At 72.9% G+C, this 45,982-nt stretch carries 42 protein-coding genes (1 of these 42 cut by a window edge); 20 read left to right on the top strand and 22 right to left on the bottom strand.

Annotated features, from left to right (window positions below; genetic code table 11):
- Nucleotides 1-384 precede the first annotated feature (384 nt).
- Nucleotides 385-1,509, top strand: a complete 1,125-nt coding sequence (locus ACIPRD_RS03470) for an adenylate/guanylate cyclase domain-containing protein (protein WP_356410530.1) — start codon at nt 385-387, stop codon at nt 1,507-1,509.
- Nucleotides 1,510-1,583: 74 nt separating this feature from the next.
- Here the strand turns inward: ACIPRD_RS03470 and ACIPRD_RS03465 are convergent, their stop codons facing one another.
- Nucleotides 1,584-2,447: a hypothetical protein gene (locus tag ACIPRD_RS03465; RefSeq protein WP_401559518.1), complete on the bottom strand. Its 864-nt coding sequence runs from the start codon at nt 2,445-2,447 to the stop codon at nt 1,584-1,586.
- 403 nt (nt 2,448-2,850) lie between these two features.
- On the opposite strand from ACIPRD_RS03465, the gene ACIPRD_RS03460 reads away from it, so the two are divergent.
- From ACIPRD_RS03460 to hutH, 3 genes are all read left to right on the top strand, one after another.
- Complete coding sequence (locus ACIPRD_RS03460) at nt 2,851-3,645, top strand: enoyl-CoA hydratase/isomerase family protein (protein ID WP_401559515.1); 795 nt, start codon at nt 2,851-2,853, stop codon at nt 3,643-3,645.
- A gap of 583 nt (nt 3,646-4,228) precedes the next feature.
- Nucleotides 4,229-5,377: a GGDEF domain-containing protein gene (locus tag ACIPRD_RS03455; protein WP_356410520.1), complete on the top strand. Its 1,149-nt coding sequence runs from the start codon at nt 4,229-4,231 to the stop codon at nt 5,375-5,377.
- Between the two features lie 106 nt (nt 5,378-5,483).
- Nucleotides 5,484-7,022: a histidine ammonia-lyase gene (hutH, locus tag ACIPRD_RS03450; RefSeq protein ID WP_356410553.1), complete on the top strand. Its 1,539-nt coding sequence runs from the start codon at nt 5,484-5,486 to the stop codon at nt 7,020-7,022.
- A gap of 121 nt (nt 7,023-7,143) precedes the next feature.
- On the opposite strand, the gene ACIPRD_RS03445 is transcribed toward hutH, so the two are convergent.
- Nucleotides 7,144-7,941 (bottom strand): hypothetical protein, encoded by a 798-nt coding sequence (locus ACIPRD_RS03445; RefSeq protein ID WP_356410517.1) that lies wholly within the window; start codon nt 7,939-7,941, stop codon nt 7,144-7,146.
- A gap of 42 nt (nt 7,942-7,983) precedes the next feature.
- Entirely contained in the window at nt 7,984-8,343 is a 360-nt protein-coding gene (locus ACIPRD_RS03440) for an LPXTG cell wall anchor domain-containing protein (RefSeq protein WP_356410514.1), read from the bottom strand.
- 109 nt (nt 8,344-8,452) lie between these two features.
- Between ACIPRD_RS03440 and ACIPRD_RS03435 the strand changes: the two genes are divergently transcribed.
- The 4 genes from ACIPRD_RS03435 to ACIPRD_RS03420 all read left to right on the top strand — a co-directional run bounded on the left by ACIPRD_RS03435 (nt 8,453) and on the right by ACIPRD_RS03420 (nt 12,633).
- The gene (locus ACIPRD_RS03435) at nt 8,453-8,806 is read left to right on the top strand and encodes a hypothetical protein (RefSeq protein ID WP_356410511.1); all 354 of its coding nucleotides are present in this window, start codon (nt 8,453-8,455) and stop codon (nt 8,804-8,806) included.
- A 221-nt stretch (nt 8,807-9,027) separates the two neighbouring features.
- A complete protein-coding gene (locus ACIPRD_RS03430; protein ID WP_356410508.1) occupies nt 9,028-10,275 on the top strand; it encodes an Ig-like domain-containing protein in 1,248 nt (415 codons plus the stop codon).
- A 164-nt stretch (nt 10,276-10,439) separates the two neighbouring features.
- On the top strand, nt 10,440-11,900 hold the full coding sequence (locus tag ACIPRD_RS03425; protein WP_401559510.1) for an ABC transporter permease: 1,461 nt from the start codon (nt 10,440-10,442) through the stop codon (nt 11,898-11,900).
- Between the two features lie 49 nt (nt 11,901-11,949).
- On the top strand, nt 11,950-12,633 hold the full coding sequence (locus tag ACIPRD_RS03420; protein WP_401559508.1) for an ABC transporter ATP-binding protein: 684 nt from the start codon (nt 11,950-11,952) through the stop codon (nt 12,631-12,633).
- Between the two features lie 74 nt (nt 12,634-12,707).
- Here the strand turns inward: ACIPRD_RS03420 and ACIPRD_RS03415 are convergent, their stop codons facing one another.
- Nucleotides 12,708-13,604: a helix-turn-helix transcriptional regulator gene (locus ACIPRD_RS03415; RefSeq protein WP_356410497.1), complete on the bottom strand. Its 897-nt coding sequence runs from the start codon at nt 13,602-13,604 to the stop codon at nt 12,708-12,710.
- Between the two features lie 189 nt (nt 13,605-13,793).
- On the opposite strand from ACIPRD_RS03415, the gene ACIPRD_RS03410 reads away from it, so the two are divergent.
- The 3 genes from ACIPRD_RS03410 (at nt 13,794) to msrA (ending at nt 16,051) form a co-directional block, all read left to right on the top strand.
- On the top strand, nt 13,794-14,837 hold the full coding sequence (locus ACIPRD_RS03410; RefSeq protein WP_401559505.1) for an NAD(P)-dependent alcohol dehydrogenase: 1,044 nt from the start codon (nt 13,794-13,796) through the stop codon (nt 14,835-14,837).
- 145 nt (nt 14,838-14,982) lie between these two features.
- A complete protein-coding gene (locus tag ACIPRD_RS03405) occupies nt 14,983-15,378 on the top strand; it encodes a hypothetical protein (RefSeq protein ID WP_356410491.1) in 396 nt (131 codons plus the stop codon).
- A gap of 160 nt (nt 15,379-15,538) precedes the next feature.
- Nucleotides 15,539-16,051, top strand: a complete 513-nt coding sequence (gene msrA, locus ACIPRD_RS03400; RefSeq protein ID WP_356410488.1) for a peptide-methionine (S)-S-oxide reductase MsrA — start codon at nt 15,539-15,541, stop codon at nt 16,049-16,051.
- 70 nt (nt 16,052-16,121) lie between these two features.
- Here msrA and ACIPRD_RS03395 read toward each other — a convergent pair whose 3' ends face one another.
- From ACIPRD_RS03395 to ACIPRD_RS03385, 3 genes are all read right to left on the bottom strand, one after another.
- Nucleotides 16,122-17,258, bottom strand: coding sequence for a hypothetical protein (locus tag ACIPRD_RS03395; protein ID WP_401559501.1), 1,137 nt, complete (start codon nt 17,256-17,258; stop codon nt 16,122-16,124).
- A gap of 156 nt (nt 17,259-17,414) precedes the next feature.
- Nucleotides 17,415-19,046: a M48 family metalloprotease gene (locus tag ACIPRD_RS03390; RefSeq protein ID WP_401559498.1), complete on the bottom strand. Its 1,632-nt coding sequence runs from the start codon at nt 19,044-19,046 to the stop codon at nt 17,415-17,417.
- A 188-nt stretch (nt 19,047-19,234) separates the two neighbouring features.
- Nucleotides 19,235-20,341, bottom strand: a complete 1,107-nt coding sequence (locus ACIPRD_RS03385; protein ID WP_356410479.1) for a hypothetical protein — start codon at nt 20,339-20,341, stop codon at nt 19,235-19,237.
- Nucleotides 20,342-20,580: 239 nt separating this feature from the next.
- Here ACIPRD_RS03385 and ACIPRD_RS03380 point away from each other — a divergent pair, with 239 nt between their 5' ends.
- Nucleotides 20,581-21,738 carry a cystathionine gamma-synthase gene (locus tag ACIPRD_RS03380; RefSeq protein ID WP_356410477.1) on the top strand — a complete coding sequence of 386 codons (1,158 nt, stop codon included), beginning with the start codon at nt 20,581-20,583 and terminating at the stop codon, nt 21,736-21,738.
- 6 nt (nt 21,739-21,744) lie between these two features.
- Here ACIPRD_RS03380 and ACIPRD_RS03375 read toward each other — a convergent pair whose 3' ends face one another.
- The 3 genes from ACIPRD_RS03375 to ACIPRD_RS03365 all read right to left on the bottom strand — a co-directional run bounded on the left by ACIPRD_RS03375 (nt 21,745) and on the right by ACIPRD_RS03365 (nt 23,196).
- Entirely contained in the window at nt 21,745-21,993 is a 249-nt protein-coding gene (locus ACIPRD_RS03375; RefSeq protein WP_356410475.1) for a hypothetical protein, read from the bottom strand.
- A gap of 52 nt (nt 21,994-22,045) precedes the next feature.
- On the bottom strand, nt 22,046-22,546 hold the full coding sequence (locus ACIPRD_RS03370) for a sigma factor-like helix-turn-helix DNA-binding protein (RefSeq protein WP_356410472.1): 501 nt from the start codon (nt 22,544-22,546) through the stop codon (nt 22,046-22,048).
- 143 nt (nt 22,547-22,689) lie between these two features.
- Complete coding sequence (locus ACIPRD_RS03365; RefSeq protein WP_401560037.1) at nt 22,690-23,196, bottom strand: MarR family winged helix-turn-helix transcriptional regulator; 507 nt, start codon at nt 23,194-23,196, stop codon at nt 22,690-22,692.
- Nucleotides 23,197-23,358: 162 nt separating this feature from the next.
- On the opposite strand from ACIPRD_RS03365, the gene ilvA reads away from it, so the two are divergent.
- Entirely contained in the window at nt 23,359-24,588 is a 1,230-nt protein-coding gene (ilvA, locus tag ACIPRD_RS03360; RefSeq protein WP_356410469.1) for a threonine ammonia-lyase, read from the top strand.
- A 91-nt stretch (nt 24,589-24,679) separates the two neighbouring features.
- Here the strand turns inward: ilvA and greA are convergent, their stop codons facing one another.
- Nucleotides 24,680-25,180 carry a transcription elongation factor GreA gene (gene greA, locus ACIPRD_RS03355; RefSeq protein WP_356410466.1) on the bottom strand — a complete coding sequence of 167 codons (501 nt, stop codon included), beginning with the start codon at nt 25,178-25,180 and terminating at the stop codon, nt 24,680-24,682.
- A gap of 169 nt (nt 25,181-25,349) precedes the next feature.
- A complete protein-coding gene (locus ACIPRD_RS03350) occupies nt 25,350-25,748 on the bottom strand; it encodes a DUF4307 domain-containing protein (protein ID WP_356410463.1) in 399 nt (132 codons plus the stop codon).
- A 102-nt stretch (nt 25,749-25,850) separates the two neighbouring features.
- On the opposite strand from ACIPRD_RS03350, the gene mca reads away from it, so the two are divergent.
- A complete protein-coding gene (mca, locus tag ACIPRD_RS03345) occupies nt 25,851-26,732 on the top strand; it encodes a mycothiol conjugate amidase Mca (RefSeq protein WP_356410460.1) in 882 nt (293 codons plus the stop codon).
- Nucleotides 26,725-26,964: a hypothetical protein gene (locus tag ACIPRD_RS03340; RefSeq protein ID WP_356410456.1), complete on the top strand. Its 240-nt coding sequence runs from the start codon at nt 26,725-26,727 to the stop codon at nt 26,962-26,964. The genes mca and ACIPRD_RS03340 overlap by 8 nt, the downstream gene beginning before the upstream one ends.
- Before the next feature lie 8 nt (nt 26,965-26,972).
- Here ACIPRD_RS03340 and ACIPRD_RS03335 read toward each other — a convergent pair whose 3' ends face one another.
- Nucleotides 26,973-30,176 carry a tetratricopeptide repeat protein gene (locus tag ACIPRD_RS03335; protein ID WP_401559490.1) on the bottom strand — a complete coding sequence of 1,068 codons (3,204 nt, stop codon included), beginning with the start codon at nt 30,174-30,176 and terminating at the stop codon, nt 26,973-26,975.
- 176 nt (nt 30,177-30,352) lie between these two features.
- Entirely contained in the window at nt 30,353-30,739 is a 387-nt protein-coding gene (locus tag ACIPRD_RS03330) for a hypothetical protein (protein ID WP_401559488.1), read from the bottom strand.
- Between the two features lie 504 nt (nt 30,740-31,243).
- Between ACIPRD_RS03330 and ACIPRD_RS03325 the strand changes: the two genes are divergently transcribed.
- A complete protein-coding gene (locus tag ACIPRD_RS03325) occupies nt 31,244-31,834 on the top strand; it encodes an ArsR/SmtB family transcription factor (protein ID WP_401559485.1) in 591 nt (196 codons plus the stop codon).
- Nucleotides 31,812-33,848, top strand: coding sequence for a thioredoxin domain-containing protein (locus ACIPRD_RS03320; RefSeq protein WP_401559482.1), 2,037 nt, complete (start codon nt 31,812-31,814; stop codon nt 33,846-33,848). The genes ACIPRD_RS03325 and ACIPRD_RS03320 overlap by 23 nt, the downstream gene beginning before the upstream one ends.
- A gap of 162 nt (nt 33,849-34,010) precedes the next feature.
- On the opposite strand, the gene ACIPRD_RS03315 is transcribed toward ACIPRD_RS03320, so the two are convergent.
- The 4 genes from ACIPRD_RS03315 to ACIPRD_RS03300 form a co-directional block, all read right to left on the bottom strand.
- Complete coding sequence (locus ACIPRD_RS03315) at nt 34,011-34,361, bottom strand: hypothetical protein (RefSeq protein ID WP_401559479.1); 351 nt, start codon at nt 34,359-34,361, stop codon at nt 34,011-34,013.
- Nucleotides 34,362-34,408: 47 nt separating this feature from the next.
- A complete protein-coding gene (locus ACIPRD_RS03310) occupies nt 34,409-35,140 on the bottom strand; it encodes a Mut7-C RNAse domain-containing protein (RefSeq protein ID WP_401559476.1) in 732 nt (243 codons plus the stop codon).
- Nucleotides 35,141-35,173: 33 nt separating this feature from the next.
- On the bottom strand, nt 35,174-35,803 hold the full coding sequence (locus ACIPRD_RS03305; protein WP_401559473.1) for a TetR/AcrR family transcriptional regulator: 630 nt from the start codon (nt 35,801-35,803) through the stop codon (nt 35,174-35,176).
- 210 nt (nt 35,804-36,013) lie between these two features.
- Nucleotides 36,014-36,727: a hemolysin III family protein gene (locus ACIPRD_RS03300; RefSeq protein ID WP_401559470.1), complete on the bottom strand. Its 714-nt coding sequence runs from the start codon at nt 36,725-36,727 to the stop codon at nt 36,014-36,016.
- Nucleotides 36,728-37,096: 369 nt separating this feature from the next.
- Between ACIPRD_RS03300 and ACIPRD_RS03295 the strand changes: the two genes are divergently transcribed.
- Nucleotides 37,097-38,917, top strand: coding sequence for a phosphoenolpyruvate carboxykinase (GTP) (locus ACIPRD_RS03295; RefSeq protein WP_356410429.1), 1,821 nt, complete (start codon nt 37,097-37,099; stop codon nt 38,915-38,917).
- 234 nt (nt 38,918-39,151) lie between these two features.
- Here ACIPRD_RS03295 and ACIPRD_RS03290 read toward each other — a convergent pair whose 3' ends face one another.
- Nucleotides 39,152-39,562 (bottom strand): hypothetical protein, encoded by a 411-nt coding sequence (locus tag ACIPRD_RS03290; RefSeq protein WP_356410426.1) that lies wholly within the window; start codon nt 39,560-39,562, stop codon nt 39,152-39,154.
- Between the two features lie 115 nt (nt 39,563-39,677).
- A complete protein-coding gene (locus tag ACIPRD_RS03285) occupies nt 39,678-40,889 on the bottom strand; it encodes a pyridoxal phosphate-dependent aminotransferase (RefSeq protein ID WP_356410423.1) in 1,212 nt (403 codons plus the stop codon).
- A 126-nt stretch (nt 40,890-41,015) separates the two neighbouring features.
- Here ACIPRD_RS03285 and ACIPRD_RS03280 point away from each other — a divergent pair, with 126 nt between their 5' ends.
- Both ACIPRD_RS03280 and ACIPRD_RS03275 read left to right on the top strand, forming a co-directional pair.
- Nucleotides 41,016-41,795, top strand: a complete 780-nt coding sequence (locus ACIPRD_RS03280; RefSeq protein ID WP_401559466.1) for a hypothetical protein — start codon at nt 41,016-41,018, stop codon at nt 41,793-41,795.
- A 397-nt stretch (nt 41,796-42,192) separates the two neighbouring features.
- Nucleotides 42,193-43,017, top strand: coding sequence for a serine protease (locus tag ACIPRD_RS03275; protein ID WP_356410417.1), 825 nt, complete (start codon nt 42,193-42,195; stop codon nt 43,015-43,017).
- Nucleotides 43,018-43,049: 32 nt separating this feature from the next.
- Here the strand turns inward: ACIPRD_RS03275 and ACIPRD_RS03270 are convergent, their stop codons facing one another.
- Together ACIPRD_RS03270 and ACIPRD_RS03265 are read right to left on the bottom strand one after the other, a co-directional pair.
- Entirely contained in the window at nt 43,050-44,675 is a 1,626-nt protein-coding gene (locus tag ACIPRD_RS03270; RefSeq protein ID WP_401559464.1) for an amidohydrolase family protein, read from the bottom strand.
- A 46-nt stretch (nt 44,676-44,721) separates the two neighbouring features.
- Nucleotides 44,722-45,982: the 3' portion of an amino acid deaminase gene (locus tag ACIPRD_RS03265; protein ID WP_401559462.1), read on the bottom strand. It continues 20 nt past the right edge of the window; 1,261 of the gene's 1,281 nt are visible here — the last part of the coding sequence; its start codon lies beyond the right edge, outside the window; it ends in the stop codon at nt 44,722-44,724.

Genomic DNA, 45,982 nt, shown 5'->3' with positions numbered 1-45,982 from the left:
GGCAGGGGGCGCGGGGAACTGCGCGATCAGCCCCCACCGGGCCCGCACCCATGCACGACGGCCAAGCCCCCCAACCAAGGGGCGCGAGGAACTGCGCACCCAGCCCCACCCAGCCCCACCCGGCCCGCGCCCAGGCACGACGGCCAAGCCCCCCCGGACAGGGGATCAGCCCCCACCGACCCGCACACGGATATGGCCGGAAAGTCCCCCACCCGGGGGCCAGGGGGCAGAGCCCCCTCAGAACCCCAGCAACGGCACACCGCACCTCACCAGCAAACCTGCACCTCCCAGTCGGCCGAACCCAACGGAGTGAGGTGGCGCACACCTGCCGTAGAGTTGAGCCCGGTCGGTACCTGACCGCGGCAGATCGGAAGGGCAGCAGGCGTGACCGTCGACGACACCGGCTCCGGCGGGGGCGCGGACGGCCGGGTGGACCCCGACGCCGCCGAATCCGGCGAGGATCCCCTCGCCCTGCGCCTGGAACAGCTCATCCTGGGCGCCGAGCGTCGCTACACCCCGTTCCAGGCCGCCCGCAGCGCAGGCGTCTCCATGGAACTGGCCTCACGGTTCTGGCGTGCCATGGGCTTCGCGGACATAGGGCAGGCCAAGGCCCTCACCGAGGCCGACGTGCTGGCCCTGCGCCGGCTCGCGGGCCTGGTCGAGGCCGGACTGCTCAGCGAGGCCATGGCGGTGCAGGTGGCCCGTTCGACCGGGCAGACCACCGCGCGGCTGGCCGAGTGGCAGATCGACTCCTTCCTGGAGGGCCTGACCGAGCCCCCCGAGCCGGGCATGACCCGCACCGAGGTGACGTACCCGATCATCGAGCTGCTCCTGCCCGAGCTGGAGGAGTTCCTCGTCTACGTCTGGCGCCGCCAGCTCGCCGCCTCGGCCGGCCGGGTCATCCAGGCCGCCGACGACGAGGAGATGGTCGACCGGCGGCTCGCCGTCGGCTTCGCCGACCTCGTCGGGTTCACCCGGCTGACCCGGCGGATGGAGGAGGAGGAGCTCGGCGAACTGGTCGAGGCCTTCGAGACCACCGCGGCCGACCTGGTCGCCGCGCGCGGCGGCCGGCTCATCAAGACCCTCGGCGACGAGGTGCTCTACGTCGCCGACGACGCGGGCATCGCCGCGGACATCGCGCTGCGGCTGGTCGAGACGATGGCGAACGACGAGACGATGCCGGAGCTCCGCGTCGGCATGGCCTTCGGCACGGTGACGACCCGGATGGGCGACGTCTTCGGCACGACCGTGAACCTCGCCTCCCGGCTCACCTCGATAGCGCCGCGTGACGCCGTGCTGGTGGACAGCGCCTTCGCGGAGGAACTGATCCGCACGGGCGAGGCGCCCGCCTCGGAGACGGCGGCCGCCGAGGCCGTCGCGACGGCGGAGAAGGAGGGCGAGGAGCCGCCGGCATACCGCTTCGGGCTCCAGCCGATGTGGCAGCGCCCGGTCCGCGGACTCGGTGTGGTCGAGCCCTGGCTGCTCGCCCGCCGCCCCGACCGCGCCTGACCTGCCCCTTCTCTCCGACTCGGGCGACGCTCCGACTCACTCGACTCTCCGACTCGCGCGACGCTCCGAGCCGCTCAGTTCTTCGGGCCGCCCAGCAGATCGACGCACAGTCCGACCACCGGCACGCACACGCCGCCGCCGCTCGGCGGGGGCGCCGGTGCGGTCGTGCCGTGGCTCGGAGCAGGGGCCGGAGGCGGGGCGGGCGCCGGGCCGGCCGGTGAACCCGCGCTCGGATCCGCCGGCTGTCCCGGCCGGGGCCGGGCCGTCGCGGGGGAGCGCGGCGCGGTGGTGCCCGGCGGACGCGCCGGCTGCGAGGTGTCCGTCGGAATGGTGGTCGGGACGCTCCTGCCGTCCGCGGGCGCCCCGTCCACGGACGCGTCCGCCGGCGCGGGACTCACCCCGCCCATCACGGAGGTGGCCGAGGGCAGCGCGGCGGGCGAGGCGGCGGCCGTGGCCGAGCTGCCTGCCGCGCGCCCGGTGACGCCCCCGCTCGCGTCGGCGCGGGGCTCGGCCTCCGCTCTGCCGGGCGTGACGATCCCCGACTCCGGCGCCACCCGGACGAGGCTGAGCGCCCCCGCGGCCAGGACGAGCCCTCCGGCGGCGACCAACCCCTTGCGCCGACGCGGCCTGCGGTGCCGCCCCCGCCGCCCGGCTCCGGCCGCCCCGTCCACGCAGCCGCCCCGGGACGACCCCGTGCCCCGTACAGGCACCGATGCCGGTTCCTGGGACGACACCGCTTCCCGGCCGGAGCCGGTGGACGGGGCGGGAGCGGGGGACGGTCCGGGCTTCGCGGGAGCGGAGGGCGTGGTGGTGACGGCGGTACCGGAGGTCGCGGTCGCGGCGGGGCCGGAGAGCGCGGCGGAGGCGGAGGCGGAGGACAGGTCCGGCTCCGCGGACTCCATCGACTCCGCGGACTCCGCGGACTCCGCGGGTTCCATCGGCTCCGCGCGGCCGGCGGGCTCGACACGCGCGGTGGGTGCGGACGGGGTGATCAGTGTGCTCGCGAGGGGTGGGGGCGGTGTCGGGGGCGCGGACACGCGTCCGGCGCGTTCCGTCCGTTCCGCCTGTCCCGCAGGGACCTTCGCCTGTCCCGCAGGGACCTCCGCACGTATCGGTGTCTTCGGTTCCATGAGATCCCTCCCCGGCGCGCGCCCGGGGCGCACTGTGGCGGTGCGCACGCTATGCGCTGCCGTGGGCGGTGTGGGGTGAGTCGGCCGGGATGTCACTCGAACGGGCGTAGGGCGGCGGCCGGATCCTGAGCGGGCGGCTCTTTTCCGGGGCGGGGTGGGGCTGCGATGATCGGGCCGACAGTGAGTTAACCCGCGTTAACCGGAGGGTGTCATGGGCGAGGAGCGGTTCGGGGAGTTCGTGCTGGTGCGGCGGCACGGGCACGTGGCGGAGCTGGTGCTGGACCGGCCCAAGGCCATGAACGCCGTCTCGACGGAGATGGCCCGTTCCCTCGCGGCGGCGTGCGCGGCGCTGGCCGCGGACCAGGACGCACGGGTGGTCGTCCTGACGTCGTCGCACGAGCGCGCGTTCTGCGTCGGGGCCGACCTGAAGGAGCGGAACTCCTTCAGCGACGCGGACCTGGTGCGGCAGCGGCCGGTGGCGCGAGGGGCGTACACCGGGGTGCTGGAGCTGCCGATGCCGACGATCGCGGCGGTGCACGGGTTCGCGCTGGGCGGTGGCTTCGAACTGGCGCTGTCCTGCGATCTGATCGTCGCCGACCGTACGGCCGTGGTGGGGCTGCCCGAGGTGTCCGTCGGCGTGATTCCCGGTGGCGGGGGCACGCAGCTGCTGCCGCGGCGGGTCGGGGCGGCGCGTGCGGCCGAGCTGATCTTCTCTGCTCGGCGGGTGGAGGCGGCGGAGGCGGCCGAGCTGGGCCTGGTCGACCGGCTGGTGGACGCGGGGCAGGACCGCGAGGAGGCGCTGGCGCTGGCGGCTCGGATCGCGGGGAACTCGCCGGTGGGTCTGCGGTCGGCGAAGCGGGCGCTGCGGCTCGGGCAGGGGCTGGACCTGCGGGCCGGCCTGGAGGTCGAGGACGCGGCGTGGCGTGCGACGGCGTTCTCGGGGGACCGGGCGGAGGGGGTCGCGGCCTTCAACGAGAAGCGTGCGCCGCAGTGGCCTGGGCAGTGAGGTCTGGGCGGGGCCGATGTCTCCGGGCTCGGGTGCGCTGTGGCTGGTCGCGCAGTTCCCCGCGCCCCTTGAGGGGGTGAGGCGGAGCCTTGCTTTTAGGGGCGAGGTGTTTCGCTCCGCGCTGGGCCGGCGTCTTCGGGCTCGGGTGCGTCGTGGCCGCTCGCGCAGTTCCCCGCGCCCCTTGAGGGGGTGAGGCGGAGCCTGCTTTCAGGGCCGAGGTGTTTCGCTCCGCGCTGGGCCTACGTCTCCGGGCTCGGGTGCGTTGTGGCTGGTCGCGCAGTTCCTCGCGCCCCCTAGGGGGTGGGGGTGGAGGTTGTTTTCAGGGGCGAGGTGTTCGGTGGCCGGCTTGAAAGCGCCTACTGCGGCACCGACCTCAGGGGCGCGGGGAACTGCGCGACCAGCCCCGCACGGCCCGCAGGCGGCCGATACGGGGAACCCCCGGCACTCAAGGGGCGCGGGGAACTGCGCGAGCGGCCACCTACTGCCCGCAGGCGGCCGATACGGGGGGCCGCGCTTCCACATTCGCCCACCTGATCGCACGATAAACGCACGCATAACCCCCATTTCTCCCTAACCTGGGGTGATGGGTGAGGACAACCGACTGGCCGCGGTGGTGGCGCTGGCTCAGGGGATGGCCGCGGCGCACACCCCGCGCGATTCATGGCGGGCCGCCGCCCTCGGCGCGTGCCGCGCACTGGACGGGAACTTCGCCGCGCTCTCCGTGTGGGAGCGCGAACTGGGCCGGCTACGGGTCCTGGCGAACGTCGGGGAGCGCGCCCCGGACGAGGAGGAGTTCCCCGAGGCCGAGGCCTACCCGGTGCACCAGTTCCCGGAGATCACCGAGTTCCTGCACGAGAAGTGGGCCGGAGGCGGCGCCGCGAACGCGTGGGTGGAGACCGCGCAGGGCCCCGCCGCCGGCACCCCCGGCTACCTCCACCAGCGCGTCGCCGCCCTGCGCCGCAGAGGCCGCGGCTGCTGCGTCGTAGCCCCCGTCGTCCTGCACGGCAGGGCCTGGGGCGAGCTGTACGTCGCCCGCGCGGTCGGCGTCCCGGTCTTCGGCCGCCCCGACGCCGACTTCGCCACCGTGCTGGCCGCGGTCGTCGCCGCCGGCATCGCGCAGACCGAACGGCTGGAGGAGGCCGAGCGACTCGCGTTCACCGACGCGCTCACCGGGCTCGCCAACCGCCGGGCGGTGGACGTACGCCTGGAGGAGGCCATCGAGCGCCACCGCGCGGACGGCGTGGTCGTCAGTCTCCTCGTCTGCGATCTCAACGGGCTCAAGCGGGTGAACGACACCCACGGGCACGCCGTCGGCGACCGGCTTCTGGAGCGGTTCGGCTCGGTGCTGTCGCTGTGCGGGGCGATGGTGCCGGGCGCGCTCGTGGCGCGGCTCGGCGGTGACGAGTTCTGCCTGCTCTCGGTGGGGCCGCCCGCCGACGACGTGGTCAAGGCGGCGGACGAACTGTGCCGCAGGGCGGCCGAACTGGAGCTGGGGGAGGGGGTGGCCTGCGGGGTCGCCTCGACGGAGGAGCCGGTCGGCCCGGTGTACGACGCCCGGCGGCTGTTCCGGCTGGCCGACGCCGCGCAGTACCGGGCCAAGGCCGAACGGGCCGGTCGTCCCGTGGTGGCCGGCCGCGACGGCCCCGACGATCCGGTCGTACGACTGGCCGACGAACCGCCGCGTCCGCCCGCCCGCTCCGAACGCCGCCGCTTCCGCGGCCGCAGACCCTGAGCCGCCGTACCGCCCTGAGCCGCCGTACCGCCCGCCGGGTAAGGGTCACTCCCGCCGCCCACTAGTGACACCACTGCATTCAATGCGTACGCTCCTGAATATGGATATGCACTCTGTGGTGGTGGGGACGTCCGGTGTCACCGCGTCCGACGTCCTTGCCGTGGCGCGCGGCGGCGCGCGGGTCGAGCTGTCGGCCGAGGCGGTGGCGGCCCTCGCGGCGGCCCGGGAGATCGTGGACTCCCTGGCGGCCAAGCCGGACCCGGTCTACGGCGTCTCCACCGGCTTCGGAGCCCTGGCGTCCCGGCACATCGGCCCGGAACTCCGCGCCCAGCTGCAGCGCAACATCGTCCGCTCGCACGCCGCCGGCATGGGCCCGCGGGTCGAGCGCGAGGTCGTACGGGCCCTGATGTTCCTGCGTCTGAAGACCGTCTGCTCCGGGCACACCGGCGTACGGCCCGAGGTCGCGCAGACCATGGCGGACGTGCTGAACGCCGGCATCACCCCGGTCGTGCACGAATACGGTTCCCTCGGCTGCTCCGGCGACCTCGCCCCGCTCTCCCACTGCGCCCTCGCGCTGATGGGGGAGGGTGACGCGGAGGGCCCCGACGGTGTCGTGCGGCCCGCGGGCGAGCTGCTGGCCGAGCACGGGATCCGGCCGGTCGAGCTGCGCGAGAAGGAGGGTCTCGCCCTGCTCAACGGCACCGACGGCATGCTCGGCATGCTGGTCATGGCCCTCGCGGACCTCGACAACCTCTACAAGTCCGCCGACATCACCGCCGCCCTCAGCCTGGAGGCGCTCCTCGGCACGGACAAGGTCCTCGCCCCCGAGCTGCACGCCATCCGCCCGCACCCGGGCCAGGGCGCGTCCGCCGCCAACATGCTGGCCGTGCTCAAGGGCTCCCAGCTCACCGGGCACCACCAGGACGACGCGCCCCGCGTCCAGGACGCCTACTCGGTGCGCTGCGCCCCGCAGGTCGCCGGCGCCGGACGCGACACCATGGCGCACGCCCGCCTGGTCGCCGAGCGCGAGCTGGCCGCCGCCGTCGACAACCCGGTGGTCCTGCCCGACGGCCGGGTGGAGTCCAACGGCAACTTCCACGGCGCCCCGGTCGCCTACGTCCTGGACTTCCTCGCCATCGCCGCCGCCGACCTCGGCTCCATCGCCGAGCGCCGCACCGACCGGCTGCTGGACAAGAACCGCAGCCACGGCCTGCCGCCGTTCCTCGCGGACGACGCCGGCGTGGACTCCGGTCTGATGATCGCCCAGTACACGCAGGCCGCCCTGGTCAGCGAGATGAAGCGGCTCGCCGTACCGGCGTCCGCGGACTCCATCCCGTCCTCCGCGATGCAGGAGGACCACGTGTCCATGGGCTGGTCGGCCGCGCGCAAGCTGCGCACCGCCGTCGACAACCTGACCCGGATCATCGCCGTCGAGCTCTACGCGGCCACCCGCGGCATCGAACTGCGCGAGGGCCTGGAGCCCGCGCCCGCCTCCCGGGCCGTGATCGAGGCCGTGCGCGCCGCGGGCGTCGAGGGCCCGGGGCCGGACCGGTTCCTCGCGCCCGACCTGGCCGCGGCCGACGCGTTCGTGCGCGCGGGCGGGCTCGTCGCCGCCGCGGAGACGGTCACCGGCCCCCTCCAGTAGAGGCCGCGAGAACGGTCACCGGCCCCTCCAGCAGGGGCCGCGAGAGGATCACCGGCCCGCTCCGGCAGGGGCCGGGAACACGAAGAGGGGCCCTGTCCGTGGACAGGGCCCCTCCGCATGTTCACTTCAGCTTGGCCGTCTGCGCCTGGATCACCGGAGCCGGCACGGCGTACGCCTTCCCGGACATCATCGCGCCGATGTTGCGCGTGGTGAACGAGGCCAGCGTGTTGCCGTGCCGCTCCACCACGACGTGCTCGGCGCCGGTGTCCCCGTCGCCCAGGTCGCTGGTCACGGCGAAGGCCACGGACGCGTCGCCCGAGCCCGCGCCCTTCTCCCCGGCCACCTTGGTGACGGACGCCTTGTCCCCGGCCTGCTCGCCCTTGAAGCCGCCCGCGCAGGCCTTGACCGCGTCGGAGACGGAGGTGAGCGCCTTCTCGGCGCCGTCACCGTCGTACGAGGACAGGGTGATCACGGTGGTGTCGATGTTCATCGACTCCTTGATCGCGGCCTCGAACTTCCCGCTGGCCATGTCCTCCATGGACGTCGCGTCGTCCGTGGGGTCCTTCTTGTTCTCCTGGACCATGATGTTGGTCTCCGCCGGCGCGTCGCCCGGCGCGATGCCCGCCATGATCTGGAGCAGCGTGCCGCAGGAGGTGCCGGCCGCGGTGACCGCGCTCCTCGGGGGCGTGCCGCCCGTCACGGGCTTGACCTTGTACCCCGTCACATCGCCCTCGGCGACGATCAGCTTCTTCAGCTCGGCGGCGCTCAGCGCCTTCACGGCCGGCTTCCGCGCGTCGTTCTTGCCCCCGGCGCCCGTGGACTCCTTGGCATCGCCGCCGGAACAGCCGGTGACGAGGGCGAGTGACAGCGCGCTCACAGCAAGGGTGGCGCACAGCCGCACGCCCGATGATCTCTTCATGACCGGACTATGCGTTCCCGGTCAAAGGAGCGTCAAGTGGAATTAAAATCCCAGGCGTTCGCGGCGCACCGAGTACGCCACGAACCCGGCGCCGAGAGCCAGGAACAGGGTGCCGCCGATGACGTACGGCGTGGTGTCGATGCTGCCGGTGTCGGCGAGCGCGGTCCCGTCCGCGGCGTCCCGGGCGGCCTCGTCCGCGCTCCTGGCCGCGGACGCAGACACGGCTCTGGCCTGCTGGGTCACCTGCTGGGTGACCTGCGTCGCGGTGGTGGAGGACACGCTTCGGGCCGCCGTCGGCGCAGGGGTGTTCTGCGACGCGTTGGCGGACGGGACGAACCACAGGGCGCAGAGCAGAGTGCCCGCGGCGGTGGCGGTCAGCAGCGGACGGCGAGCGGATGACACGGAATATCGATCCCCTTGTGACGCTGGCGAATTGGCCGTGTGGAGCGATGTTAGTGAAAATCGCGGGTCACGGGAAAGTCACAGGAGGTTTCGGCTCTACGCTCGCGGTATGAGCGATGAAGAGACATCACGTTTTGTGCGACTTCGGGTGGAGCTGGTCCTCGAGGTGCAGGACGAGGACGAGCTGACGAAGGCCGCGCTGGGCCGGCTGGCCCGTGATCCGGAGGTCGAGGACGCCGAGCGGGGCCACGCGGAGGCCGCTGTGACGGAAGACACCGCGGAGGCGCTGGCGTATCTCGTCGACCCGTTCGACCTGGTCAGCGAGGTGCCGGGGGTGGAGCTCCAGCAGGCCTCCTGGTCCAGCGAGCGTGTCGACTACGACCCGGATTCGCCCGACTGGGACATGGACGAGGATGATGGGGACGACGACGAGGGCGTCGAGGAAGAGGACGGCATCGGCTGAGCGTTCCGGGGTAGCGGTTTCCCCGGGCGGCAACCGCCGTCCGGGTTTCGTCGTCTGGACAGATGCACGGAACACCAGCGCACCCTCCGCCCTCGGCGGACGTGGTGTGGCCCACACATGCGCGGCATGGGGAACGGGCCGGTGTGTCCGGAGCGTTGGAAGTTCTCAACGGGGACTTACTCGGGGTTTTCACGGATTCGGCAACGATGGAGAAGCGTGTGATGACGGACAGTAAGCGGCGCAAGGGCCTGACGGTCGCGTCCGCGCTGCTCGGTGGTGTGCTCGTGCTCACGGGCTGTTCCGGCGGCGGTGACGCCAGTGCGGCGGACAACGGCGACAGCTCACAGGCGAAGGCCGACGCGGCAGCGGCGAAGAAGTCGTCGGAGGCGCAGATCACGATCACGCCCAAGGACGGCTCCAACAACGCCTCCATCAACAACTCGGCGGCGGTCAAGGTCGCCAAGGGCACGCTCACCGGCGTGACGATGGCCACCGAGGACGGCAAGGCCGTCGCGGGCGCGCTGTCCCCCGACAAGACCAGCTGGAAGCCCACCGGGCAGCTGGAGCGTTCGACCACCTACAAGGTCGCCGCCGAGGCCAAGGACTCCAAGGGCCGCGTGGCCCACGAGAACGCCTCCTTCACCACGGTCTCCCCGGCCAACAGCTTCATAGGCAGCTTCACGCCGGAGAACGGCTCGACCGTCGGCGTGGGCATGCCGGTGTCGATCACCTTCGACAAGGCGATCACCGACAAGGCCGCCGTGCAGAAGGGCATCACCGTGTCCTCCAGCAGCGGCCAGGAGGTCGTCGGGCACTGGTTCAACGCCAACCGCATCGACTTCCGCCCCGAGCAGTACTGGCAGGAGAACTCCACCGTCACGCTGAAGCTGGCGCTCGACGGTGTGCAGGGTGCCAACGGCGTCTACGGCGTGCAGCAGAAGACGGTCACCTTCCACGTCGGCCGCAACCAGGTCTCGTACGTCGACGCGCAGACCAAGCAGATGAAGATCACGCACAACGGCCAGGTCATCAAGACCATTCCGATCTCGGCCGGCTCGCCGGAGCACAAGACGTACGCGGGCATCATGGTGATGTCCCAGAAGTTCCAGCAGACCCGCATGAACGGCGCGACCGTGGGCTTCACGGACGACGACGGCAAGGGCGAGTACGACATCAAGGACGTGCCGCACGCCATCCGCCTGACCAACTCGGGCACGTTCCTGCACGGCAACTACTGGGGCGCCGACTCCGTGTTCGGCAGCGTCAACACCAGCCACGGCTGCGTCGGCCTGCACGACGTCAAGGGCGCCAAGGACCCGAACACGCCGGCCGCCTGGATGTACAACCACTCCCTCGTCGGTGACGTGGTGGTCCTCCAGCACACCGGCGACAAGACCGTCGCCCCGGACAACGGCCTCAACGGCTGGAACATGGACTGGGCGCAGTGGAAGGCCGGTTCGGCGGTCTGACCCGACCTCCCCGGGCCTCGACCCGGACGCCTGCCCCGCTCTCCCCCGAGTGACCCGATGCCGCCCCCCTTTTTCGGGGGCGGCATCGGTGCTGTCCGGCCTTCTTATGCTTCTCTCAGTGCTGCCTCAGGGATCCATCAGGGTCCGCGCCTACCTTGCAGCCCATGTTCTTCACCTACCTGAGGCGCGAACTGCGCCGCCGCAGAAAGGCGGCACTCGTCGTCGCCTCCGGGCTCGCCCTGGGCATCGCGCTCGTGATCGTGGTCAACTCCGTGTCCAACGGCATGGGGCAGGCCCAGGACAAGGTCCTGCAGTCGCTGTACGGCCTGGGCACCGACATGACCGTCACCAAGGCGTCCGCACCGGACGCGAGCGGCTCCCAGCGGCCCCGCTTCAAGTTCGGCGCGCGCGCCGACGGCGACAGCTCCACGCAGAGCAGCGACCGGGTCATGGTCCAGGGCTTCACCACCCTGTCCTCCGCCACGGTCGGCAAGGTCGCGGACCAGAAGGGCGTCGCGTCGGCCGTCGGCGGCCTGAGCCTGAACGTCTTCAAGGTCGACGGCTCCTTCACGCGCGGCCAGTTCCAGCAGAGCGGGGGCGGCGGAGGCTACCGGCGCGGCGGCGGCGCGCCCCAGGGCGAGGTCAAGGGCGGCGGCGCCGACTTCGGCATCAACCAGTACACCGTCTTCGGCACCGACGTCACCAGGACCGCGCTCGGCCCGCTGTCCTCCTCCAGGATCACCAGTGGCCGCACGTTCAAGACCACCGAGACCGACGCCAAGGTGGCCGTCGTCGACTCGGCCTACGCCAAGCAGAAGAAGTACAAGGCGGGTTCGACCGTCACGGTCAAGGGCACCAAGTTCACGGTGATCGGCATCGCCACCGCCGACAGCGGTGACGCGGCGGCCAACCTCTACATCCCGCTGAAGCAGGCGCAGACCCTGGCCGGCGAGAAGGACAAGGTCACCACCGTCTACGTCAAGGCGACCGACTCCCAGAAGATCGACGCCGTCAAGAGCGCCGTCCAGAAGAACGTGTCCGGCACGACCGTGACCACCTCCTCCGACCTGGCCAAGACCGTCTCGGGCTCGCTGTCCACCGCCTCCTCCCTCGCCACCAAGGTCGGCACCTGGCTGTCCATAGCCGTCCTGGTGGCCGCCTTCCTGGTCGCCGGGCTCCTCACCTCCTCCGCGGTCTCCCGCCGGGTGCGCGAGTTCGGCACCCTGAAGGCCCTCGGCTGGAAGTCGTCCCGGGTGACCCGCCAGGTGGTCGGTGAGGCCATGGTCAACGGCCTGGTGGGCGGCGCCCTCGGCATCGCGCTGGGTCTCGCCGGCGCCTACGCGGTCACGGCCGTCAGCCCGACGCTCCAGGCCCAGCTGGGTGGCGGCGGGGGCGGCTTCGGTGGAGGCGGCGGCTTCGGCGGTGGTGGCTTCGGGGGCGGCGGCTTCGGCGGCGCGCGCCGCGCGGGCAAGACCCTGGAAGTGGCCCTCACCGCCCCGGTCAGCGTGACGACGATCGTCCTGGCGGTGGCCCTCGCGGTGGCCGGCGGTCTGATCGCGGGCGCCTTCGGCGGCTGGCGCGCCTCGCGGCTGCGCCCGGCGGACGCGCTGCGCCGCGTGGAGTAGCGGACGCCCGGTCCGCAGCCGAACCCGATCCGCACCTCCAGGAGCCTTCATGTACGAACTGAGAAACCTCACCAAGACCTACACCCGGGGCAAGGCCACGGTCCGTGCCCTCGACGGAGTGGACCTCACCATCCCGCAGGGGGACCGCCTGATCATCCAGGGCCCCACCGGCGGCGGTAAGTCCACCCTGCTCCAGATGCTCGGCGCCCTGGACCGCCCCTCCTCCGGCGAACTCCTCCTCGACGGCACCGATCTCGCCGAGCTGTCCGAGGCCCGGCTGACCAGGCTGCGCAGCGAGAACATCGGCTTCGTCTTCCAGTCCTTCAACCTCATCCCGACCCTCACCGCCCAGGAGAACGTGGAGACCGCCCTCGTCCCCCTCGGCGTCAAGGCGAAGGAGCGGCGCGAACTGGCGGCGGAAGCGCTGGAGTCCGTCGGTCTCGGCGAGCGCCGGTCCCATCTGCCCGCCGAGATGTCCGGCGGCCAGCAGCAGCGCGTCGCCATCGCCCGCGCCCTCGTCAAGCGCCCGAAGGTGCTGCTCGCCGACGAGCCGACCGGCAACCTCGACGAGAGCATGCGCGACGAGATCATGGACCTGCTCGAACGCCGGTGGAAGGAGCACGGGCTGACCTTCATCATGGTCACCCACGACTCCGCGATCGCGAAGAAGGCCCCGCGCCTGGCGACCATCCGGGGCGGCAGGCTCAGCGTGCGGGAGAACGCGGGCGCGTGACGGATGCCCGGGCCGGTCACGTCAGGTGAGGGGCGTCCGGAGCACCTGTCTCCGGGCGCCCCCGGCTGCCGCGCTCAGGCGGACGGTACCGGCCGGGTCGCGTCCGTGCCCCAGCTGGCCAGGAGGCGCAGGGACTGCGCGGAGGGGGAGCCGGGCTCGGCGTGGTAGGTGACCAGGGTCAGGTCGCCGTCGCCGGAGACGTGGAAACCCTCGAAGTTCAGGCAGAGTTCGCCGACCAGCGGATGCCGCAGCCGCTTGACGCCGTGGCTCTTCTCCTTGACGTCGTGCGTGGCCCACAGCCGCCGGAACTCCTCGCTCTTGACGGAGAGTTCACCCACCAGCGCGGACAGCCGGGGGTCGTCCGGGTAGCAGCCGGCGTCCATGCGCAGGGCGCACACGATGTCGATCGCCTTCTGCTCCCAGTCGACGAACAGCTCGCGGTACTCGGGCCGCAGGAACACCAGCCGGGCCCAGTTGCGCTCCGCGGCCGGCAGCTCCGCCCAGTCACCGAAGAGCGCGGCGGCCGTACGGTTCCAGGCGAGGATGTCCGAGCGCCGCCCGACGACGTACGCCGGCACGGTCTCCATCGCGTCCAGCAGATGCAGCAGCGCCTGGCGGGTCTGCGGCTGCCGTGCCGCCGGCTTCTTCTTGTGCGCCTTGGGCTTCGCCAGATGCGTCAGATGCGCGTGCTCGGCGTCCGTCAGGCGCAGGGCGCGGGCGATGGAGTCCAGCACCTCCGCCGACACGTTGCGGCCGTTGCCCTGTTCCAGGCGCGTGTAGTACGCCACCGACACCCCGGCCAGCTGCGCCAGCTCCTCGCGCCGCAGCCCCGGCACCCTGCGGTGCCGCCCGAAGTCGGGCAGGCCCACGTCCTCCGGCTTCAGCCGGGCCCGCCTGCTGCGCAGGAACTCGCTCAGCTCGGACCGGCGGGCCGGCGGCCGCCCCGCGGATGCTCGCGCCTGTTCGTCCATACCCCCAGTATCCGCGCCGTCCCCTGGTCGTACGCAGGGCAGCCTGACCCCGCCAGTGGTAGGCACGGCAGACGTACGAAAAGGCGTGGACAGGCTGGCGGGCGGGGATTGCGGCAGGCTGGAAGCCGTGGAAGCCGTACCCGGCGACAAAGCATGCCGGGTACGCAGACCCGCTAGGAGAACCCCGGCATGACCACTGTTGCTGCTTACGCCGCGCCCGCCGCGAAGGCCCCGCTGGAGCGGACCACCATCGAGCGGCGCGCGGTCGGCGACCACGACGTCCTCATCGACATCAAGTTCGCCGGTATCTGCCACTCCGACATCCACCAGGCGCAGGACGGCTGGCACCCCGGCATCTTCCCGATGGTGCCCGGCCACGAGATCGCGGGTGTCGTCACCGAGGTCGGCCCCGAGGTGACGAAGTTCGCCGTCGGCGACCGGGTGGGCGTCGGCTGCATGGTCGACTCCTGCCGCGAGTGCGACAACTGCAAGGCCGGCCTGGAGCAGTACTGCACCGGTGGCGGTCCCGTCTGGACGTACAACGCCGTCGGCAAGGACGGCGAGCCCACCTACGGCGGCTACTCGGAGAACATCGTCGTCGACCAGGACTTCGTCGTCCGCGTCCCCGACGGCCTCTCCCTCGACGTGGCCGCGCCGCTGCTGTGCGCCGGCATCACCACGTACTCCCCGCTGAAGCACTGGAACGCCGGCCCCGGCAAGAAGGTCGCCGTCGTCGGTCTCGGCGGCCTCGGCCACATGGGCGTCAAGATCGCGCACGCGCTCGGCGCCGAGGTGACCGTCCTGTCGCAGTCCCTGCGCAAGAAGGACGACGGCCTCCGGCTCGGTGCCGACCACTACTACGCCACCAGCGACCCGAAGACCTTCGAGGAGCTGGCCGGCACCTTCGACGTCATCCTGAACACCGTCTCCGCGCCGCTCGACTTCGCCGCGTTCCTGTCCCTGCTCCGCACGGACGGCACGATGGTCAACGTCGGCCTGCCGGAGGAGGAGGTCAACATCTCCCTGCAGTCCCTGTTCGGCAACCGCCGCAGCATCAGCAGCTCCGGCATCGGCGGCATCGCCGAGACCCAGGAGATGCTCGACTTCTGCGCGGAGCACGGCCTCGGCGCCGAGATCGAGCTGATCTCCGCCGACCAGATCAACGAGGCGTACGACCGCGTCCAGGCCAGCGACGTCCGCTACCGCTTCGTGATCGACAACGCCACCATCTGAGCGGTGGGGCGCCGGCCCCGGGGGACGGCCGGCGCCCCGTCGGGTACCGGACCGCCCGGGTGACATGCCCGTGTCGCTCCGGTCGCGGGGCCGCGGCGTGCGCCAGCTTGGTCGGGACATGTTCACGACCGAGAAAGGGGCCGACGTGAGAAGGTCCGGCATCCGCGCGACCCTGTCCATCGCAGCCGCCCTGACCATCGCGGGCGTCACGGCCGGCCCGGCCTTCGCGGCCCCCGAGCCGCCCCTCATCAACATCCAGTTCGACAACACCAAGGGCGGCACGCAGATCGGCGGCAAGAACAACACCCAGGGCGGGACCCAGGGCGCCGGCGCGGGCAACGTCCAGGGCGGCACCCAGGGAGCCGGCAAGGGCAACACGCAGGGCGGCACCCAGGGCGGGACGAACAACACCCAGGGCGGCACCCAGGGCGCCGTGAACACCTTCGGCACCCGCGCGGCCACGGAACCCCTGTCCCGGGTCCTGGGCCTGCTCGGCCTTCCCGGCCTGCTCCCCGGAGGACTCCTCCCGACGGCGTCCTGACGGCCGCCCGGGCCGGCGTTCCCGGTCGCGCCCGCCGGCGGCCCCGGCGGGCGCGGAATCGCCCGGAACCCTCGTGCGTTGAGGTCAGTGGGTGTGCGGCCGGCGGTGGGTGAGCCGGGCGGCCCCGAGTGAACCGACCGACAGACATGGAGGGGCCGAAATGGCTGCGCAGACTCAGAGGGCCGTGCTGGCCGGCGGATGCTTCTGGGGGATGGAGGAGCTGGCCCGCCGGCTCCCGGGCGTGACGGCGACCCGCGTCGGATACACCGGCGGTGACGTGGAGAACGCGACCTACCGCAACCACGGCACGCACGCGGAGGCCATCGAGATCCTCTTCGACCCCGAGCAGACCGACTACCGCGCGCTCCTGGAGTTCTTCTTCCAGATCCACGACCCGAGCACCAAGAACCGCCAGGGCAACGACATCGGCCTCAGCTACCGCTCGGCCATCTACTACGTGGACGACGAGCAGAAGCGGATCGCCGAGGACACGATCGCCGACGTGGACGCCTCCGGTCTGTGGCCCGGCAAGGTCGTCACCGAGGTGGAGCCGGTCGGCCCGTTCTGGCAGGCCGAGCCCGAGCACCAGGACTACCTTCAGCGCTACCCGGACGGGTACACCTGCCACTTCCCGCGCCCGGGCTGGAAGCTCCCCGCCCGCACGGAGGGCTGACCGCGACGGAGGGACGACCTCACGGAGGGCGGGCCCGGCCTGACGGCGGGCCCGCCCTCCGTCGCCGTGCTCAGCGGTGCTCCGGCACCGCCTCCCGCTCCGTGACCGTGTGCGCGACCGTGTCGCGGACCTGGCAGTAGTACGCCGCCATGTTTCCGCGGTAGCGCCAGGGGAGCGCGTTCACATGGCCGTCGACCAGCCGGAACTGCTCCAGCGCCGCCTCGTCGCGGCCCTGGAGATGGAGGTAGAACGCCAGCAGGTGGCGCAGTTCCGGCAGGCGCGGGTGCCCGGGGTCGGCAGCGGCCGCGTCGGCCAGGGCCGCCTCGACCCGGACCAGCATCACGGGCGTGTTGTCGGCGTCCGTGTCCGACGACTCGTCGTGCTCGAAGTGCGCGACGAGCGGCAGAGCCGTCAGCAGGCTGCCCTGCGGCGCCTCGGCGGCGGCCCGCTCGGCGAACTCCGTCGCGAGCCGCTCCGAGCCCCGCCACTTCGCGCACCAGTACTGGAGCGCCGAGAAGTGCGCCTCGTAGTGGTGCGGGGCGCGGGCGGTGATCCGCTCCCAGAGCTTCTCCATCTCGGCGTTCGGGTAGCCGAGGCCCAGCGCGACCCAGATCTCCGCGACGTACGGCGTCGGGTCGTCGGGGTTGAGGCCGGCGGCCCGCGCGATCTCCTCGCGGGCGCTGTTCAGCGTCCGGTGGAAGCCCTCGGCCTGCTCGCGCGTCGTCTGCCGGCCGCTCTGCGCGCCGCGCAGCGCCCAGGCGAGCCGTACGGTGCTGCGGGCCCGGACCACGGCCGCGTCCGGGTCGCCGGGGCGCGCGGCCTCCCAGTCCAGCAGCCACGCGTCGTCCTCGGCGGCCGGCTCGGCGAGCAGGTACGCCACCGCCGAGCGGCGTTCCCAGTCCCGGCCGACGGAGGCCAGCACCTCGGCGGCCGGCTGCCAGTCGCCCGCGCGCACCGCGGCCAGCGCGGCCGCCCAGTCGGCGGGGAGCGGGCCGGAGAGGTCGGTGTTCTGCCGTTCCGCGGGCAGCAGCCCGAGCTTCGCGGCGGCCTCCGCGGCGGAGGCCGCCCGCGCGGCCTCCTCGGCCTCCTCGGCGTCGGTGTCCGGGGTCGGCGAGAAGAACTCCTTGAGGAACACCCAGGCCAGCCACCCCACGAAGAGCAGTGTGGGGACGGCCAGAGCGGCCAGGATCCAGAGCAGGACGGTCATGGGAGGGAGCGGTCCGTTCGTCCGAGGGGCGAGGGGCGAGGAGAGCAGGGGGTGGGGGAGCGGGAGGGCGGGGGAGCGGGGCGAGGTGGCGGGGCGTGGTTCGCCGTGCGCCGGTGGCGCCCCCTCCCGCGACGGGCAGGGGGTGCCACCGCGGTGTCACGCCTGCGGTGCCGGCACCGGCGGGAGCAGCGCGCGCAGAGGGGCGGTGTCGGGGTGGTCGGCGAGCGCCGCGTCCAGCGCCGCGCGCAGCGCGGCCTCGGGGTTTTCGTCCTGCGTGGCGTCCCCGCCGGGCAGGACGACGGCGGCCGGGCGGGACCAGGAGAACTCCCACCGCAGCAGCGACCGCGCGTTGAACTCGGCCAGCACCATGGTCCGCAGCCAGCCGGTCAGCCTCGGCCGCAGGAACTCGCGGAAGGCGCGCCCCTTCGCCGCGGCCGCCTCCTCCGACAGGGGAAGCCGCTCGGCCAGCCGCCACAGCCGGCCCTCGTCGATCAGGGCCAGCAGCGCGTCGAGCGTCGCGGGCTGCCCGGTGTACTCGGCCAGGGCCCGGTGCAGCGGGGTGTGCGCGGCCGACAGGTTCTCCGCCATGGTCGCGTTCAGCAGCTCGGTCCACTCGGCGGTCCGCCGGAAGGCGAGGATCTCCTGCCGGAGCACGGCGTCCTCCAGGGCCTCCTGGGCGCGCGGCGCGTCCGAGAGCAGGGTCAGGGCCGTGCCCGTGCCGCCCGCGTCCCGCCCGTCGTCGGGCAGCGCCTCGATGCGGCGTACGCGGTCGGCGATCGGCGGGTGCGAGTCGTACGGCGACACCGGCTCGGCCGGCAGGTCCTGGCGCATCCCGGCCAGTTCCTCCTCGCGGGCCGCCAGCAGCCGGCCGAAGCCGCCGAAGAACTCACCGCGCGGCGGCAGTACGCGGGCCGGTAGGCCCAGCGTGGCGTACGACTGGAGGTAGAAGTCGTGGGAGGCGGAGAGCACCTGGATCTCGCGCAGCGCGGACGCGGTCGCGACCCGCCCGGCGATCCGAGCGGCCGTGAGGTCGGCGGCGTACTCCTGCGCGCGGGCCGTGGACAGCGAGGCGCGCATGTAGAGCCGGCCGTACAGGGTGTAGACCGCCGCCATCATGCGGTACGTCCACCCGGAGCCGGCGGTGTCGACCTCGCGGGCCTTCTTGCCCTTCGCGACCCGCTTGGCCGCGGCCTTCTCCTGGCGGGCGCGCTCGGACTCCTCCTGGCCGTCCGCGCGGGCGTGGAACTGCTCGATGACCCGGCCGATCTGCGCGCGACCGCGCACCACGAGCGCGGAGAGCCGGGTGTCACCGCCGGTGAAGTGGCCGTATTCATGGGCGAGTACGGCCCGCAGCTGCGCCTCGCCGAGGCCGGTCAGCAGCGGTACGCCGAGGTAGAGGGTCCGGCTGCCGGGCAGCAGGCCGAGCAGGCGGGCCCGCTCGCTCACGGCCGCGTTGACGTCGGCGGTCAGCAGGATCCGGTCGGGAGCGCGGGTGCCGGTCGCCGCGGCGAGCTCCCGCACCAGCGCCCAGAGCCGGGGTTCGCCCTCCTCGGTGGCCTCGACGCCGGGCAGGTCGTCGCCCTTCGGCGTGCGCAGCATGAACATGCCGCGTACGACGGGGACGGCGAGCAGCACCGTGACGATGAGCAGTTTGCCCGCGGCCATGCCGTGCATCTCGGTGAGCACGGCGGCGTCGAGACCGATCAGCACCGCGAGGATGACGAGGCTCAGCAGGTAGAAACCGCAGAGCAGGACAAGGGCGCGCAGCGCGCGCAGAGTTGCGCCCATCGGGCAGATCCCCCCACAGGATCCGGGAACAGAGGACAGGGGTCATGGCCGGCGCCGTGGGAACGGTGCCGCCGATGAAGGTGGGGGGATTTCACGGAAGCGGCCGCGGAGCAAAGCGGGAGCAAAGTCCGGACCAGGCGGAGTATGCCCTACCGCTGGTCAGCGCGGCAATACGGAGATCCGGAAGGTCAAACGGCCAGGGACGCGGGGCTGCCTCCGCCGGCCTCGTAGCCGGCCACCGCCACCGCGCGGTAGAGGGCGAACTCGGCGGCCGGGTCGGCCGACAGCGTCCAGGGCAGCGCCCCCGCGTGGCCGTCGACGTGGACCAGCTGGTCCATGGCCTCGGGCCAGCGCTCCGCCCGCACCAGGAAGAAGACCAGCAGATGGCGGACGTGCGCCAGGACCGGATCGTCCGGGCGGGCGGTGTGCACCGCGTGCAGCGCGCCGTGCACCGCCTTGGTGACGACCTCGCTCCGGTAGAAGCCCTGGACCAGATTCACCTCGGGCAGGTGCTCGAACACCGCGAACAGCGGCAGCGCGGCCAGCAGCGATCCCTCGGGAGCCCGGGCCGCCGCGCCCTCGGCGAACGCGTACGCCTGCTCGCGCGAGCCGTGCCACTTCTCGCACCAGTGGTGCAGCGCGGCCAGGTGGGCGCCCATGTGGTGGGGCGCGCGGTCGAGGATCCGCTGCCACAGCTCCTCGAACTCCGGCGCCGTACACCCCAGCCCCCGGGCCGCGGACAGCTCGACGATGTGCGGGACCGGGTCGTCGGGGGCCCGCAGCGCCGCCTCACGGCACGCCTCCCGGGTCTCCTCCATGATGATCCGGAAGTCCGGCGTGCCCGGCACCGACGTGCGCCACGCCTGCTGCGCCAGGAACTCCGCGTACACCGCCGTGGCACCCGGGTCCTCGGGCCGCTCGGCCCGCCACACCCGCAGCCACTGTCCGCCGGGCGTCTCGTGCACCCCGCCGGGCTGTCGCTGGAGCTCCAGCGACGCCGTGCCGGCGAAGGCCTGCACCCGCTGCCAGCGCTCCTCGGTCTCCACCCCGGTGCCCGCCAGCAGCTGTTCGGCCGCCCGGTGGTCCCGGGTGCGCCGCATCACGTCCAGCACGGCCAGCAGGTCCGGATCCGCTCCGGGCATCCGTACGTCCAGGTCCTCCTGGCGCACGAAGCCGTACTTCTCCGCGCTCGCGTCCGGGTGCCCCTGCCCGGTCCCCCCGCGCCGCCGCCGCAGGAACGGCACCAGCACGAAACCCAGCATGAGCAGCGCCATGAGCAGCCAGAGAATCGCCATGCCTCAAGCGAACCAGACCCGCACGGCAAAAGGCCAACCCCGTGAGGGCCGCCCGGTGCCGTGGTCCCGGCCCGCCCGGACCTATCGCCGTGCCGCCCGCACCCGCCGCCGTGGCCGCCCGTCGTACCACCGTCGTGCCCGCTCGTGCCCGTCCGCCGTGCCGTCGCCGCACGGCTTCGCACGGCTTCGTGGCGCAGGTGTCCGGCAGCACGCCCGCGCGCGCATTACGCTCGGTGCACATGAGCGACAGCCACATCAGCCAGCACTTCGAGACCCTCGCGATCCACGCGGGCAACACCGCGGACCCCCTCACCGGAGCGGTCGTCCCGCCCATCTACCAGGTCTCGACCTACAAGCAGGACGGCGTCGGCGGCCTGCGCGGCGGCTACGAGTACAGCCGCAGCGCCAACCCGACCAGGACGGCCCTGGAGGAGAACCTCGCCGCCCTGGACGGCGGACGCCGTGCCTTCGCGTTCGCCTCCGGTCTCGCCGCCGAGGACACCCTGCTGCGCACGCTGCTCAGCCCGGGCGACCACGTGGTGATCCCGAACGACGCCTACGGCGGCACCTTCCGCCTCTTCGCGAAGGTCGCCCAGCGCTGGGGCATCGACTGGTCCGTGGCCGACACCAGCGACCCCGCCTCCGTGCGCGCCGCGATGACGCCGAAGACCAAGGCCGTCTGGGTGGAGACCCCCTCCAACCCGCTCCTCGGCATCACCGACATCGCCGCCGTCGCCCAGGTCGCGCACGACGCGGGCGCGCGCCTCGTCGTCGACAACACCTTCGCCACGCCCTACCTCCAGCAGCCGCTGTCGCTCGGCGCGGACGTCGTCGTGTACTCCCTGACGAAGTACATGGGCGGCCACTCCGACGTGGTCGGCGGTGCGCTGGTCGTCTCCGACCAGGAGCTGGCCGAGGAGATCGGCTACCACCAGAACGCGATGGGCGCCGTCGCCGGCCCCTTCGACTCCTGGCTGGTGCTGCGCGGCACGAAGACCCTCGCGGTGCGCATGGACCGCCACAGCGAGAACGCCACCAAGGTCGCCGACATGCTGACCCGGCACCCCCGTGTCACCAGCGTGCTCTACCCGGGTCTGCCCGAGCACCCGAACCACGAGGTGGCCGCCAAGCAGATGAAGGCCTTCGGCGGCATGGTCTCCTTCCGCGTCGAGGGCGGCGAGGAGGCGGCCGTCGAGGTCTGCAACCGCGCCAAGGTCTTCACCCTCGGCGAGTCCCTCGGCGGTGTGGAGTCGCTCATCGAGCACCCGGGCCGCATGACCCACGCCTCCGCCGCGGGTTCCGCCCTGGAGGTCCCGGCCGACCTGGTGCGCCTGTCCGTGGGCATCGAGAACGTCGACGACCTGCTGGCCGACCTGGAGCAGGCCCTCGGCAAGTAGGTCCGCTCACCAGTCCGTGAAGGGCGGGGTCGTCCGCGAGGGCGGCTCCGCCCACGGCTGTGTCCTGGCCGCCCAGACGGCGAAGGCCACCACCGCGGCGCACAGCAGCAGCCACAGCAGCCGCCGGGCCAGCCGTCTGCGCCGCAGCGCCCGCGCCCCGCGGCGGACGACCTCGCCGTACAGCTCCGGCGGCACGGGCACCGCGGAGCCCTCCAGGAGCCGCCGCACCGCCGCCTCCCGTTCGGCCCGGTTCACCGCGATCCCCCCTCGCGTCCGGCGCGCCTGCGCCGAACGCCGTGCCCGCGCCTCATGACCGCGCCGTCCTGGCGCCCGCCGCGTGCGGGGCGGAGCGCGCCGGGTGCAGCACGATGCCCGTCGCCCGGTCGCAGAGGGTGTGGACCCGCTCGGCGGGCAGCCCGAGCAGGGCCGCGGTCTGCCGCTCGGCCACCCCCTCGTACAGCCGCAGCACCAGGATCAGCCGCTCCTGCGGGGTGAGGGCGGCGAGCGGGCTGCGCGGGTGGGGGCGCCCGCGCCGGAAGGCGCCGTGGTGGTGCCAGGTGCCCCGGGCGAAGCGGGTGGCGAGGTACTGGCGGGCGCAGTCGTACGGGTCCTCGCCGCGCAGCCGGTCCCAGCGGGCGTAGGTGTGGGCGAGCGCCAGGGTCAGCAGGCGGCGGGCGCGCGGGTTGGCGTCCGGGGGTTCCGCGGTGAGCAGGGTGGCCGCGTGCAGCAGCCGCCCGCCCGCGCCCGCGACGAACGCGTCGAACTCCCGGGCCCTGCGGGCATCGCGCGGAGTGTGACGGTCACGCACCGTGCCTCCCCCCTGAGGAGGTCCTGTCCGGTACCGGACGGAACCGGCCACGTACGACGCAGGACCCGGTCTCATATGAGGTCAGCGGCGGCCCGTGGTCAAGAGTCCGGACGGCACCGGTGCGCCGCCGTCGGCACCGGGCTTCAGGAGGCGGCCGGCGGCTGCGCCGACGGCACCGGCGGGACCGCCACGCGGTCGGACAGCGCGGTGTTGAAGCGGGTCAGCAGCGAGCAGAACTGCGCACGCTCCTCCGGGCCCCACTCCTCGGTCAGCTCGGCCATCAACTGCCGCCGGGACGCCCGTACTTCCTCCAGCCGGGAGGCTCCGCGCGGGGACAGCTGGAGGACGACGGCCCGCCCGTCCTCCGGGTGCGAGGTGCGCTTGACCAGCCCCGTGTCGACCAGCGGGGCCACCTGCCGGGTCACCGTGGAGGAGTCGATCCCCATGCTCGACGCCAGCGCCTTGACGCCCATCGGGCCTTCCTTGTCCAGGCGGTTGAGCAGCAGGTACGCGGCGCGGTCCATGGAGTTGCGCACCTGTCCGACGCCGCCGAGCCGGGTCTGTTCGGCGCGGCGCGCGAACACGGCCACCTCGTGCTGGAGGGCGTCGAGAAGACCGGGGTCACCGACGGTCGTCATGTCCATCGACATTTCAGGTGTTGTGGGCATGGCCGGAGGCTCGCTTCATGAAGGGGGTGCTGGGTTGGGGGACAGGGTACGCGGCCCGGCGGCGGCCCGTACCGGCGCTGCGCAAACCGGTTGCGGAGCCCGCCGCTCCCGTCGTACGCGACGATGAGCTGCGAGACTTGGGACATGAGCTACGCCACGGCTGACCCTGTACGTTCCGTGATCCTGGACGATGTGCGCGGGGCGCAGAAGATGCTCTCGGGTGTGGCACGCGTGACCGCGATGGAGAGCAGCCGGCACCTGTCCGAGCTGGCCGGCACGCCGGTGCACCTGAAGTGCGAGAACCTCCAGCGCACGGGCTCGTTCAAGCTGCGCGGCGCCTATGTGCGCATCGCCGGGCTGCTGCCCGAGGAGCGTGCCGCCGGGGTGGTGGCCGCGAGCGCCGGGAACCACGCGCAGGGCGTGGCGCTGGCCTCCTCCCTGCTGGGCGTGCACGCCACCGTCTTCATGCCGCACGGCGCCCCGCTCCCGAAGATCAGCGCGACCGAGGAGTACGGCGCCGAGGTGCGTCTGCACGGTCAGGTCGTCGACGAGACCATGGCCGCCGCCCAGGAGTACGCGGCCGCCACCGGCGCGGTGTTCCTCCACCCCTTCGACCACCCCGACGTCATCGCCGGCCAGGGCACGATCGGCCTGGAGATCCTGGAGCAGTGCCCGGAGGTGGGCACGATCCTCGTCGGGGTCGGGGGCGGCGGTCTCGCGGCCGGCATCGCGGTCGCCGTGAAGGCGCTGCGGCCGGACGTCCGGATCGTCGGGGTGCAGGCGGAGGGGGCCGCGGCCTTCCCTCCCTCGCTCGCCGCCGGGCGTCCGGTGTCGGTGCGCAACCCGGCGACCATGGCCGACGGCATCAAGGTGGGCCGCCCCGGGGACGTGACCTTCGAGATCGTCCGGGATCTGGTCGACGAGGTGCGCACGGTCGGCGAGGACCAGCTGTCGGCGGCGCTGCTGCTCTGCCTGGAGCGGGCCAAGCTGGTCGTGGAACCGGCCGGGGCGAGTCCGGTGGCCGCTCTGCTCGCCGGCCCCGGCGCCTTCCCCGGCCCGGTCGTGGCCGTGCTGTCCGGCGGCAACGTCGATCCGGTGCTGATGCAGCGCGTCCTGCGGCACGGCATGGCCGCGCAGGGCCGCTACCTCGCGGTACGGCTACGGCTCACCGATCGCCCCGGTGCCCTCGCCACGGTCCTCGGGGTGCTGTCCGCGGCCGACGCCAACGTGCTCGATGTGAGCCACATCCGCACCGATCCCCGGCTCGGGCTCACGGAGGTCGAGGTGGAGCTGCACCTGGAGACGAAGGGGCCGGCGCACTGCGCCGAGGTCGGCGGCGCGCTGCGCGGCGCGGGCTTCACGGTCCTGGACTGAAGCGCCCGGCCCGCGCGGGAGCGTCCGGGTACGGCGGAGCCCCGGCGTCCTGGGGACGGCCGGGGCTCTGTCGATGTGCGGGGAGCCGGGATCAGCCCGAGTACGGCTCGGCCTTCAGGATCCGCACCGAGGCCTTGCGGCCGTTCGGCAGCTCGTACTGCGCGTCCTCGCCGACCTTGTGACCCATCACACCGGAGCCCAGCGGGGACTGCGGGGAGTACGTCTCGATGTCGGCGCTCGCGTATTCGCGGGAGGCGAGCAGGAACGTCACCGTGTCGTCCTCGTCGCCGTCGAAGGCGATCGTGACGACCATGCCGGGCGCGACCGTGCCGTCGGCGGAGGCCGGAGCCTCGCCGACCTGGGCGTTCTCCAGCAGCTGGGTCAGCTGGCGCACGCGCAGCTCCTGCTTGCCCTGCTCCTCCTTGGCGGCGTGGTACCCGCCGTTCTCGCGCAGGTCGCCCTCCTCGCGCGCCGCGGCGATCTTGCCGGCGATCTCGGTGCGCGCAGGACCAGTAAGGTACGCAAGCTCGTCCTTGAGCTTGTTGTACGCCTCCTGGGTCAGCCAGGTGACGTTCTCGCTGGTCTGGGTCACAGGGTGCTCCTCGTCGGTACTGGGAATACAAAAGCTCGCCCTACCCAGAAGCATGTTCCTTCTTGGATGGGCGAAACCACGAGCCTAACAATTCAACGGCGAAAGGGGGAGGACATAAGCCATCAGAATTGCATCAACGCAGGTCAGCGCGTACGCACCGCGAGTGGTGCTAGCCGGCGTGGCAGCCCAGCAGCTCGGCCGTCGTCCCCTTGGCCGTCGTACGGAGCGTGACGACCTTGTCGATGCGCGTGGCCGCGCCGGTGAAGCGGAAGTCCGCCCGGCCCACCTCCGCGCCGTCGGCCGACTGCGAACGCAGGGTGCAGTAACCGGACTTGCCGGAGTCCTTGTGGACCTCCAGATGCACCTGGACCCTGTCGTGTCCGGCCTGGAAGGCGATCACCTGCGCGCTGATCTCGTTGCGCGCGACGTAGTGGTAGGCGAAGAAGCCGAGCAGCGCGAGCACCGCCGCGCCCAGCACGGCACCGATGACCTTGAGCCGGTGATCGGCGCGCTCGTCGGAGACACGGCCGTAGCGGCCCTCGGGCAGCCGCGCGCTCGCCGTACCCATGATCGTCCTCTCCGCGGAATTATTCGCCTTCCGATTCGGTCACTATAGAAGCTGCGACACGCACCCCAGGACGCGGGGCGCCGACCTACCGAGGATTGAGTCTTGACTGACCAGCTGCGACTGATGGCCGTTCACGCGCATCCCGACGACGAGTCGAGCAAGGGCGCCGCCACGATGGCGAAGTACGTGTCCGAAGGGGTGGACGTGCTGGTGGTGACCTGCACGGGCGGAGAGCGCGGCTCCATCCTCAACCCCAAGCTGCAGGGCGACACGTACATCGAGGAGAACATCCACGAGGTGCGCCGGAAGGAGATGGACGAGGCCCGGGAGATCCTCGGCGTCGGGCAGGAGTGGCTCGGCTTCGTCGACTCCGGACTGCCGGAGGGCGACCCGCTGCCGCCGCTGCCCGAGGGCTGCTTCGCCCTGGAGGACGTCGACAAGGCCGCCGGCGAACTCGTCCGCAAGATCCGCGCCTTCCGCCCGCAGGTGATCACCACCTACGACGAGAACGGCGGCTACCCGCACCCCGACCACATCATGACCCACAAGATCTCGATGGTGGCGTTCGAGGGCGCGGCGGACGCCGAGAAGTACCCCGAGAGCGAGTTCGGCCCGGTCTGGCGGCCGAGCAAGCTCTACTACAACCAGGGCTTCAACCGCCCCCGCACCGAGGCCCTGCACCAGGCGATGCTCGACCGCGGCCTGGAGTCGCCGTACGGCGAGTGGCTCAAGCGCTGGAAGGAGTTCGAGCGCGTCGAGCGCACCCTGACCACGCATGTTCCCTGCGCGGACTTCTTCGAGACCCGCGACCGGGCGCTGATCGCCCACGCCACGCAGATCGACCCCGACGGCGGCTGGTTCAAGGTCCCCATGGAGCTGCAGAAGGAGGTCTGGCCCACGGAGGAGTACGAGCTCGCGAAGTCCCTCGTGGACACCTCCCTCCCCGAGTCCGACCTCTTCGCGGGCATCCGGGACAATGCCTGACATGAGCGCAAGCGTGAGCCTGGCAGTGACGCATCTCGTCCCCCTCGCCAAGGAGATCGACGAGAACAAGGTCACCCCCGGTGTCCTCGGCTTCATCGTGTTCGCGGTGATGGCCGTGGCCGTGTGGGGCCTGATGAAGTCGATGAGCAAGCACATGCGGAAGGTCGACTTCCAGGAGGCCCCGGAGACCGGGACCGAGAAGAAGACCGGCTCCGCGGCGCAGCGGGGCTGATCCGCGGGTCAACCCCGCGCCGGAACCGTCACTCCCATCACCTCACGGGCGTGACGGTCCGGCGTCATGCGCAGACGCCAGGCCTGCCAGCCCGCGTCCGGGTCCACCCCGCGCTCCAGCAGCAGCGCGTACGCGGGCAGCCACTCGGCCAGCTTCTCGTCCCGCAGCGGATGCCCGGCCCGGGCCAGCCGGTCCAGCTCCTCCCGGGCCACCGCCGTGCCCACCTCCACCCCGCCCGGCGCCCCGTACGGCAGCAGGGTGCAGCGCAGGAAGCGCGCCCAGTCCTCGCCGCGCCGGTCCCCGTAGGACGTGAACAGCACCAGCGCCTGGTCGCACAGCTCCAGCGCCTGCCGGACGCGCGCGTTGCCCGCGTCCACCACCGCCAGCTCCAGACACGTCCACGCCTCGCCGTGGGGGACCCCGATGCGGTGGAAGTCGCCGCGGGCGTCCATGAGCAGCTGGCGCGCGAACCCCGAATTGCGCAGCGAGCCGGTCTGCGCCGCCCGCTGGTCACGGGTCACCCGCGCCGAGTGGTGCCGGGCGCAGGCCAGCCCGTACACGTCCCGCATCCGGGAGAACATCGTGCGCGAACGCTCCAGATCGCGGACCGCGCGGTCCAGATCGCCCGTCTCCTCCAGCGCCTGACCGAGGTAGTACAGCGTCCACGCCTCCCCGCGGGCGTCCTCGTTCTCCCGGTGCCGGACGGCGGCCCGGCGCAGCTCCTCGACCGCCGGTGACGCGTCCCCGGCGACCAGCCGCGCCCGGGCCAGCTGGGTCAGCGCCCACGCCTGCCCGCGCGCGTCGTGCGTACGGCCGTACAGCTCCAGTGCGATGCGCAGGGCCTCCTCAGCGCCCGGCACATCGCCCCGGCGCAGGGTCAGCTGGCCGAGCTGGTAGTGCGCCCAGGCCTCGCCGTGCAGGGAGCCGCCCTCCCGGTGCAGGGCCAGCGAGCGGTTCAGCAGGTCCTGGGACTCCGACAGCCGGGCACGGTCCCGCTCGACCGCCGCCAGCGCGTGCATCGTCCAGGCGCGGTCCGTCGCCAGCCCCGCCGCCTCCTGGAGGTCCAGCGCCTCCTGGAGCCTGACCGCGGCCTCGGCGAGCTGGCCCTGATGGTGCAGGGTGATCCCGAGGGAGCACAAGGCACGCGCCGCGCCCGCGTCGTGGTGCGCCTCCCGGTACAGGTCCACCACCGAGGCCAGCGTGGTGCGCGCCTTGTCCAGCTCGCCCAGCTGCCGGGCCGCGATACCGGTGCGCCACTGCACCGAACGGGTCAGCAGCCCCTCGTCCGCCGACTGCGCCAGCTCGCCGATCTCGCCGAGCCGGTACAGGTCCCCGCGCAGCAGGCAGTAGTCGCACAGCGCGCCCAGCAGGTTCAGCACCGCCGCCCGGTCCACGCCGTCCGCGTGCCGCAGCGCCGCCGTGATGAAACTGGACTCGTCGTCCAGCCAGCGCAGCGCCTCGTCCATCGAGGTGAAGCCGTGCGGTCCGAACCGGTCCGAACGCGTCGACATGTTGCCGTCGACCAGCCGCAGCACCGACTCGGCCAGCTCCGCGTAGTCCACGATCAGCCGCTCCTGCGCCGCCGCCCGCTCGGCCGGATCCTCCTCGTCCGCCAGCCGGGCCTGCGCGAAGGCGCGCACCAGGTCGTGCAGCCGGTAGCGGCTGCCGCGCACCTGGTCGAGCAGACCGGCCCGCGCGAGCGCGAGCAGATGCCCCTCGGCCTCCCGCTCGTCCGCGCCCAGCAGCGCGGCGGCCGCGGCCGCGCCCAGCGACGCCCGCCCCGCCAGCGCGAGCCGCCGCAGCAGCCGCCGCCCGGCCTCCGGCTGATCGGTGTAGCGCAGCCGCAACGCACGCTCCACCGGGTCCGCCGCGTCGCACGCACCCAGGTCCGCGGCGAGCTGCCGCGGCGAACGCGGGCCCAGCGCGGAACCCGCGACACGCAGCGCGAGCGGCAGCCCCCCGCACCACTCCCGGATCCGTTCCGAGGCCTCGGCGTCATACGGGCCCGACGGATCCTGCGCCGCCGCGCCCAGCAACTCCTCGGCGCCCGCCGCGTCCAGTGCCTCCACCGGCAGCCGGTGCACCCAGGCCGGCAGGTCCGCGGGCAGCTCCAGCGGGTTCCGCGCCGTGATCAGCACCAGGCTGTCGGACCGCTCGGGCACCAGGGCGCGCACCTGCTCCGGATCGGACGCGTCGTCCAGCACGATCGTCACCGGCAGCCCGGCCAGATGCCGGTGATACAGCTCGCCGAGCCGCTTGACCTGCTGGTCGGGGGAGGAACGCTCACGGAACAGCAGCTGCTCGCGGGGCGCGCCGAGCCGGTTGAGCAGATGCAGCAGGGCGTCCCGCGTGGCCAGCGGCGGCTCCTCCTGGCTGCCGCCGCGCAGGTCCACGACGACCGCGCCGCGGAAGTGGTCGCGCAGATCGAGCGCCGCGCGCACCGCCAGCGTCGTACGGCCCGAGCCCGGCTCGCCGTGCAGGACCACCACCGTCGGCCGGGTCTCGCCGGTGGCCCGGGACGCCCGCGCCCACTGCCTGATCCGCGCCAGCTCCTCCCGCCGCCCCGCGAACGGACCCTCCGCCGAGCGGAGTTGGGTGTAGGACTGCTCCAGCACCGTGCGCCGGCGGGCCGCCGCGCTCTTGTCGGCGCCGCGCAGCGCCGGACCCTTCTGCTTCCGCGGGGCGGCGGACGCGCTGAGCACCCGCTGCCGGTCGAGGAACGGCTGGATGCCGCGTACCTCCAGGGCGGTCAGCCACTGCAGCCGCAGCTGCTCCGCGCCGCCGGGCTGCCCGGCCGCGCCCGCGCGGTGGTGCGCGGCGGGGAGATGGACCCCGGCCACCTTGGCCACGGTGGCCGCCGCGCCCACCACCCCCACGGCGACGCCCGCGCCGACGGCCGTACCGGTACCGGTGCCGAGCGACAGGTCCGCGACCGTGGCGGCCACCGCGGCGACACCCGCCACCAGTAACGCCGTCCCGGCCCCCTCGCGCGCGTACCGCTGGCCGAAGGTGAGCCGGCCCGCCTCGCCCGCGTCCAGCGCCCGCGTGTAGGCCGCGTACTCCTCGTCCGCCGACCGGGCCATCGCGTCGAGCTCCCGGCGTGCCCGCGACAGCAGCACCCGCGCGTCGGTCCTCCCGCCCGAGCGGCGCGCCTCCTCCTCCACGGCCCGCTCCAGCCTCCGCTCGGCCTCCGCGCGATGCCCGTCCCGCATGTCCCGTCCCCCTCCGGCGGCAACTCCCTTGCCCATGAGTGTGCTTCGGGGGAGACCGGTGCGCGAGGGGGCCTCGATCACGGACCGCTGCGGCGTCCCCTCCGGCGCCGCAGCGGCCGTGCCTCGGCGGCGCCTTCGCGGTGCCTCGGCCGTGCCTCCGCCGTGCCTGCGCGGTGTCACCGCCGCAGGTCGCGCCGCCCGGGCTCCCCTCCTCCGGACAGGGCCAGCACCAGGCAGGCTCCCGCCAGCGCCCCCTCGGCCACCGCGCAGGCGAGGGCCTCGGCAAGAGGGGCGCCCGCCCGGGACGTCGTTATGTCGAACCAGGCGTCCAGGACGGCGACGGCCGCCGTCGCGGAGGCGGTGAGACGGAAGCGGGGGTCGGACCGGAGGCCGAGCAGGGCGGTGGCCGCGCAGCCCGCCGCCATGAGGATGTCGAGGCCGATCCACGCGAGGGACCAGTGCCGTACCTCCGTGCTCGCGGGGAGGGTCACGGCGAGCACCGCGGTCCAGGGCACGAGCAGCAGGGCCCCCGCCCCGAGCAGCAGAAGCGTCCACCCGGTCACGCCCTTCGGCGCACCGCTCCTCGTGACGTCCTTCGGATTACCGCGTCCGGTCACGCCCTTCCGCGTACCGCTTGCCGTCGCACCCTTCGGTGTACCGCTCCCCGGCATGTCCCTCGACGCCTCGCTCCCCGTCACGCCCCTCCGTGCACTGTCCCCTGGCGCATCTCTCGGCGCACCGCCTCCCGTTGCCGCGCCCGCAGCCGATCCCGCAGCCCCTCTCCCAGCCGTGCCCGCAGCCGATCCCGCAGCCCCTCTCGCAGCCGCGCCGGCCCCCGCACCCCCCTCCCTCTCGCCGACGGCCCTCTCTCCCTCGGGTCCCGCCCTCATCGCCATCGCCAGCCCCCTGTCGGCAGTGCCCGGTGCCCGGATCCGCGCGCTTCCGCCGCCGCGGCACCCCGGCCTCGTCCCGTTCCGGCTTCCACCGTAGACCGCAGAGAAAGTTCTGCAAAGAAAATTCGGCAGACATGGGGGACGTCTCAGGGTTCTCAGGGTTACCGTGGCGCCATGACCGACGGCACGCCCGAGATGACCAGCCTGGAGCGCACCGCTCTCTACAAGTCCCTCGGCAACCCGCTGCGCCGCCGGATCCTCGACCATCTGGGCCGCCACGGCGAGGCCAACTCCACCGGCCTCGCCCGCGAACTCGGCGAGAGCACCGGCACCACCAGCTACCACCTGCGCAAACTCGCCGAGCAGCGACTCATCGAGGAGATCCCCGAGAAGTCCGGCGGGCGGGAACGCTGGTGGCGGCTCCTGCCGTTCCGGCACACCACCCCCGACCCGGCCACCATGTCCGACGAGGAGTACGCGGCCGCGGCCCGGCTCGCCCATCTCAAGATCGAGTTCGACACCGCCCTGTTCCGCCGCGCCCACGAGGAGTACCGCGGACCGGAGGGCTGGGCCCAGGTCCAGCGGCACGGGACCTGGCTGACCAGGGAGGAACTGCTGGAGTTCATGGGCGAGTACCACGCCCTGCTGGAGCGCTACGGGCACACCCGCGAACAGGCGCCGGACGGGGCGCGCCCGGTGTCGATGCGTTTCTACGCCGTGGCGGAGCCCGTGGGAGAGTGGAGTGGTGAACCGACTGGCCCATGAGACGTCCCCGTATCTGCTCCAGCACGCCGACAACCCCGTCGACTGGTGGCCCTGGTCGGCCGAGGCGTTCGAGGAGGCGCGGAGGTCGAACAGGCCCGTCCTGCTGAGTGTCGGCTACTCCAGCTGCCACTGGTGCCATGTGATGGCCGACGAGTCCTTCCAGGACCGGGCCACCGCCGACTACCTCAACGCGAACTTCGTCAGCGTCAAGGTCGACCGCGAAGAGCGTCCCGACATCGACGCCGTCTACATGGAGGCCGTCCAGGCGGCGACCGGGCAGGGCGGCTGGCCCATGACCGTGTTCCTCACCCCGGACGCCGAACCCTTCTACTTCGGCACCTACTTCCCGCCCGAGCCCCGGCACGGCATGCCCTCCTTCCGGCAGGTGCTGGAAGGCGTGCGGCAGGCCTGGGACGACCGGCGCGACGAGGTCGGCGAGGTCGCCGGGAAGATCGTGCGGGACCTGGCCGAGCGGGACCTCTCCCACCAGGGCGAGCGGCCGCCCGGCGAGGAGGAACTGGCCCGGGCGCTGCTCGGGCTGACCCGCGAGTACGACCCGCAGCGCGGCGGATTCGGCGGTGCCCCGAAGTTCCCGCCGTCCATGGTGCTGGAGTTCCTGCTGCGCCACCACGCCCGCACCGGCTCCGAGGGCGCTCTGCAGATGGCCCAGGACACCTGCGAGCGGATGGCCCGCGGCGGCATCTACGACCAGCTCGGCGGCGGCTTCGCCCGCTACTCCGTCGACCGTGACTGGGTCGTCCCGCACTTCGAGAAGATGCTGTACGACAACGCCCTGCTCTGCCGGGTGTACGCGCACCTGTGGCGGACCACCGGTTCGGACCTCGCCCGCCGGATCGCGCTGGAGACCGCCGACTTCCTGGTCCGCGAACTGCGCACCGCCGAGGGCGGCTTCGCCTCCGCGCTGGACGCCGACAGCGACGACGGCAGCGGCCGGCACGTCGAGGGCGCGTACTACGTGTGGAGCCCGGAGGAGCTGCGCGAGGTGCTGGGGGAGGAGGACGCCGCACTCGCCGCCCAGTACTTCGGGGTGACCCGCGAGGGCACCTTCGAGGAGGGGCGGTCCGTCCTCCAGCTCCCGCAGAGCGAGGGCGTGTTCGACGCGGAGCGGATCGCGTCCGTCAGGGAACGGCTGCTGGCGGCCCGGGCGCTGCGCCCCGGCCCCGGCCGGGACGACAAGGTCGTCGCCGCCTGGAACGGCCTCGCGGTCGCCGCGCTCGCCGAGACCGGCGCCTACTTCGGCCGGCCCGACCTGACCGAGGCCGCCGTCGCCGCCGCCGACCTCCTCGTCCGCGTCCATCTCGACGAGCACGGCCACCTCACCCGGACCAGCAAGGACGGCAGGGCCGGCACCAGCGCCGGTGTCCTGGAGGACTACGCCGACGTCGCCGAGGGCTTCCTGGCCCTGGCCGCCGTGACGGGGGAGGGGGTCTGGCTGGACTTCGCCGGGCTGCTCCTCGACCAGGTGGTCACCCGCTTCACCGACCCCGGCAGCGGCGCCCTGTACGACACGGCGTCCGACGCGGAGAAGCTCATCCGCCGGCCGCAGGACCCCACCGACAACGCCACGCCCTCCGGCTGGACGGCGGCCGCGGGCGCCCTGCTCGGCCATGCCGCGCACACCGGCTCCGAAGCCCACCGGACCGCCGCCGAGCGGGCGTTGGGCGTGGTCGCCGTGCTCGGACCGCGCGTGCCCCGGTTCATCGGGTGGGGCCTGGCCGTCGCCGAGGCGCTGCTCGACGGCCCCCGGGAGGTCGCCGTGGTCGGGCCCTCGCTGCGGGAGGCGCGGACCGCCGCACTGCACCGCACGGCGCTGCTCGGCACGGCCCCGGGCGCGGTCGTCGCCGCCGGGATCCCGGACGGCGACGAGTTCCCGCTGCTCGCCGGGCGCCCCCTGGTGGACGGCGAGCCCGCCGCGTACGTCTGCCGCCACTTCACCTGCGACGCCCCCACGACGGACCCGGAGCGCCTGCGCACGGAGCTCAGGGGCGGCTGAGCGGCTGGGAGCCCGCGGGCGCGGGAGCCCGCCACCCCGCCACCCCGGGATCCCGCAGGCGCGTGAGGATGTACCGGGCCGGAGCGGGCCGGGGCCGGAGACCCGAGCCGCGGACCGGCCGGATGTGCGCGGAGGTGCCTGCGCGGAGGGCGGAGGGCGGCGTCAGGCGTAGCTGAGGATCAGCGTGTACAGGGTCAGCTGCGCGCCCCACTGCGCCAGCACGGCCGCGAGCCTGACACCGGTCCGGGACGCCAGGGGCAGCAGGACCGCGAGCAGGCCGCACACGAGTGCGGCCCAGAAGCTGCTGGAGAGGAGCCCGTCGGGGACCGAGGCGCAGTCGTCGCCGTACTCGAGGCACTCGGCGGCGCGTGGTGAGGTCAGCGTCATGAGGCCGCTCAAGACCGCCATCGGCAGGAGCAGTCCCAGCCCCCACCACGCCACGGTCCGCACAAGGCGGTCGTCGTCCCTGCCGTCGTCCTGCCGCGAGGTGGCCGCCGCTCGTGTGATGTCCATGTCTTCAGCCAACCGCGCGGGGCGGCCGAGGGGACCGGCGCGCGTACTCAGCTTTCCTGGGTACGTGTGCTCAACGCCTGTGCCACGACCGCCTCCAGCTGGTCGTGGTGCGCGCCCTTCCAGTAGGCGCGGCCGCAGTCCGGGCACTGGGCGAAGACGTCGTACGACCGCTGGGTGCCGTCCTGGAGCCGGTCGGCGACCTCTTCCTTGGTGGCCTGGCGCAGCAGGCCGTTGCAGGCGGTGCAGCGGGTCCAGGGGCGCAGGTCGGGGGCGAAGCGGTCGAGGACGTAGGTGAGCTGGTCCTCGGGGCGGGTGCTGTAGACGTAGGCGCCCGCCCAGAGCTCGCGGCGGCGCAGCAGGCCGCGGTCGCGGCTGAGCATGACCCGCTGCTCCGCCGCCGAGCGCGCGGCGAGCGCGGGGTCGCCGATGTCGGTCGACTCGTAGGCGGTGTCGACGCCGAGCAGGCGCAGCCGGCGGGCGAGGGTGCCGAGGTGGACGTCGAGGAGGAAGCGGAGCGGGGCGCCGGGGATCCGCTGGGGGTGCGGGACCGGGCGCACGCTGACGGACTCGCCGGCGGCGGGGATGTGGGACGGCCGCACCTCGCGGCCGTCGACGACCAGCGCGCCGACCTCGGTCAGCGGGACGCCGAGGGACTCGACGACGTGGCCGAGGGTGGAGACGCCGTCGGTGCCGAGCGCGGTGGCGCCCGCGCGTCGGGCGGGCGGCACGAACACCTGCAGTTCAGGGGCGACTTCGACGTGGATCTCGGGTCCGTTCACCCTGTCAGCATGGCACGGGCGGCGGCGCCCGCCTCAGTGGTTCTCCGTGGGCAGGCCGTGCTCCAGCGCGGTCACGGCCCGGTCCAGAAGGTCGTGGAGATCGTCCTCGTGACCGCGCTCGGCCCAGTAGAGCGCGACCTCCATCAGCGCTCCCGCCAGCGACATCGCGTGGACCCGCGCCTCCAGACCGTCCGGGGGCAGCCCGGTGCGCTCGGCGACGGCCCGGCAGAGCAGCCGGCCGGTGTCCGCCATGGTCTCCCGCATCCGGGAGCGGACCGCGGGCACGTCGGCCGCCAGCCGGGCGCGCAGCCGGGCCACCCGGGGATCCCCGGCCGCGCCCAGCACGGCGGCCGCGCCGATCGCCTGCCGCAGGGACTGCGCCCACGGCTCGTCCGCCGGCCGCGCGCGCAGCTCCGCGAGCAGGAGATCGCCGTGCTCGTCCCCGAGCACGATGTCCTCCTTCGTGGGGAAGTAGCGGAAGACGGTGGACGGCGACACCTCGGCCCGGTCGGCGATGAGGTCGACCGTCGCCGCGTCGTACCCCTGCTCCTCGATGAGGTCGTACGCCGCCGAGCGGATCGCCTCCCGCGTCCTGCTCTTCTTGCGTTCGCGCAGGCCGGGGCGGGGATGGTCGGTCGGAGAGCTGGAGCGTGCGGCCGTCATGGGGCTCATTGTCGGGGACCGTCCCCGTGTCCCGCGCGGCAGCGGGCGTGCGATGCCGGTGACTGCCGAAAGCGGGTGACTGTCGTATGCGGGCGGCTGCCGTTAGGGGGCGTGGCGTCCCCGACGGGGGTGGGGCCGGGTGCGCGGGCGGGCCGGGAACGGAAAGGGCCACGGCTCGTGAGCCGTGGCCGGGGAGGGGGCGGGGGAGGGCTACGCGTGCTGGTACGCCACCAGCGAGATGCCCACATAGTGGACGACGAAGGCGGCCAGCGTGAAGGAGTGGAACACCTCGTGGAAGCCGAACCAGCGCGGTGAGGGGTTCGGGCGCTTCATGCCGTAGATGACGCCGCCGGCGCTGTAGAGCAGTCCGCCGACGATCACCAGGACCAGGACGGCGATGCCGCCGGTGCGCATGAAGTCGGGCAGGAAGAAGACGGCCGCCCAGCCCATGGCGATGTAGCACGGGGTGTACAGCCAGCGGGGCGCGCCGACCCAGAAGACGCGGAAGACGATGCCGGCGGTCGCCGCCCCCCAGATGCCCCACAGCAGCCACTGACCCTTGGCGCCGGGCAGCAGCAGCATGGTGAGCGGGGTGTAGGTGCCCGCGATGATCAGGAAGATGTTGGCGTGGTCGAGGCGGCGCAGCAGGCCGCCCATCCGCGGCCCCCAGTCGCCCCGGTGGTACAGCGCGCTGACGCCGAAGAGCAGGCAGGCCGTCAGGACGTAGATGCCGCAGGCGACGCGTCCTCTGGTGGAGTCGGCCAGCGCGGTGAGCACCAGGCCCGCGACGAGGACGGCCGGGAACATACCGAGATGCAGCCAGCCGCGGAGCCGGGGCTTGGCCGGGTGCGGCAGGGAGAGCGCCGCGGGACCGGCGCCGGCGTCCGGCGTGTCCATGGGCGCGTCGGGGACAGGCGCAGTCATGAGCCGATCGTACCTACGGGTCCGTAAGTGGCGGATCAGGGAGGGGGCTTGACAGATCCCCTGGAGCCATCGTCTCACGGGAGGTCCACGGGTGCCCGCGCAAAGAATCCTTCAGGCGAACTCCACGTGCACGTAAAGAGACATGGGGGTACCCAGGGAAGACGCGAAAACCGTGGCCTTCCTCACTCCGCTCACCTGTGAAGCCCTCTGGACATATGCGCAGTAGAGTCGGATGATCAAATGAGTGCGGTCGACACCGGATGAGCGGACGCCCCGTCGGGGTGGCTTCCGCGGCAGCCGGGTCGCAGCCCCCACGGGGCCAAGGAACACATCCCTCACCAGGGCATACACCCTCACCTAGGAGCGATCGTGGCGCGCGACATCGCGGCTCCCACCGTCCCCACCCAGCACCAGGAACTGATCTCGTGGGTCAACGAGATCGCCGAACTGACGCAGCCGGACAGTGTGGTCTGGTGTGACGGATCCGAGGCCGAGTACGAGCGCCTGTCCGAGGAGCTCGTCGCCAAGGGCACGTTCCGCAAGCTCGACCCGATCAAGCGCCCGCACTCCTACTACGCCGCCTCCGACCCGACCGACGTGGCCCGCGTCGAGGACCGCACCTTCATCTGCTCCGCGAAGGAGGAGGACGCCGGCCCGACGAACCACTGGAAGGACCCCGCCGAGATGCGGGAGATCTTCGCCGGTGAGAAGGGCGTCTTCCGCGGCTCGATGAAGGGCCGGACGATGTACGTCGTCCCGTTCTGCATGGGCCCCCTCGGCTCGGACCTGTCCGCGATCGGCGTCGAGATCACCGACTCCGCCTACGTCGCCGTGTCCATGCGCACCATGACGCGCATGGGACAGCCGGTCCTCGACGAACTGGGCTCCGACGGCTTCTTCGTGAAGGCCGTCCACACCCTCGGCGCCCCCCTCGCGGAGGGCGAGGCCGACGTGCCGTGGCCGTGCAACTCCACCAAGTACATCTCGCACTTCCCCGAGGACCGCGAGATCTGGTCCTACGGCTCCGGCTACGGCGGCAACGCCCTGCTCGGCAAGAAGTGCTACGCCCTGCGCATCGCCTCCGTCATGGCCCGTGACGAGGGCTGGCTGGCCGAGCACATGCTGATCCTCAAGCTCACGCCCCCGCACGGCGAGTCCAAGTACGTCGCCGCCGCCTTCCCTTCGGCCTGCGGCAAGACCAACCTGGCCATGCTGGAGCCCACGATCTCCGGCTGGACCGTGGAGACCATCGGCGACGACATCGCCTGGATGCGCTTCGGCGAGGACGGGCGTCTCTACGCGATCAACCCCGAGGCCGGCTTCTTCGGCGTCGCGCCCGGCACGGGTGAGCACACCAACGCCAACGCGATGAAGACGCTGTGGGGCAACGCGGTCTTCACCAACGTCGCGCTCACCGACGACGGCGACGTGTGGTGGGAGGGCATGACCGAGGAGGAGCCCGCGCATCTGACGGACTGGAAGGGCAACGCCTGGACGCCCGCCTCCGGGACCCCGGCCGCGCACCCCAACGCCCGTTTCACGGTGCCCGCTTCGCAGTGCCCGATCATCGCGCCCGAGTGGGAGGACCCCAAGGGCGTGCCGATCTCGGCGATCCTCTTCGGCGGCCGCCGCGCCTCGGCCGTGCCGCTGGTGACGGAGTCCTTCGACTGGGACCACGGTGTGTTCCTCGGCGCAAACGTGGCGAGCGAGAAGACCGCCGCCGCCGAGGGCAAGGTCGGCGAACTGCGCCGCGACCCCTTCGCGATGCTGCCCTTCTGCGGCTACAACATGGGCGACTACATGGCCCACTGGGTCGACGTGGCCAAGGACAAGGACCAGTCCCTGCTGCCGAAGATCTACTACGTCAACTGGTTCCGCAAGGACGACGAGGGCAGGTTCGTCTGGCCGGGCTTCGGCGAGAACAGCCGTGTCCTGAAGTGGATCGTGGAGCGGCTGGAGGGCACCGCGGAGGGCGTCGAGACGCCGATCGGCGTGCTGCCCACGCGTGCGGCGCTGGACACCGACGGTCTCGAACTGTCCGAGTCCGACCTGGACTTCCTCCTCAAGGTCGACACGGAGGTGTGGCGCGAGGAGGCCGCCCTGATCCCCGAGCACCTCAACACCTTCGGCGACCACACCCCGAAGGAACTGTGGGACCAGTACCGCGCGCTGGTGCGCCGCCTGGGCTGATCCCGCAGGACATGAAGACTCCACGGCCGGTCCGGATGCCCTGACCAGCGATCGTCACGGCCGGCCGTGGTGCCACCACGACAGAGCCCCGCACAACGGCGTGCGGGGCTCTCGTCCGTCGTGCGCGGCGCCTTCGGGCGGCGGGTCCGGCGGGGCGACGGGGTGGGTGGCACCCGGTCCGCGCGTCGCTGCGGGTGCGCGCGGACCGGGGCCGTCAGGGGAGACCCTCGCGGGTCAGTGCGCCGGGCTCAGGGAACCCCGCCCGGCGGCGGCGTGCGCGTCCATCCGCTCGGCCGCGAGGATGGCCACCGCGGTGTCCGCGCGGGACGCGGCGACGACGAGGGCGCGGCCCGCGAGCGCGTGCGCCCGTCGGTGCAGCGGTGCCGCCGCGGCGGGCGCCGACGGAACGGCGCGTACCGGAGCGGGGCCGCCCCGCAGCCGGCCCACCTGCTCGGCGAGCCGCTCGGCGGCCAGGTCCAGGTCGGGGCACGGGGTCAGCGCGCGCAGCTCGTCGGTCACGGCGAGCAGCGCGGCGAGATGGCCGGCGAGCTGGAGGTCCAGCTCCTCCTCGCGTGACCGGTGGGGAAAGTCCGAGGTGCCGGCCGTCGTGCTGTGGACCGACTTGCTGCGGATCGGTTCGTACATGGGACGGCCTCCTGTGCGCTGACAGGAAACCATCCTAGCTTGGATTTCGTCTAAAGTTGACCCGAGTCGCGGAGGGTGGTCCCCCGGCTACGAGCGGCGTCCGCGGCCGCGCCGGTCACGGCTGGCCGTACCCGTCGAGGAAGGTGCCGATCCGGGTCACCGCGTCCTTGAGGTCGCCGACGCTCGGCAGGGTCACCACGCGGAAGTGGTCGGGCTCGGGCCAGTTGAAGCCGGTGCCCTGCACGACCATGATCTTCTCCTGGCGCAGCAGGTCGAGGACCATCCGGCGATCGTCCTTGATCTTGAAGACCTTCGGATCGAGGCGCGGGAAGAGATACAGCGCGCCCTTGGGGCGCACGCAGCTCACGCCCGGGATCTGCGTCAGCAGCTCGTAGGCGGTGTCCATCTGCTCCTTCAGGCGGCCGCCCGGGAGCACCAGGTCGTTGATCGTCTGGCGCCCGCTGAGCGCGGCGACCACGCCGTGCTGGCCCGGCATGTTGGCGCACAGGCGCATGTTCGCGAGGATCGTCAGGCCCTCGATATAGGACTCGGCGTGCGCGCGCGGGCCGGAGACGGCCATCCAGCCGACGCGGTAGCCGGCCACCCGGTACGCCTTCGACATGCCGTTGAAGGTGAGGGTGAGCAGGTCGGGGGCGACCTTCGCGGTCGGGGTGTGCGTGGCGCCGTCGTAGAGGATCTTGTCGTAGATCTCGTCGGAGCAGACCAGCAGGTTGTGCCGGCGGGCGATGTCGGTGAGGCCCTTGAGCATCGCCTCGTCGTAGACCGCGCCCGTGGGGTTGTTCGGGTTGATGATCACCAGGGCCTTGGTGCGGTCGGTGATCCTGCGCTCGATGTCCGCGAGGTCGGGCATCCAGTCGGCCTGCTCGTCGCACCGGTAGTGCACGGCCGTGCCGCCCGAGAGGGAGACGGCGGCGGTCCACAGCGGGTAGTCGGGCGCCGGGACGAGGACCTCGTCGCCGTCGTCGAGCAGCGCCTGCATGGCCATCACGATCAGCTCGGAGACGCCGTTGCCGATGAAGACGTGCTCGACGTCGGTCTCGATGCCGAGGGTCTGGTTGTGCATCACGACGGCGCGGCGGGCGGCCAGCAGGCCCTTGGCGTCGCCGTAGCCGTGCGCCGTGGAGACGTTGCGGAGGATGTCCTCCAGGATCTCCGGCGGGCACTCGAACCCGAACGCGGCTGGGTTGCCGGTGTTGAGCTTGAGGATGCGGTGACCGGCCGCCTCCAGCCGCATCGCCTCCTCGAGCACCGGGCCCCGGATCTCGTAACAGACGTTGGCGAGCTTGGTCGACTGGATCACCTGCATGCCGGTGAGCTTACGGCTCGTCAAGGCCGTGTGGGCCGTGTTTTCCACCACGCGGGGCACGGAGGATTTGCATCGTTATCGTCCGCCGCTGTCTCGGGGTCGCCCACCTCCCTAGAATTCGCTGACATGTCCACCGAACGTGAGCACGGGGCTGAGGCGTACGACGCGCAGGGCGGCGCGGATGACGGGTCCCAGGTGCGCTCCCCTGTGTACCTCCCTCATGCGACCCCGGCCCCGGCCTACGAGGAGTACGCCGATCCCGCGGCGGCCCATGGCTGGCAGAAGGCCTACGACGCGACCCGCGAACTGCCCGTGTACACCGGGGGTCCGGAACCGGCCGGGCTCGCCGGGTTCGCCGGGGGCGCCGCGGCCGACGGCCCGGCCGGTCTCCCGGACACCGCCGGACCCGCCTGGACGGGCGGTGCCGACGAGGGCGGCGGACGCGCCGGACTGCGGCGGGAGCGCCGGCGGAGCGGACGCCGCAGGGGCGCGATCGTCGCCGGGGTCGCCGGGGCGGTCGGCGCCGTCGCGCTGGCCGCCGGCCTGATGGGCTCGGGCTCCCCGGCCGGCCCCGGCGACCCCGACGGCGGTGGGCACGCCGCCCCCGACGCCGCGCCCGGCAGCCCGGAGGCCGGGACCCCGAAGGCGACGGTCACGGCCGACACCCTGGCCGACACCGCGTCGCCGTCCCTCGCCCCGACGCGGACCGCCGCTCCCTCCGTCACGGCCACGCCCTCGGCGACGACGCCGGCCCCGACCCGGGCGCCCGCGAGCCGGAGCGCCTCCCCGGCCGCCTCGACGGGCGGCGCCACGCCCTCGGCCACCAGCGTGCCGATGCCGGTGCCGACGGTGTCGTTCTCCCCTCATTACGGCGGCCACCACGGCCATCACGGCCACAGCTGGTGACGCGCGGGGCGGTGCGCGGACGGTGTGCGGGGCGGGGGCGGGGCGCGGCGCACGGGCGGGGTGCGGCCGGCCCGGCTGACCTCCCGCCCGCGCCCGGCCCCGCGCCGTCCTCCGCGCCCGGTTCGGTGCCGTCCTCCGTGTCCGGTTCGGTGCCGTCCTCCGTGTCCGGTCCCGTGCCGCTCTCCGCGCCCGGCCTAGTGCCGCTCTCCGTGTCCAGTTCCGCGCCGTCTCGGGTGTCCGGTCCGGTGCGGTCGGGCGGGGGCGTGTCCGGGGGGCGCCGGCGGAGTCGTTCCCGTAGGCCTTCTTGTCCCTCTGCGCTCACATCGTGAGAATGCCCATGACAAGACAGGCGTCCGGAAGGTCTCCGGGCGCCCATGTCCGCAGAGGGGACCCCCACATGAACAAGCCTCTCCTGGCCGCGTTTTCCGCCCTCTTCCTCGCCGGTGCCGCCGCCGCGCCCGCGGTCGCCGCACCGCACGCCAAGGCGGTGACCGTCTCCTACGCCGGGACCGTGTCGCTCAGCAACTGCTCCGGCTCGGTGATCCGCTTCCCGAACTCCGCCGACAGCGACCCCGCGCTCGTGCTGACCAACGGGCACTGCCTGGAGTCCGGTTTCCCGAACCCGGGCCAGGTCATCACCGGCCAGTCCTCCAGCCGCACCTTCGGACTGCTGAACTCCAGTGCCACCAAGGTCGCCACGCTCCGCGCCAACCAGGTCGTCTACTCGACCATGACGGACACGGACGTCACGATCTACCGGCTGACCACCACCTACGCGGCGATCAAGAGCAACTACGGGATCAGCGCGCTGACCCTGAACGACACCCACCCGGTCGCCGGGACCGCCATCAAGGTCGTCTCCGGGTACTGGAAGCGGACCTACAGCTGCAACGTCGACGGGTTCGTGTACCGGCTGAAGGAGGGCGGCTGGACCTGGAAGGACTCGGTCCGCTACACCTCCGCCTGCGACACCATCGGCGGCACCTCCGGCTCCCCTGTGATCGACACGGCGACCGGCAAGGTCGTCGCGGTCAACAACACGGGCAACGAGGACGGCGAGACCTGCACCGTGGACAACCCGTGCGAGGTCGACCAGAACGGCACCGTCACCGTCCGCCAGGGCATCAACTACGCCGAGGAGACCTACCAGATACCCGCCTGCTTCACGACCGGCAACCAGCTGAACCTGAACGCCTCCGGCTGCGTGCTGCCCAAGCCGTAGGCCTCCGGCGGCCCGTCACCGGCGGACGGCCGTCACGCGGGCGTGCGGCGGACCGACCGGCCCGCCAGCACGTCCGTGCGCCGGCCCTCCTCGATGGCGAACCGCCCGTCGACGAGCACGTAAGGGATCCCCTCGGGGAGCCTGCGGGGCTCGGCGAACGTCGACCCGGCCGCGACCGTGGCCGGGTCGAACAGCACCAGGTCGGCCCGGTGGCCCTCGCGCACCAGTCCGCGGTCCGGCAGCCGCAGCCGGGCCGCGGGCCGCCCGGTGAGACGGGCGACGCACTCCTCCAGGCCCAGCACCCCCGTCTCCCGCACGTAGTGGCCGAGATAGCGCGGGAAGGTGCCGTACGCCCGCGGATGCGGCTTCGCGCCCTGGAGGATGCCGTCCGAGCCGCCGGTGTGCGCGCGGTGCCGCATGATGGCCCGGACGTTCTCCTCGTGGCCGACGTGCTGGAGGATCGTCGTCCCGAGCCGGTCCTCGACCAGCAGGCGGCGGGCGGTCGTCCAGGGCTCCTCGCCGCGCGCCTCGGCCGACTCCCGGACCGTACGGCCCACGTACGCGCCGAGCGCGGGGTCGGCCGTGCCCGAGATCTCGATCGTGTCCCACTCCACGGGCACGCCGTGGCAGCCGTCGGCGCCGGCCACCTCCAGGTCGTGGCGGATCCGCGCGGCCGTCCCCGGGTCGGCGAGCCGTTCCAGGACCCGGCCGGGTCCGCCCGCGCTCGCCCAACTGGGCAGCAGCGCTGCCAGGGTGGTGGAGCCGGGGGTGTACGGATAGGTGTCCAGGCTGATGTCGGCGCCCGCGTCCAGCGCCTCGTCGAGCAGGGCGAGCAGCTCGGGCGCGCGGCCCTCGTTCACGCCGAAGTTCATCGTCGCGTGCGCCAGGTGCAGCGGGCAGCCCGCCTCCCGGGTCAGGGCCACCATCTCGGCGTACGCCTCCAGCGCCCCGGCGCCGTAGGAGCGGTGGTGCGGGCAGTAGTAGCCGCCGTACGACGCCACCACCCGGCACAGCTCGGTGAGTTCGGCGTCCCCGGCGTACATGCCCGGTGTGTAGGTGAGCCCGGACGACAGGCCCACCGCGCCCTGCTGGAGCCCCTCCGCGACCAGTTCGCGCATCCGGTCCAGCTCGGCCGGGCGGGCCGGGCGGTCCTCCCAGCCGACGGCGAGCGCGCGGACCGTGCCCTGCGGGATCAGGTAGGCGGCGTTCACGGCGATGCCCTGGCCGTCGAAGCCGTGGTCCAGCCGGTCCAGGTACTCGCCCACCGACCGCCAGTCGAGGTCGAGATCGTCGCCGTACCCGTTCCAGCCGGTGATGGCCCGCCGCACCTCCTCGCGTGTGCGGTCGTCCACGGGCGCGTACGACAGCCCGTCCTGGCCGAGGACCTCCAGCGTGACCCCCTGCGCCACCTTCGCGCTGTGGTCGGGGTCGCGCAGCAGGGCCAGGTCGGAGTGGGCGTGCATGTCGATGAAACCGGGGGCGAGGACCAGGCCCTCGGCGTCCAGCTCCCGTGCCGCGCGCGGGCGTTGGCAGCCGGCGGCCGCCGCCTCCTTCACGATGGAGACGATCCGGCCGCCGTCCACCACCACGTCCGCCCGGTACGACGGCTCCCCGCTGCCGTCCGCCACCTCCGCGTCCCGGATGACGAGCTGCTCCACGGCCCCACTCCCTGTCTCCGGGGCGGCCGCGCCGCCCGCGGTGTGTCTAGAAGAACGTGCGGATGTAGTCGACGACCGTGCCGTCCGCCTCGGCGAGGGGGATCAGCTGCCACTTGTCGAAGGACGTGCACGGGTGGGAGAGCCCGAAGGCGATCCAGTCGCCGACCTCCACGTCCGCCTCCGGCGCCGTGGCCAGCCACAGGTGCTGGTCGGACAGCGCGGTCACCTCGATGCCCTCGGCCGGCCGCTCCACGCCGTCCCGGCGCACCGACCGGGGGACCGGACGGTCCAGGTCGTAGGCCGCGTCGCGCTTGCCCGCGTTGACGAAGGCCTGTTCGGGCGACGGCTGCGAGACGACCTGCGCCCACAGCCGGAACGCCGGCTCCAGGGCGCCCTCCTCGGGGACGCGGTTGAAGGGGCTGATCCGGCTGTAGTGCACGTCGTCGTGCGAGACGTAGGCGCCGGACCGGAGCAACTTCAGCACCGGAGCGGAGAGTTCGGGGATCTCGGCGAAGACCTCCGCGACCGCGTCGAACCAGCCGCTGCCGCCCGCGCTGACGACGATCTCCTCCGCCCCGTCGAACCGGCCCTCCTTGTCGAACGCGACGGCCAGCGCGGTGAGCCGCCGCAGCCACTCCGTCACCCGTTCCGGATCGGCGCGCGGCACCTCGCCCTCGTAACCCGCGACCCCGGCCAGCCGCAGATGTTCGCTGCCTGCCACGGCGTCGGCCACGGCCGCGCACTCCGCCTCCGTGCGCACGCCCGTCCGGCCGCCCTCGCCGCCGGCCAGCTCCACCACCACGTCCACCGGGCGCTCCGCGTCCCGCAGGGCCGCGTCCATCAGCTCGACCCCGCGCACGGAGTCGACGTAGCAGAGGAACCGGAAGTCCGGGTCGGCGGCCAGTTCGGCGGCGATCCAGCGCAGGGCGGCGGCGTCCACCAGCTCATTGGCGAGGAAGATCCGCCCGACACCGAACGCCCGTGCCACGCGCGCCTGGTGAGGGACGGCGACGGTGATGCCCCACGCGCCGCGGGCGATCTGCCGGTGGAACAGCTGCGGAGCCATCGAGGTCTTGCCGTGCGGGGCGAAGGCCAGCCCGTGCCGTGCCGTGTACGACTCCATGAGCGCGAGGTTGTGCTCCAGGCGCTCGGCGGACAGCGCGAGGACCGGCGTGGTGAAGCCGTCGGTGAACAGATTGCGGCGCAGGCCGGCCAGTTCGGCGACGGTCAGACCCGCGGCGTCCGGCGGAAGCCCCTTGAAGCGGTGGTCCACCAGCTCCTCGGCGAGATGGGCGAGCGCTTCGATG

The sequence above is a fragment of the Streptomyces sp. NPDC090108 genome, from assembly GCF_044747185.1.
In the GTDB taxonomy this organism is placed as follows: Bacteria; Actinomycetota; Actinomycetes; order Streptomycetales; family Streptomycetaceae; genus Streptomyces.
The sequence above is the reverse complement of the archived record's forward strand: the minus strand, read 5'-3'. Positions and strand labels throughout refer to the sequence as shown.

Bases quoted from the DNA above. Each gene is read 5' to 3' on its own strand.
- ACIPRD_RS03465 (WP_401559518.1), bottom strand. From the start codon at position 2,447: ATGGAACCCGCGGAGTCCGCGGAGTCCGCGGAGTCGATGGAGTCCGCG.
- ACIPRD_RS03460 (WP_401559515.1), top strand. From the start codon at position 2,851: ATGGGCGAGGAGCGGTTCGGGGAGTTCGTGCTGGTGCGGCGGCACGGG.
- ACIPRD_RS03455 (WP_356410520.1), top strand. From the start codon at position 4,229: ATGGGTGAGGACAACCGACTGGCCGCGGTGGTGGCGCTGGCTCAGGGG.
- hutH (WP_356410553.1), top strand. From the start codon at position 5,484: ATGCACTCTGTGGTGGTGGGGACGTCCGGTGTCACCGCGTCCGACGTC.
- ACIPRD_RS03445 (WP_356410517.1), bottom strand. From the start codon at position 7,941: ATGAAGAGATCATCGGGCGTGCGGCTGTGCGCCACCCTTGCTGTGAGC.
- ACIPRD_RS03435 (WP_356410511.1), top strand. From the start codon at position 8,453: ATGAGCGATGAAGAGACATCACGTTTTGTGCGACTTCGGGTGGAGCTG.
- ACIPRD_RS03430 (WP_356410508.1), top strand. From the start codon at position 9,028: ATGACGGACAGTAAGCGGCGCAAGGGCCTGACGGTCGCGTCCGCGCTG.
- ACIPRD_RS03425 (WP_401559510.1), top strand. From the start codon at position 10,440: ATGTTCTTCACCTACCTGAGGCGCGAACTGCGCCGCCGCAGAAAGGCG.
- ACIPRD_RS03420 (WP_401559508.1), top strand. From the start codon at position 11,950: ATGTACGAACTGAGAAACCTCACCAAGACCTACACCCGGGGCAAGGCC.
- ACIPRD_RS03415 (WP_356410497.1), bottom strand. From the start codon at position 13,604: ATGGACGAACAGGCGCGAGCATCCGCGGGGCGGCCGCCGGCCCGCCGG.
- ACIPRD_RS03410 (WP_401559505.1), top strand. From the start codon at position 13,794: ATGACCACTGTTGCTGCTTACGCCGCGCCCGCCGCGAAGGCCCCGCTG.
- msrA (WP_356410488.1), top strand. From the start codon at position 15,539: ATGGCTGCGCAGACTCAGAGGGCCGTGCTGGCCGGCGGATGCTTCTGG.
- ACIPRD_RS03395 (WP_401559501.1), bottom strand. From the start codon at position 17,258: ATGACCGTCCTGCTCTGGATCCTGGCCGCTCTGGCCGTCCCCACACTG.
- ACIPRD_RS03390 (WP_401559498.1), bottom strand. From the start codon at position 19,046: ATGGGCGCAACTCTGCGCGCGCTGCGCGCCCTTGTCCTGCTCTGCGGT.
- ACIPRD_RS03385 (WP_356410479.1), bottom strand. From the start codon at position 20,341: ATGGCGATTCTCTGGCTGCTCATGGCGCTGCTCATGCTGGGTTTCGTG.
- ACIPRD_RS03380 (WP_356410477.1), top strand. From the start codon at position 20,581: ATGAGCGACAGCCACATCAGCCAGCACTTCGAGACCCTCGCGATCCAC.
- ACIPRD_RS03365 (WP_401560037.1), bottom strand. From the start codon at position 23,196: ATGTCGATGGACATGACGACCGTCGGTGACCCCGGTCTTCTCGACGCC.
- ilvA (WP_356410469.1), top strand. From the start codon at position 23,359: ATGAGCTACGCCACGGCTGACCCTGTACGTTCCGTGATCCTGGACGAT.
- ACIPRD_RS03350 (WP_356410463.1), bottom strand. From the start codon at position 25,748: ATGGGTACGGCGAGCGCGCGGCTGCCCGAGGGCCGCTACGGCCGTGTC.
- ACIPRD_RS03340 (WP_356410456.1), top strand. From the start codon at position 26,725: ATGCCTGACATGAGCGCAAGCGTGAGCCTGGCAGTGACGCATCTCGTC.
- ACIPRD_RS03335 (WP_401559490.1), bottom strand. From the start codon at position 30,176: ATGCGGGACGGGCATCGCGCGGAGGCCGAGCGGAGGCTGGAGCGGGCC.
- ACIPRD_RS03325 (WP_401559485.1), top strand. From the start codon at position 31,244: ATGACCGACGGCACGCCCGAGATGACCAGCCTGGAGCGCACCGCTCTC.
- ACIPRD_RS03315 (WP_401559479.1), bottom strand. From the start codon at position 34,361: ATGGACATCACACGAGCGGCGGCCACCTCGCGGCAGGACGACGGCAGG.
- ACIPRD_RS03305 (WP_401559473.1), bottom strand. From the start codon at position 35,803: ATGACGGCCGCACGCTCCAGCTCTCCGACCGACCATCCCCGCCCCGGC.
- ACIPRD_RS03300 (WP_401559470.1), bottom strand. From the start codon at position 36,727: ATGACTGCGCCTGTCCCCGACGCGCCCATGGACACGCCGGACGCCGGC.
- ACIPRD_RS03290 (WP_356410426.1), bottom strand. From the start codon at position 39,562: ATGTACGAACCGATCCGCAGCAAGTCGGTCCACAGCACGACGGCCGGC.
- ACIPRD_RS03285 (WP_356410423.1), bottom strand. From the start codon at position 40,889: ATGCAGGTGATCCAGTCGACCAAGCTCGCCAACGTCTGTTACGAGATC.
- ACIPRD_RS03280 (WP_401559466.1), top strand. From the start codon at position 41,016: ATGTCCACCGAACGTGAGCACGGGGCTGAGGCGTACGACGCGCAGGGC.
- ACIPRD_RS03275 (WP_356410417.1), top strand. From the start codon at position 42,193: ATGAACAAGCCTCTCCTGGCCGCGTTTTCCGCCCTCTTCCTCGCCGGT.